General features: G+C 65.9%; 52 protein-coding genes, 1 tRNA gene and 1 other RNA gene (2 of these 54 running past the window's edge). 3 read left to right on the top strand and 51 right to left on the bottom strand.

The genetic code is table 11. The annotated features are described in order from the left end of the window. The 11 genes from VIN30_RS09430 to arcA all read right to left on the bottom strand — a co-directional run. Positions 1-810, bottom strand: partial view of an AfsR/SARP family transcriptional regulator gene (locus tag VIN30_RS09430; RefSeq protein WP_326424137.1) — the 5' end (the start) only. It extends 1803 nt beyond the left edge of the window; only the first 810 of its 2613 coding nucleotides appear in the window; the start codon lies at positions 808-810; its stop codon lies beyond the left edge, outside the window. Positions 811-1185: 375 nt separating this feature from the next. After that, positions 1186-1623 (bottom strand): ribosome silencing factor, encoded by a 438-nt coding sequence (gene rsfS, locus VIN30_RS09425; RefSeq protein ID WP_338211103.1) that lies wholly within the window; start codon positions 1621-1623, stop codon positions 1186-1188. Positions 1624-1763: 140 nt separating this feature from the next. Beyond that, the gene (yqeK, locus tag VIN30_RS09420; RefSeq protein ID WP_338211101.1) at positions 1764-2405 is read right to left on the bottom strand and encodes a bis(5'-nucleosyl)-tetraphosphatase (symmetrical) YqeK; all 642 of its coding nucleotides are present in this window, start codon (positions 2403-2405) and stop codon (positions 1764-1766) included. After that, positions 2383-3057: a nicotinate-nucleotide adenylyltransferase gene (nadD, locus tag VIN30_RS09415; protein ID WP_338211099.1), complete on the bottom strand. Its 675-nt coding sequence runs from the start codon at positions 3055-3057 to the stop codon at positions 2383-2385. Before nadD ends, yqeK begins: the two co-directional genes overlap by 23 nt. A 5-nt stretch (positions 3058-3062) precedes the next feature. Continuing rightward, complete coding sequence (locus tag VIN30_RS09410; protein ID WP_338211097.1) at positions 3063-4364, bottom strand: glutamate-5-semialdehyde dehydrogenase; 1302 nt, start codon at positions 4362-4364, stop codon at positions 3063-3065. A 273-nt stretch (positions 4365-4637) separates the two neighbouring features. Further along, positions 4638-5777 carry a glutamate 5-kinase gene (gene proB / locus VIN30_RS09405; RefSeq protein WP_338211095.1) on the bottom strand — a complete coding sequence of 380 codons (1140 nt, stop codon included), beginning with the start codon at positions 5775-5777 and terminating at the stop codon, positions 4638-4640. Further along, positions 5777-7174: a GTPase ObgE gene (obgE, locus tag VIN30_RS09400; RefSeq protein ID WP_326424131.1), complete on the bottom strand. Its 1398-nt coding sequence runs from the start codon at positions 7172-7174 to the stop codon at positions 5777-5779. Before obgE ends, proB begins: the two co-directional genes overlap by 1 nt. Positions 7175-7519: 345 nt before the next feature. Beyond that, positions 7520-7780 (bottom strand): 50S ribosomal protein L27, encoded by a 261-nt coding sequence (rpmA, locus tag VIN30_RS09395; protein ID WP_028027279.1) that lies wholly within the window; start codon positions 7778-7780, stop codon positions 7520-7522. A 21-nt stretch (positions 7781-7801) separates the two neighbouring features. Next, a complete protein-coding gene (gene rplU / locus VIN30_RS09390; protein WP_016309052.1) occupies positions 7802-8122 on the bottom strand; it encodes a 50S ribosomal protein L21 in 321 nt (106 codons plus the stop codon). 245 nt (positions 8123-8367) lie between these two features. Continuing rightward, positions 8368-9972 (bottom strand): YfcC family protein, encoded by a 1605-nt coding sequence (locus VIN30_RS09385; protein WP_338211090.1) that lies wholly within the window; start codon positions 9970-9972, stop codon positions 8368-8370. A 93-nt stretch (positions 9973-10065) separates the two neighbouring features. After that, positions 10066-11289 (bottom strand): arginine deiminase, encoded by a 1224-nt coding sequence (arcA, locus tag VIN30_RS09380; RefSeq protein WP_338211088.1) that lies wholly within the window; start codon positions 11287-11289, stop codon positions 10066-10068. Positions 11290-11681: 392 nt separating this feature from the next. On the opposite strand from arcA, the gene VIN30_RS09375 reads away from it, so the two are divergent. Both VIN30_RS09375 and polA read left to right on the top strand, forming a co-directional pair. After that, entirely contained in the window at positions 11682-12644 is a 963-nt protein-coding gene (locus VIN30_RS09375) for a helix-turn-helix transcriptional regulator (protein WP_338211086.1), read from the top strand. Between the two features lie 348 nt (positions 12645-12992). Next, on the top strand, positions 12993-15620 hold the full coding sequence (gene polA, locus VIN30_RS09370) for a DNA polymerase I (RefSeq protein ID WP_338211084.1): 2628 nt from the start codon (positions 12993-12995) through the stop codon (positions 15618-15620). Between the two features lie 173 nt (positions 15621-15793). Here the strand turns inward: polA and VIN30_RS09365 are convergent, their stop codons facing one another. From VIN30_RS09365 to VIN30_RS09340, 6 genes are all read right to left on the bottom strand, one after another. Then, complete coding sequence (locus VIN30_RS09365; protein WP_326426820.1) at positions 15794-16468, bottom strand: winged helix-turn-helix transcriptional regulator; 675 nt, start codon at positions 16466-16468, stop codon at positions 15794-15796. Next, positions 16469-17812, bottom strand: a complete 1344-nt coding sequence (locus VIN30_RS09360) for a glutamine synthetase family protein (protein WP_326426818.1) — start codon at positions 17810-17812, stop codon at positions 16469-16471. It abuts the gene before it with no gap. Positions 17813-18217: 405 nt separating this feature from the next. Continuing rightward, the gene (gene rpmE, locus VIN30_RS09355; RefSeq protein WP_338211081.1) at positions 18218-18688 is read right to left on the bottom strand and encodes a 50S ribosomal protein L31; all 471 of its coding nucleotides are present in this window, start codon (positions 18686-18688) and stop codon (positions 18218-18220) included. A gap of 291 nt (positions 18689-18979) precedes the next feature. After that, on the bottom strand, positions 18980-19360 hold the full coding sequence (locus tag VIN30_RS09350; RefSeq protein WP_338211080.1) for a desulfoferrodoxin family protein: 381 nt from the start codon (positions 19358-19360) through the stop codon (positions 18980-18982). A gap of 209 nt (positions 19361-19569) precedes the next feature. Then, on the bottom strand, positions 19570-20175 hold the full coding sequence (locus VIN30_RS09345) for a 4Fe-4S dicluster domain-containing protein (RefSeq protein ID WP_338211079.1): 606 nt from the start codon (positions 20173-20175) through the stop codon (positions 19570-19572). Positions 20176-20186: 11 nt separating this feature from the next. Beyond that, the gene (locus VIN30_RS09340) at positions 20187-22916 is read right to left on the bottom strand and encodes a molybdopterin-containing oxidoreductase family protein (protein WP_326425781.1); all 2730 of its coding nucleotides are present in this window, start codon (positions 22914-22916) and stop codon (positions 20187-20189) included. 284 nt (positions 22917-23200) lie between these two features. On the opposite strand from VIN30_RS09340, the gene VIN30_RS09335 reads away from it, so the two are divergent. Beyond that, positions 23201-24682 carry a LuxR family transcriptional regulator gene (locus tag VIN30_RS09335; RefSeq protein ID WP_326425783.1) on the top strand — a complete coding sequence of 494 codons (1482 nt, stop codon included), beginning with the start codon at positions 23201-23203 and terminating at the stop codon, positions 24680-24682. Here the strand turns inward: VIN30_RS09335 and lgt are convergent. The 34 genes from lgt to pyrE form a co-directional block, all read right to left on the bottom strand. After that, a complete protein-coding gene (gene lgt / locus VIN30_RS09330; protein WP_326425937.1) occupies positions 24679-25524 on the bottom strand; it encodes a prolipoprotein diacylglyceryl transferase in 846 nt (281 codons plus the stop codon). The two genes, VIN30_RS09335 and lgt, sit on opposite strands and share 4 nt — an antisense overlap. Then, complete coding sequence (locus tag VIN30_RS09325; protein WP_338211076.1) at positions 25524-25754, bottom strand: UDP-N-acetylmuramoylalanyl-D-glutamate--2,6-diaminopimelate ligase; 231 nt, start codon at positions 25752-25754, stop codon at positions 25524-25526. The genes lgt and VIN30_RS09325 overlap by 1 nt, the downstream gene beginning before the upstream one ends. A 7-nt stretch (positions 25755-25761) precedes the next feature. Then, complete coding sequence (locus VIN30_RS09320; RefSeq protein WP_326425788.1) at positions 25762-26055, bottom strand: hypothetical protein; 294 nt, start codon at positions 26053-26055, stop codon at positions 25762-25764. A gap of 66 nt (positions 26056-26121) precedes the next feature. After that, positions 26122-26352, bottom strand: a complete 231-nt coding sequence (locus VIN30_RS09315; protein WP_296012344.1) for a NifU family protein — start codon at positions 26350-26352, stop codon at positions 26122-26124. Between the two features lie 49 nt (positions 26353-26401). Next, complete coding sequence (locus VIN30_RS09310) at positions 26402-27913, bottom strand: LCP family protein (RefSeq protein WP_326425792.1); 1512 nt, start codon at positions 27911-27913, stop codon at positions 26402-26404. Between the two features lie 8 nt (positions 27914-27921). After that, entirely contained in the window at positions 27922-29205 is a 1284-nt protein-coding gene (gene murA, locus VIN30_RS09305; protein ID WP_338211071.1) for a UDP-N-acetylglucosamine 1-carboxyvinyltransferase, read from the bottom strand. Positions 29206-29335: 130 nt separating this feature from the next. Beyond that, positions 29336-30196: a translation elongation factor Ts gene (gene tsf, locus VIN30_RS09300; protein WP_338211069.1), complete on the bottom strand. Its 861-nt coding sequence runs from the start codon at positions 30194-30196 to the stop codon at positions 29336-29338. 175 nt (positions 30197-30371) lie between these two features. Continuing rightward, positions 30372-31181, bottom strand: a complete 810-nt coding sequence (gene rpsB / locus VIN30_RS09295; RefSeq protein WP_338211067.1) for a 30S ribosomal protein S2 — start codon at positions 31179-31181, stop codon at positions 30372-30374. 280 nt (positions 31182-31461) lie between these two features. Continuing rightward, entirely contained in the window at positions 31462-33492 is a 2031-nt protein-coding gene (locus VIN30_RS09290) for a class I tRNA ligase family protein (RefSeq protein ID WP_420915326.1), read from the bottom strand. Further along, on the bottom strand, positions 33473-34579 hold the full coding sequence (sppA, locus tag VIN30_RS09285) for a signal peptide peptidase SppA (RefSeq protein WP_338211065.1): 1107 nt from the start codon (positions 34577-34579) through the stop codon (positions 33473-33475). Before sppA ends, VIN30_RS09290 begins: the two co-directional genes overlap by 20 nt. 18 nt (positions 34580-34597) lie before the next feature. Further along, positions 34598-36484, bottom strand: coding sequence for a transcription termination factor Rho (gene rho / locus VIN30_RS09280; protein WP_338211064.1), 1887 nt, complete (start codon positions 36482-36484; stop codon positions 34598-34600). 20 nt (positions 36485-36504) lie between these two features. After that, positions 36505-37191: a transaldolase family protein gene (locus VIN30_RS09275; protein WP_338211063.1), complete on the bottom strand. Its 687-nt coding sequence runs from the start codon at positions 37189-37191 to the stop codon at positions 36505-36507. A 404-nt stretch (positions 37192-37595) separates the two neighbouring features. Next, positions 37596-37919, bottom strand: coding sequence for a phosphoribosyl-AMP cyclohydrolase (hisI, locus tag VIN30_RS09270; protein WP_326425805.1), 324 nt, complete (start codon positions 37917-37919; stop codon positions 37596-37598). A 797-nt stretch (positions 37920-38716) separates the two neighbouring features. Beyond that, positions 38717-39481, bottom strand: a complete 765-nt coding sequence (gene hisF / locus VIN30_RS09265) for an imidazole glycerol phosphate synthase subunit HisF (protein WP_326425807.1) — start codon at positions 39479-39481, stop codon at positions 38717-38719. A 310-nt stretch (positions 39482-39791) separates the two neighbouring features. Continuing rightward, positions 39792-40583, bottom strand: a complete 792-nt coding sequence (gene hisA / locus VIN30_RS09260) for a 1-(5-phosphoribosyl)-5-[(5-phosphoribosylamino)methylideneamino]imidazole-4-carboxamide isomerase (protein WP_338211062.1) — start codon at positions 40581-40583, stop codon at positions 39792-39794. Between the two features lie 79 nt (positions 40584-40662). Further along, on the bottom strand, positions 40663-41328 hold the full coding sequence (hisH, locus tag VIN30_RS09255; protein ID WP_338211061.1) for an imidazole glycerol phosphate synthase subunit HisH: 666 nt from the start codon (positions 41326-41328) through the stop codon (positions 40663-40665). An 81-nt stretch (positions 41329-41409) separates the two neighbouring features. After that, on the bottom strand, positions 41410-42000 hold the full coding sequence (hisB, locus tag VIN30_RS09250) for an imidazoleglycerol-phosphate dehydratase HisB (protein ID WP_338211059.1): 591 nt from the start codon (positions 41998-42000) through the stop codon (positions 41410-41412). Positions 42001-42014: 14 nt separating this feature from the next. Beyond that, positions 42015-43112 carry a histidinol-phosphate transaminase gene (gene hisC / locus VIN30_RS09245; RefSeq protein ID WP_338211058.1) on the bottom strand — a complete coding sequence of 366 codons (1098 nt, stop codon included), beginning with the start codon at positions 43110-43112 and terminating at the stop codon, positions 42015-42017. Continuing rightward, positions 43105-44475 (bottom strand): histidinol dehydrogenase, encoded by a 1371-nt coding sequence (gene hisD / locus VIN30_RS09240; protein WP_338211056.1) that lies wholly within the window; start codon positions 44473-44475, stop codon positions 43105-43107. Before hisD ends, hisC begins: the two co-directional genes overlap by 8 nt. Positions 44476-44493: 18 nt before the next feature. Then, entirely contained in the window at positions 44494-46203 is a 1710-nt protein-coding gene (gene hisG, locus VIN30_RS09235) for an ATP phosphoribosyltransferase (RefSeq protein WP_338211054.1), read from the bottom strand. Between the two features lie 153 nt (positions 46204-46356). Then, positions 46357-47229, bottom strand: coding sequence for a nickel pincer cofactor biosynthesis protein LarC (larC, locus tag VIN30_RS09230; RefSeq protein ID WP_338211052.1), 873 nt, complete (start codon positions 47227-47229; stop codon positions 46357-46359). A 19-nt stretch (positions 47230-47248) separates the two neighbouring features. Next, positions 47249-48013: a nickel pincer cofactor biosynthesis protein LarB gene (gene larB / locus VIN30_RS09225; protein ID WP_338211050.1), complete on the bottom strand. Its 765-nt coding sequence runs from the start codon at positions 48011-48013 to the stop codon at positions 47249-47251. A 156-nt stretch (positions 48014-48169) separates the two neighbouring features. Next, on the bottom strand, positions 48170-48553 hold the full coding sequence (locus VIN30_RS09220; protein WP_326425825.1) for a MerR family transcriptional regulator: 384 nt from the start codon (positions 48551-48553) through the stop codon (positions 48170-48172). A 128-nt stretch (positions 48554-48681) separates the two neighbouring features. Then, complete coding sequence (rdgB, locus tag VIN30_RS09215; protein ID WP_338211047.1) at positions 48682-49302, bottom strand: RdgB/HAM1 family non-canonical purine NTP pyrophosphatase; 621 nt, start codon at positions 49300-49302, stop codon at positions 48682-48684. Positions 49303-49377: 75 nt separating this feature from the next. Then, on the bottom strand, positions 49378-50292 hold the full coding sequence (murI, locus tag VIN30_RS09210; RefSeq protein WP_338211045.1) for a glutamate racemase: 915 nt from the start codon (positions 50290-50292) through the stop codon (positions 49378-49380). A gap of 10 nt (positions 50293-50302) precedes the next feature. Next, a complete protein-coding gene (locus tag VIN30_RS09205) occupies positions 50303-52024 on the bottom strand; it encodes a L,D-transpeptidase family protein (RefSeq protein ID WP_338211043.1) in 1722 nt (573 codons plus the stop codon). Positions 52025-52385: 361 nt separating this feature from the next. Further along, positions 52386-52765: a transfer-messenger RNA gene (gene ssrA / locus VIN30_RS09200) on the bottom strand. 64 nt (positions 52766-52829) lie between these two features. Then, positions 52830-53783, bottom strand: coding sequence for a choloylglycine hydrolase (gene bsh, locus VIN30_RS09195; RefSeq protein ID WP_338211042.1), 954 nt, complete (start codon positions 53781-53783; stop codon positions 52830-52832). A 132-nt stretch (positions 53784-53915) separates the two neighbouring features. Further along, positions 53916-54539: a hypothetical protein gene (locus VIN30_RS09190; protein ID WP_338211040.1), complete on the bottom strand. Its 624-nt coding sequence runs from the start codon at positions 54537-54539 to the stop codon at positions 53916-53918. Between the two features lie 111 nt (positions 54540-54650). Beyond that, positions 54651-55118, bottom strand: coding sequence for an SsrA-binding protein SmpB (gene smpB / locus VIN30_RS09185; protein WP_326425838.1), 468 nt, complete (start codon positions 55116-55118; stop codon positions 54651-54653). A 5-nt stretch (positions 55119-55123) separates the two neighbouring features. Further along, complete coding sequence (locus VIN30_RS09180; protein WP_338211037.1) at positions 55124-56230, bottom strand: M42 family metallopeptidase; 1107 nt, start codon at positions 56228-56230, stop codon at positions 55124-55126. 1 nt (position 56231) lies between these two features. Next, positions 56232-56528 (bottom strand): hypothetical protein, encoded by a 297-nt coding sequence (locus VIN30_RS09175; RefSeq protein ID WP_326425841.1) that lies wholly within the window; start codon positions 56526-56528, stop codon positions 56232-56234. A 126-nt stretch (positions 56529-56654) separates the two neighbouring features. Continuing rightward, a tRNA-Thr gene (locus tag VIN30_RS09170) sits at positions 56655-56729 on the bottom strand. Between the two features lie 333 nt (positions 56730-57062). Further along, positions 57063-57671 carry the 3' portion of an orotate phosphoribosyltransferase gene (pyrE, locus tag VIN30_RS09165; RefSeq protein WP_338211035.1) on the bottom strand. The gene runs 75 nt beyond the window's last position, so only the last 609 of its 684 coding nucleotides appear in the window; its start codon lies beyond the right edge, outside the window; it ends in the stop codon at positions 57063-57065.

Below are 57671 nucleotides of genomic sequence, written 5' to 3'. Positions count from 1 at the left end.
GCCCAGCCCCTCGCGCAAAACCGCCGGGGCCACCGGCACGGCCTCGAAGGCGCCATCGTCCCCGTCGATCACCGCAAAGGGATAGCGCGGCGCCAGGTAATCCCAGGCCTCGCGGGCACGGGCCTGGCCCAAGAACAGCGCGGCGTCCTCCCGATCGCCACGGCCCAGGGCCAGCATCACCCACAAGGCCAGGCGAAAGTCGGCGGGCAACGGCTCGCGGGCGATGCCCGCCACCAGGCACGCCTCGCCTCTTTCCGACCAGTGCAGACAGGGAATGCGATCGCCCGGGGAGCAGACCGCACCGAGGGCTCCGCCCTCGTTCTCGTCATCGGCTACCAAAAGATCGCGCCCCGCAATCCGCAGGCAGGACACCTCCAGCCCGTCCAGACAGTCGCAGCCGGGGGTAGCCGTGACCAGCACCTCCACCCCGGCATCCAGCAGCTCCTGCGCCAAAAGGCCGAAGCTCTGGGCGCGCGTCTCGTCCATCCAGGGCATATCGTCGATCACGACCAGCGCGCAGGCCCCGGCCTCCTGCAGCAAGCTGGCGACGATAACGCCGGCGTCCAAGTCGCGCAGAAAGCACGGAGACTGCCCGTTGACCCAGAACACCCGCTGAAAGCCGAACACCACTTCGGCATACTCGCAGGCCAGCGCCGTCTTGCCGAAACCGTCGGGCGCCGACAGCACCCGCAGGGCCCGGCGGTCGGACAGCAGGCGCGAGATAAGATGGGGGCGGCTCACATGACGTCGGGGTGCCGCACCGGCAGGGCAGCGCCCCCGGCAGGCCGATTGAAGGATGAAGCGGGACATGGTTTCCGGCTCCTTTCGCCGTTGGTCGTTTGCAACGGCGGCCATCCTAGGCGCTCGGACGACAGGATGCAAGCGGTCACGGAACATCGTCGCGCTTCGCCGCTCCCGCTCGTTGGAAACAGCCTTCCATCAGGCAATCTACAGGTATGGCAACAGGAAGGTCGGCAGCCGGCATCAGGCGGCGCGCAACCCGCGAAACCGAAAGCGCCCCCGCATCGACAGCGGGGGCGCGGCTCTTGCGCAGGCGCGTGGGCAGCCATCGTCAGGCTGCATCTGGCAACCGCCGCGGCAGCCGCCGCGAAAACGACGGCGCGGCGCGGCGGCATTCCCACGACTTCTTCACGACTGGCGGCCGCGAAGCCGCCCACAGACGGTCTAGCGGCCCTGGGACAGCAGCTTGGCGATGCGGTCGGAGTACTGCAAGTCGGTAAGACCCGCCTCGACAGCGAGGTCGATGGTGGGCGCGTCGTTCCACAGCGCCTCCAGGCGGTAGTACTCGCGCGTCTCGGGCATGAACACGTGCACCACGATATTGCCGTAATCGAGCAGCGACCAGCTGCCGTCCGGCGACACCTCGCGATGACTCGGCTTGATGCCCGCATCCTCGCGCAGCTTGTCCTCGATCTCGTCGATGATGGCGTCCACCTGGCGCGAGTTCGCGGCCGTGACGATGACGAAGTAGTCGGTCACGCCGATCAACTCGCGCACCTGTTGCACCATGATGTCGGTGGCCTTCTTCTCATCGGCGGCCTGGGCGGCGATAATGGCGCACTTCCGGGAGAAGGCGGCCTGCTCGGCAACGGCGTCGGTCATGATTATCCTCACTTTCGGGAAAGTCTGTTTTGCTTGCATACCTTAGCACAAATCCCTCTGGGAGACGGCTCGGGAGAGGGCGCGCGGAGACCTGCGAGCGTCCTCGCTCCGAGAACCTTCGGACCGCCCCCGCTCGATTGCTAAGGGCGACCGTAGGGAATGGGATCGGGATTTGCCTCGGCGTGGTAGACCTCCTGCTCGGGCATATAGGAGTTCCAGATTTCCGTAGTCCGGGAATAAACGGGGTGGCGGCGCTCCATGATGAGCTGCACCCAATAGGCGTACACCTCCAGGAACAGCTCGCGCAGCTCAAGCTCGTCCACCCGGGCGCGCAGCTTCTCCACCTTCTTGCCCTTGCGCCCCGGCTCCAGGGCATCGGCGATATACAGGATCATGTCCAGATCCCCCATGTCCACCTCGCCCAGGGTGTGGCGCTCCACTGCCGTCAGAACCTCAGGCGGCAGCTCCGGGAACTGCCGTCCCAGCGCCACGGCCGCCGTAAGGCCGTGCAGCACGCGCGGCATGGCGGCAAGCTCGTCGGTCAGCTCCATCCCCAGCTCGTCGGCCCGCGCCAAGATGCCCGGGTCGTCGTAGCCCTTGTCCCAATCGTGCAGCAGCCCCGCCACGCGGGCGGCCCGCTCGTCGGCCCCGTACCGACGCGCCAGCTTCGCCGCCGTCTCGGCCACGCCCAAACTGTGGGCAAAGCGCCGTGGTCCCACCCGGCTCGCCAGCTCCTCGCGGCGCTGCCCGTAGAACTCGTCACTGCGCCAATCGGCCACCATCGGCCTCCTTTCGATACAACTGATGCTCCTCGATGATCGCCCGCACGGCCTCGGGCACCAGATAGCGCACGGTGCGCCCCGCGGCAATGCGGCGTCGAATATCCGAGGACGAGACATCGATGCCCGTCACGGCGAAGGGCCTCACATCGAAGCCGCACCGCCGTAAATTCTCCACCGCCTCTGCCCCCAGGGCGAAACCCGGGCGCGTGGCCGCGCCGAAGGCGGCCAAGCGGGACAGGTCGTCGCTGCGGCGCCAACGCGGCAGACTGAGGGCCGCATCGGCCCCGGTGATGAAGACGATCTCCACCGTCGCCGGCAACGCCTCCCGCAGCTCCTCCAGCGTGTCTGCCGCATAGGTGATGCCAGCGCGTTCCACCTCCAGCGCGCTGGTACAGAAGGCATCGTTGCCGGCCACGGCCGCTCGCACCATGGCAAGGCGCACCGCGCCGTCGGTCACCGAGCGGTCCTGCTTGAAGGCCGGCCGGCCCGTCGGAACGAACACCACCGCATCCAGCCCCAAAGCCTCCCGCGCCTGCTCGGCGCATACAAGATGCCCCAGATGCACCGGATCGAAGGTGCCCCCCATCACGCCCAGGCGCGTCAGGCCGCCCGCGGCCGCCCGCGCAGCCAACGCCTCGACAGCAGTATCCACAGCGCCTAGGCCCTTACCTGGCCCGCACCGCGCAGCACGTACTTGTAGGACGTAAGCGCGTCGGCGGCGAAGGGGCCGCGGGCGTGGATCTTCTGGGTGGAGATGCCGATCTCGGCACCCAGACCGAACTGGCCGCCGTCGGTGAAGGCCGTGGAGGCGTTGGCGTACACGGCCGCCGCATCCACCTGGGCCAGGAAGTCGTCGATGACCGCCTCGTCGGTGGCCACGATGGACTCGGAATGCTTCGTGCCATAGCGGTTCACGTGGTCGATGGCCTCCTGGGCGCCGCCCACCACGTGCACGGCCAGATGCGGCCCCAAATACTCGGTGGCCCAGTCCTCCTCGGTGGCGGGCACCACCGAAGGCACGGCCTCGTCGGCCAGCGCGGCCACGGGCAGCCCGACCTGGCGCGCCACGGCGAGCACGGCAGCATCGCCGTGCACCGTGATGCCCGTATCCAGCAGATCGCGCAGGATGGGCGGCAGCACCGTCGGCGCGATGTCCTCGTCCACGAGCAGGGTCTCGGCGGCGTTGCACACGCCCAGGCGGCGGCACTTCGCGTTCATGATGATGTCATGGGCCCACGCCGGGTCGGCCGAGGCATGCACATACACATGGCAGTTGCCCGTGCCCGTCTCGATGACCGGCACCTTCGCGTGCTCCACGCAATGCCGGATAAGACCCGCGCCCCCGCGGGGAATGAGCACGTCCACCAACCCGTGCAGCTCCATGAGCACGTCGGTGGCGGCGCGGTCGGTGGTGGTGATGGCGCAGATGGAGCCCTCGGGCAGTCCCGCCTCAACGGCGGCGGCCGCCAGAATATCGGCGATGGCCTCGTTCGATCGGGCCGCCAGGCTGCCGCCGCGCAGCACGCAGGCGTTGCCCGATTTCACGCACACCCCGGCCGCGTCGGCCGTCACGTTCGGGCGCGCCTCGTACACCATGGCCACCACGCCCAAGGGCACGCTCACGCGCCGCAGCTGTATGCCGTTGTAAAGCTCCGACTCCAGCGACACCACGCCGAGCGGATCGGGCAGCGCGCGCAGGTCGTCCAGCGCGTCGGCCATGGCGCTCACCCGGTCCTCGTCCAGCATGAGCCGGTCGAGCAGCGCCTCGGACGTGCCGGCCGCGCGGGCCGCCTCCATATCGCCCTCGTTGGCCTCCACAATATCGGCCGCATGGGCGCGCAAGGCGCCCGCCATAGCCGCCAGCGCCCCATTGCGCTCCTCGGCCGTCGTCACCGCCAGCTTCGCACTGGCCGCCTTCGCGCTCTTCGCGAGAAGAACAACATCCTCTGTTATACCCATAATGACCCTTTCTCTGCTTCCTGCATCTTCTCGCAGGACCAGTCTATGTCAGCGAGGCTTCGACAGGTGCCTGCAATTGCCCCGCCTTTGGGCCAAGTTGCCTTCGCGCAACGCCGTGCCCAAAACAAGGGGCAAGGGCAGGTGCCTGTCGGAGCCGCAGCGTCGACAGGGCCGTTCGTCCCGTAGGGCGAACGGAACCAGCATTTGCGAGACTGCGGAATCTGCGCGCGAGGGGCCTCCGGCGGGGCGCCTCGCGCGGTCAACGTCACAGCACTACTCAAACAACACCAGGTCGTCGCGGTGGATAACCGATTTGTCCGCCAAAACCGACAGAATGGCGTTGGCCGCCAGCTCCTCGCGGCTCTTCCCCGCCGCAAGCGCCAGAAGGTCGCTGCCGGCGGTCACGCGGCCACGGGCGAACACATGGCCCGAGCCGTCGGCCACATCCACGATATCGTCGTAATCAAAGTGGCCCTCCACGGCGCGGATGCCCACGGGCAGAAGCGACTTGCCGCGCTCCACGAGCGCCGCGTGGGCCCCCTCGTCGACCACCAGCGTACCGTGCACGGCGTCTCCCAGGGCAATCCACAGCTTCTTCGGCGTAATCTCGTGGGGGCGCTCCGGCGCAGTGAACAACGTGCCCACCGAGGCGCCCCGGGCGGCGTCCACGATGCAGTCGCGTCGCCGCCCCTGGCAGATGACCAGGGGAATACCGGCGGCCATCAGCACCCGGGCGGCCTTGATCTTGGTGATCATGCCGCCGCTGCCCACGCCCGACACGGCACCGCCGGCCGCCGCCAGAATATCGCGGTCCACGCGGTCCACGCGCTCGATCAGCTGAGCCGTCGGATCCACCTGGGGGTTGGCGGTGTACAGCCCGTCGATATCCGACAGGATGACCATCAGATCGGCATCGATGAGGCAGGCCACCAGCGCTGCCAGGGTATCGTTGTCGCCGAAGCGAATCTGCTCCACGCTCACCGTGTCATTCTCGTTCACAATGGGCACCACCGACAGCTCCAGCAGCCGGTTCAGCGTATCGCGGGCATGCAGGTAGGCCGTGCGATCGGCCGTGTCGCGCCGCGTGAGCAGCACCACGCTCGTCAGCATCTCCTTTGCGCCGAAGGCCTCGGCGTAGGCCGTGGAAAGCGCGCTCTGACCCACCGACGCCGCCGCCTGCAGGCTGGGCATGTCCGTGGGGCGCTTCGCGATGCCCAAGGCCTCCAGGCCGCAGGCGATAGCGGCCGAAGTGACCACCACCACATCCCAACCCGCCTGGCGCACCGTCTCTATCTGGGCAGCCAGATCATCCAGAAACCCGTAATCGATGGAGCTCTCCGAGGTGGTCAGCGTGGCCGAACCGATCTTCACCACCAGCCGGCGGCGCCGGGCCGCCTCCTGCACCGCCGCCATTACAGATCCAATTCCGCGTAGATGTCGTCGGCGTGGGTCTTGGGCGACTCGAAGGCGAAGGAGAAGCCCAGGATGCGCACCTCGTCGCCGTCGCGGGCTCCGGCTTTCTCCAGGGCCGTATCCACGCCCAGGCGTTTGAAGCGGTGCTGGAAGAAGGCGATGGCCTCCTCGTTCTCCCAGTCGGTCTGCACCACCATGCGCTCAACCTGCACGCCCGACACGCGATAGGCGTTCTCGCCCTCGCAGGTGATGTCGAAGCGCTTCTCGCGGGCCTCACGGCGCAGCTCCCACACATGCTCGTACTGGATATCGGCCGCGGCCGCCGCACGAGCCGCCTCGCGCAGGTCGTGCACCTTGGTGGCAATGGCCGCCTTCAGGGAATCCACGCCGGCCCCCGTCAGCGCGCTGATGCGGTACAGCTTCGGGTCGATGGGGCTTTCCACAAACTCGTTGCCCCCGGCTGCCGCGATGGAATCCTCGCGCACCCGCTCGGCCAGCTTCTCGCAGACCTCCTCGGTGCCGGGCACGTCTATCTTGTTGGCCACCACGATTCGCGGGCGCGCTGCCAAGTCGCTCGCGTACTCGGCCAGCTCGTTCTTGATGATCTCGTAGTCCTCCAAAGGATCGCGACCCTCCCAGTCGCCCGTGAGGTCCACGATCTGCACGATCAGCGCCGTGCGCTCGATATGGCGCAGGAATTCATGTCCCAGGCCCTTGCCCTCATGGGCGCCCTCGATGAGCCCGGGAATGTCGGCCACCACGAAGGACAGATCGCCCGAGGTGGCCACGCCCAGATTCGGCACCAAGGTGGTAAACGGGTAATCGGCGATCTTCGGGCGCGCCGCGCTCATCTTCGCGATAAGCGAGCTCTTCCCCGCGCTCGGCATGCCCACGAGCGCCGCATCGGCCATGAGCTTCATCTCCAGCTCGATCCAGCGCTCCTCCGACGGCTCGCCCAGCTCGGCGAAAGCCGGGGCGCGCCGCGTGCTCGTGACGAAGTGAATGTTGCCGCGGCCGCCCATGCCGCCGCGTGCCACCACCACGCTCTCGCCGTCGTGGGTCAGATCGGCGATCATCTCGCCCACCTCGCGCTCGTCCTCGAAGTACTCGCGCACCACGGTGCCCACGGGCACCTTCAGCACCAAGTCCTCGCCGGTGGCACCGTGCATACGGCTGCCCTTGCCATGAGTACCGCGCTCGGCCTTGAAGTGGTGCTTGAAGCGGTACTCAATGAGCGAGGACACGCCGGCATCGGCCTGCACCACCACGTTGCCACCGTGGCCGCCGTCGCCGCCGTCAGGACCGCCCTTGGGCACATGGGCCTCGCGGCGAAACGACATGCAGCCAGCGCCGCCATTGCCGCCCTTCACATTGATACGAACCTTATCGATGAACATAGGAGCCTTCCTTATCGGTCAGTGTGCAGATTATCGCACACTATCGCAGAGAACCTGTCGAGGTGGCGCCGGGAGTGCGTGATCGACGACCTCTGATCACCCCCTGGAGAACGCGGCTGTTAAGGAACAGCTTCCACTTCAGCAGCAGATGTGTCGGGATAGTACCGACTAATGTGCGTCATCTTCGCTGTTTCTTTTGCCGCGTTCGGAAGGGGATAAAGCGATCAGCGGGCGCCGATCACGCACTCCCGGCGCCACAACTGCGGAGATACAACAATGCCCCCTGATATCTCAGAGGGCATTGCTTGAGCGCTTGATGTTACGCAGTCGTTGAAACTAAAGCGTTTAGGCGGTCTGCTCGGCCGGGATCACGTGGATCTTGCGCTTCTGGCCGCGCGTGAACTTCAGAGTGCCGTCGCACAGGGCGAACAGGGTGTCGTCCTTGCCGCGGCCCACGTTCTCACCGGGATGGAAGTGGGTGCCGCGCTGACGCACGATGATGTTGCCCGTCTTCACAACCTCGCCGGCGAACTTCTTCACGCCGAGTCGCTGTGCATGGGAGTCACGACCGTTACGGGTAGAGCCCAAGCCTTTCTTGTGTGCCATGAGATGTTCCTCCTAACCCGTTTACTCGGCCTTGGCCGTACCGACGGATTCGATCTTCACGCGGGTCAGGTTCTGACGATGACCGCGCAGCTTCTTGTAGTTCTTGCGCTTCTTGAACTTGAAGACCAACTGCTTGTCGCCCTTGAACTGCTCCAGCACGGTAGCCACGACCTTGGTCTTGGCGGCCTTGGCCGGGTCGGCCTCCACCTTGTCGCCGTCCACCACGCAGATGGCCTCGAGCTCCACCTTGTCGCCGGGCTCCACGTCGAGCTTCTCGATGTTGATCTTGTCTCCGGGGGCGACCTTGTACTGCTTGCCGCCCGTTTTCACGATTGCGTACATGTATGTATCTCCTTGAATGTGACTAAACGCAAGGCGATATCTTACCAGCGTGCCCAGCGTCCGTCAATGATTTTCTTCCCCATTTTCCCACCGTTCACCGACGCTCTACATATATATGATGCACCTCCCTCCTGCCAATCGCAAAGAGGCTCTGCCGCCCCCATAACAGGCGGGGCGCCCGACAATGCGGACGCCCCTCAGGAAGGATAACAGCCGGCAAGGCTGGTATCGGTTTGGTTGACAGCCTAGGCGGCGCCTCCCGGAAGGATGAGCATCGCCGCAGTCAGGATGACCATGCATACGACGCCCAAGACCACGAACAGCTTAGCGCCGAACTTCAGCCAGGTGGAGTACTCCACCTTGGCCAGGGCCAGACCGCCCATGATGGCGCCGGAGGTCGGGGTGAACAGGTTCACAAGACCGTTGCCGGCGGAGTAGATCATGACCATGGTCTCCACGGAGAAGTTCAGCTGGCTGGCCAGACCGCCCATGATGGGCATGGACACCGTGGCCATGCCGGACGAGGACGGGATGAGGAACGACAGCACCACGTACAGCAGGAACGACAGCGGTGCGAAGATAATGGCCGACATGCCCGCCAGCGCGGCGGCGGCGTTGTTCAGGATCCACATGTCCAAGCCGGTCTGCGCCATCAGCACGGTGATGGAGCGGGCCAGGGCGATGATCAGCACGACCGACATCATGTCGGCGGCGCCGTTGATGAAGGCCTTCACGAAGCGGCTCTCGGACACGCCGCCGATAAGACCGATGACCAGCGCCATCAGCAGGAACCAGGTGGATGCCTCGTCGAAGTACCACTGACCCAGCGGCACACCGGTCAAAAACGAGGACCAGGCCGGGGTGACCTCTTCCTCAGACACGGACGTCGCCTCGAAGGGAGCGGCAACCTCGGTGGTGGTGCCGTTGGCCTCGTCGTAGGCGGCGATGACCTCGTCGCCGGCCACAGTGGTGGTCACTTCCTCGTAGGACGAGCCGGCCACGAAGCCGTTGAAGCCCAGATCCTCCCACGGAATGAACGACACGATCATGATGACGAAGGTGAGGGCGAACACGATGAGGGACGCCTTCTGGCGGCCGGTCATCTTCGGGGTGGCCGCGGCCTGGCCGTCGGCAGCCTCCTCCTCGGACTCCTTCAGACCCCACTCGTCCATCATGGCCTGCTGCTCCTGCAGCGACAGGAAGGTGGAACCCTTGTCCTGCATAACCTTCTTGGCATAGCGCATCACGAAGATAATGGAGATGACCAGCGTCACCACCCACAGAATAAGGCCCAGCACGATGATGATGCCCTGGTTCACGGCGATACCCACGCCGGACAGCGCGTCAACGGCCACGCCCACGGCAAACGGGTTCACTGTGGAGCCCAGAACGCCGCAGCCGGCGCCCAGGAGGACGACCGCCGCGCCGGTCAGGCTGTCGAAGCCCGCGGCCACCATGGTGGCGGCAAGCAGCAGGTAGAACGGCACCGTCTCCTCGCACATGCCGTAGGTGGAGCCGCCGATGGAGAAGATCGCCATCAGGATGGGGATAAGCACCAGCTCGTTGCCCTTCAGCTTGTGCACGAGCGCAGCGATGCCGGCATCCAGCGCGCCGGTCTCGGTCACGATGCCGAGGAAACCGCCCAAGATCATAACGAACAGGCACACGCCGATGGCGTCCTGGAAACCGAACACCGGAGCGGTGAGCACCCCGGAAAGCGTAGCGCCCTCGACACCCTCCACGCCGCAAGCGGACATGATGACGGTAACGACGGCGAGCACCACGAGGATGATCAGCAAAATGGTAAACGAAGAAAGGCTCGCGCGCTTCTTCTTCTTTGTCTCTGCCATGAGAATCTCCTTATGGGAGTGGCGGCCGGGCCCCTCCCGACTCGGCCGCCAACGAACATGTTAATGAGGGAACCGCGTGCGGGCGGTATCTCCCTACAGGGCCTCGCGCCAGGCCGGCATGGACATGCAGCGCGGGCCGCCGCGGCCGCGGGAGAGCTCCGCCGACGGCATGACCAGGCAGTTGATGCCGTTCTTGTACAGCACGTCGTTGGTGACGTTGTTGCGCTGGTACACCACCACGGTGCCGGGGCGCACGCACAGGGTGTTAGAGCCGTCGTTCCACTGCTCGCGCTCGGCCGCGATGCGGTCGCCGCCGCCGCAGGGGATCAGCTGCACGGGCTGGCCGACGTAGTCGGTCAGGATGGACTCCAGGTCCTCGTCGCGCTCGCGGATCTTGGTGCCGCCGTTGCCGTCCGGGGTGATCTCGAACACCGTCAGCGGGCCCATGATGCCGGGGTGGATGGTGAACTTGTCGTAGTCGATCTGGGTGAACACCGTGTCCAGGTGCATGAACGCGCGGGACACCGGGATGTTGAAGGCCAGGATGGTGTCGATGGTGGACGTGGGGTCGCTGAACACGTTGTGGGCCAGCTGGTCGATGGCGTCGGGCTCGGTGCGCTGGGAGATGCCGATAGCCAGCACATGGTCGTTGATGTTCAGCACGTCGCCGCCCTCGATGTGGAAGGTGTTCTCGCGGCTGTAGTACTGCGGCACGTCCTTGAAGTCCGGATGGTAGTTGAAGATGTAGTCGCCGTAGATGGTCTCGCGATTACGCGTCTGGCTGTACATGCGGTTGATGCCCACACCGTTGCCGATCATGTTGAAGGGGTCGCGGGTGAAGTACAGGTTGGGCATGGGGGCGCACACCAGCTTCGTGCGGTCGGACACCATGTCCACCAGCAGGTTGGTGTGCTGCTGCGGCAGCTCCTGCAGGTTGATGCCGGCCATGGTCTTCATGACCATGTCCTTGGTGCCCGCGTACTCGGAGTTGATGTAGTCCTTGATGATGTCGGTATACAGGTCGGTGCGGATGCCGGCCTCGTAGATCCACTGGTTCAGGAACTTCTCGCGCAGGGCCGGATCGGTATCCAGGGCCTCGGCCATCAGATCCTCGAGGTAGACGACCTCCACACCCTCGTTGCGCAGGATGTCGGCGAAGGCGTCGTGCTCGGCCTGGGCCACCTCCAAGAACGGGATGTCGTCGAACAGCAGCTCCTCCAGGGTGTTCGGGGTGAGGTTCAAAAGCTCGTTCCCCGGGCGATGGAGGATGACCTTCTTGAGGTTCCCGATCTCGCTCTTGACGTTTACTCCTTGCATAAAGCTCTCCGATCTGGCGCCACCATGGCGCCCGTCGTGTGCCGGCTGCCGTGGTTTCCCTCCACGGCCCATCGCACGTCCATGCGATGCTTCCATGAGCCCAATGTGGAGCATGGGTGCGCGAGGCGATAGGTCTAAACTGGGTGTAGGAGGAGGTTTAAGTTGCGCCTACCGGAAAAAGGCGCCCTCTAAACTTGAGGTAAACACGAGATCAGATAGGATTTTTTCGCTAACATTTTATTGACTTATCGTCAAGAAAAATTATGCGAATCGGCATCGATAAACTGTCAAGCGCTCAAGAAGCCGCGAAATTTCGTTCCCAAATCGTTCCATTGGTCTATAATGGGCGGCGGCTGGTAGATTTTTTTACATGAGGCGGGAGAGATAAGTCCATGGGACTGACGCTGTTCTACGAAACCCTTCTGGTCATTCTCGTTTCCGTGCTTACCTCGGCCGTCTGCCTCTCGGCATTCCTCGTCTCGCGGCAGAAGATCATGTTCTACGCGTCCCTCGGCTTTCTGTTCTACTTCCTCGATGTGGCCTCCATCCTGCAGGATGACTTCGCGGCCCGCTCCTTCATCGATCTGGGCGCCGACTACTACTTCCTGCGCTCGTTTCTCACCATGGCCACCGGCACCGGTTTTCTGGGCGCCTTCTGGATGATGGTGTGCGAGTACATCGGCGAGCGCCGGCGCGCGATTCGAATCGCCCCTATCGCCGTCTTCGTGGCGGCGTCCTGCATCCTGCTGGCGGTGTCGGGCGACAGTCTGCTGCTGCGCTTCCTGTACTACAACTGCCGCGCCGCCTTCCTGGCGTGGATCCTCGTCTACGGGCTGGTGCACTACCTGCGCACCCAAGATTCGGTGGAGCGCCAGCGCCTGGGCCGCTACCGGATGCACTGCCTGGTCATCGGCGTGATGGGGCTGCTCATGATCCTGGAGGACGTGCTGTTCTTCCTGGTCTGGTCGGTGGACGCCATCCAGGTAGGGCCGTTCGTCCTGTCGGCCGAGCGCAACTACTGCGAGAACCTGCTCATGCTGGTGTGTGCGGCCATGATGGGGCATTTCGCACTGCGCCAGCTGTCCATCCACTCGCACACTGCGCCCGTCATGGACGACACGAGCCGCCATCGCCAGACCGCCGCCGACCTCATGGTGTACGCGAGCCGCCACCAGCTCACCCACCGCGAGCAGGAGGTGCTCGACTACATCCTGCGCGACAAGGACAACCAGAATATCGCCTCGTCCATGTCGCTGGCACCCTCCACCGTGAAGGTGCACGTGCACAACATTCTGCAGAAAACGGGTCACGCCAACCGCCAGGAACTCATCCAAGACTTCTGGAAAACGGTGTAGCCTCCGAGCACCCGCGGGGCATGGCGGGCGGCCTGAAGGCCGCCCCTACGGAGACGCGCCACCAATCCCGGCACCCCCCGCGTCGCCCCCCCCCGCGCTTTGCCCCCGCGTCGCCCCCGCGCTTTGCCCCCCCCGCGTCGCCCCCCCCCGCGCTTTGCCCCCGCGCTTTGCCCCCCGCGCTTTGCCCCCCGGCCTCGTAGGGGCGGGCTTTAGCCCGCCCGCCTCGCGTCGTCGCCGCAAGCCCTCCCTCCCCTACCCGCTCGATAACGGAAGATACGTGTGGGGAAAATGATACGGGGCGCCCTTGGGCTATACTGATCCCCACGAAAACCATCGAAGGGATCATCCATGTCGAAGAAGATCGCGGTAATTGACGGCAACTCGCTGATGCACCGAGCCTACCATGCGGTGCAAACACCCATGACCGCCCAGGACGGCACCCCCACCAACGCCGTGTTCGGCTTCCTGTCGATGTTCTGCAAGTTCATCGAGATCGCCGCCCCCGATGCGGTGGTGTGCGCCTTCGACGCCGGCAAGCCCGTGCACCGCATCGAGGCGCTGCAGCAGTACAAGGCCCAGCGCCCGCCCATGGACAACGAGCTGCGCGTGCAGTTCCCCGTCATCGAGGAGCTGCTTGCGGCCATGGCCGTGCCGGTGGTGAAGGTGCCGGGCTGGGAGGGCGACGACATTTTGGGCACCATCGCCGCCCGCGACGAGGCCCTGGGGTTCGAGACTCTGCTGGTCACCGGCGACAAGGACGCCTACCAGCTGGCGAGCGACCTCACGCGCATCGTGACCACCAAGAAGGGCATCACCGACATCACGGTGAACGGACCGGCCGAGGTGGTGGAGCGCTACGGCGTGACACCCGAGCAGTTCATCGACTTTTTGGGCCTGATGGGCGACTCCTCCGACAACATTCCCGGCGTGCCGGGCATCGGCCCCAAAACTGCCACGAAGCTGCTGCAAGCCTACGGCTCCATGGAGGGCATCTACGAGCATATCGACGAGCTGAAGGGCAAGCAGCGCGAGAATCTGGAGAACAACCGCGACATGGCCTTCCTCTCGCGCGAGATCGCCACCATCGTGCGCGACCTCGACTTCCCCGTCGACCTGGAAAGCGCCGCCTTCCCCGCCTTCGACGCCGCCGACGTGGAGGAGGCCTTCGGAAAGTACCAACTGGCAAGCCCGCTTGCCCGCGTGCTGTCCCTCATTAACGTGGAGCCCGCCTCCCGCGAGGTCGACCTGACGCTGGCCGACGAAGTGCGGGGCGACGCGGGAGCCGCCGAGGTGACCCGGGCCTGCGCCGCCGGCGAGACCATCGGCGTGGCCTTCGTCGATCCCGAGCAGGTGTCGCTGTTCAACGAGGGGGCCACCGCGGCCTTCGTCACCGACCAGGCCACCGTGATCGCCGAAGGCGACGAGGCCCTGGACCTGTTCGCCGCCATCGTGCGCGACGGCATCTTCTGCGCCCTGGACGTGAAGGCCGACCTGCACCGCGTGTACCCGGCCGACACCGCCGAGCCCGCGCGCTTAAGCGACGCCGAGGTGCTGGCCAGCCGCGGATTCGACCTGGGCGTGGCCGGCTACGTGCTGAACTCGTCCACCAGTTCCTACACCTACGACTCGCTGATGGAGACGATCGCCGGCGCCACCCTGCCGACCGCGGAAAGCGACGCCGAGCGAGCGGCCTTGCGCGCTACGGCGGCGCGACTGCTGAGGAGCCTGATGGAGGAGGCGCTGAGAAAGGACGGCACCTGGGATGCCTACGCCGACATCGACCTGCCGCTCGTGGGCGTGCTCGCCTGCATGGAGCGCGTGGGCGCGGCCATCGACGTGCCGCTGCTGGAGGAGCTGGGCGCCAAGGCCCAGGCCGAGGTAGACGAGCTGACAGCCCAGATTCACGAGCTGGCGGGCGAGCCCTTCAACCTGAGCAGCCCCAAGCAGCTGGCCCATATCCTGTTCGAGGTGCTGCAGCTGCCGGCCAAGAAGAAGAACCAGCGCGGCTATTCCACCGACGCAAAGGTGCTCACCGAGCTGTCGGCCATCCACCCGCTGCCGGCGCTCATCCTGCGCTACCGCGAGTTCTCGAAGATCAAGACCACCTACATCGACGCCCTGCCGCGCATGCGCGCCCTCGACGGCCGCGTGCACACCCAGTTCAACGAGACGGTGACCACCACCGGACGCCTGTCGTCGTCCGATCCGAACCTGCAGAACATTCCCGTGCGCACCGATTTCGGGCGCCAGATTCGCAGCTGCTTCGTTCCTTTGCGCGAGGGCGAGCTGTTCCTGTCGGCCGACTACTCGCAGATCGAGCTGCGCCTGCTGGCGCACCTCTCGGCCGACGAGCACTTGGTGGCCGCCTTCAATTCGGGCGCCGACCTGCACACCTCCACAGCTGCCCGCGTCTTCGGCGTAGCACCCGAGGAGGTGACGTCGCAACTGCGCAGTCGGGCCAAGGCGGTGAACTTCGGCATCGTGTACGGCCAGCAGGCCTACGGGCTGTCGCAGACGCTGGAAATTCCCATGGCGGAGGCCAAGGAGATGATCGACCGCTACTTTGAGGTGTACCCCGGCGTGCGCTCTTACCTGGACAACACCGTGGCCGAGGCCAAGGAACGCGGTTTCGCCACCACGATGTTCGGCCGCAAACGCCATATTCCCGAGCTGCGCAGCTCCAACGGCCAGCAGCGCGGCTTCGGCGAGCGCACCGCCATGAACCACCCCATGCAGGGCACGGCGGCCGACATCATCAAGATGGCCATGAACGAGGTACAACGCCGCCTGCTCGCCGAGGGCTTCCGCGCCCAGCTGATGATCCAGGTGCACGACGAACTGGACTTCTCGGTGCCCATCGACGAGGTGGAGCGCCTGTCGGCCATGGTGCGCGAGGTGATGGAGAACGTGGCGCAGCTGCGCGTGCCCCTGCTGGTAGATGTCAGCTGGGGTCCCACCTGGGCCGAAGCGCACTAGCCTCCCCGAACGCACCCGTAGGGGCGGGCTTCAGCCCGCCCGTCCCGACCCATTCGCAGGGGCGGGCTTCAGCCCCTCGCTCCGATCCATTCCGTAGGGGCGGGCTTCAGCCCGCCCGTTTCCCGCACCAAAAAGGGCGGCCTGAAGGCCGCCCCTACGAACAACGTGATGCCCTACATGTTCCACAAATAGCCGACACCGCGCACGGTTTCCAGACGCTGGGCCAACTCGGGGCCCAGCTTTGCGCGCACACGCCGCACGTGCACGTCCACCGTACGGCTGCCACCGTAGTAGTCGAAGCCCCATACCCGGCGCAGCAGCGCGTCGCGGGAATAGGTGCGCCCCGGATGCGTGACTAAAAACGACAGCAGCGCATATTCCAAATAGGTAAGATCCACCGGCTCGCCGCCCACCTTCACCTGGTAGGTGGCGAGGTTCACCGTCATGTTGTCCACCACAATGTAGTCGCCTGACGACCCCTCGTTTCCAGGCCACAGCAGCTGGCGGATGCGCTGGGCGCACTCGGCCGCCGAGGCGCCGTGCACCACGAAATCGGCCTTGCACGACACCGGCAGGCGGAACTCGGCCAGCTGATCGTCGTTCACAATGACCAGCATGGCGCCCGTGCCTTCCTCGGCCAACGCGGACTCCACGGCGGACAGCGGGGTGGCCGCCGCATCGCGGGCCTCGTAGATTACCAGGTCGTGGGTCGGATGCGCCGCGAGCAGCTTCTTGAACTGCGCCGACGAGCCGGCAGCCACATCCACATCAAGCTTTGAGAGCACCTGCTGGAACTTGTGGGCGTTATCCAAGCTGTCGGCAATGAAGATAACGGTCTTACGCTGCATCTACAACACCGCCAAATCGCGCTTCAGCTCCCAGGGCGTCACAATGCCCTGGTACGCGTCCCACTCCGCGCGCTTGGTGCGCACCAGGTAGTCGTGGATGTGCTCGCCCAGCGTCTCGCGCATCAGACGGCTCTCAGCGAACAGCTCCACCGCCTCCCCCAGCGTCGCGGGCAGCGGCAGCACGCCGCGGGCGCGATGCTCGTGGCGGCTGCAGCCCAGGGGGGCCCCGTCATCTACCGGGGGCATCAGCTCCAGCCCCTCCTCGATGCCCGCCAGGCCCGCGGCCAGCATCACCGCGAAGGCCAGATAGGGGTTCGCTGCCGGATCGGGGCTGCGCAGCTCCACCCGGCACGCCGACTCGCTGTGGGGGCGGTAGCCGGGAATGCGCACCAGCGTCGACCGGTTGCGAGCGCCCCAGCTCACGCACGTGGGCGCTTCCCCTCCCGGCTGCAGGCGCTTGTAGGAGTTCACGTACTGATTCGTCACCAAGGTGAACTCCGGGGCGTATTTCAGCAGCCCCGCGATGTAGCTCTTCGCCGTGGCCGACAGGTTGTAGCCCGACGGATCGTCCGCATCGAAGAACACGTTGTTGCCGTCCAGGTCGATGAGGCTCTGGTGCACATGCATGCCGCTGCCGGGCGCGTCAGCCATGGGCTTGGGCATGAACGAGGCGTATACCCCGTGCTTCATGGCTATTTCCTTCACCACCTGCTTGTAGGTCATCACCGCATCGGCCATAGACAGCGCATCGGCGTAGCGCAGGTCAATCTCGTGCTGGGAAGGGCCTTTCTCGTGGTGCGAGTACTCCACGGGAATGCCCATCTTCTCCAAGGTGAGCACCGTATCGCGCCGCAAGTCGGAGGCTGAATCCAGCGAGGTGAGGTCGAAGTAGCTGCCGTGGTCGAGCACGTCGGTGCCCTGGGCGTCCTTGAAGTAGAAGTACTCCAACTCGGGCCCCACGATAAAGGAGTAGCCGAGCTCCGACGCCTTGCGCACCATGCGCTCCAGCACGTGGCGCGGGTCGCCCTCGTAAGGATCGCCCTCGGGCGTGCGGATGGCGCAGATCATGCGAGCCACGGCATTCGATTGCGGGCGCCAGGGCAGCACCTGGAACGTTGAGGGATCGGGAAAGGCCAGCATATCCGACTCGCTGGCCGCCGCAAAGCCCTCGATGCAGCTGCCATCGAAGCCCATGCCGTCTTCGAAGGCCGCTTCCAGCTCGCCGGGAACCACGGCGAACGACTTCATATTCCCCAGCACATCGGTGAACCAGAAACGCACGAAGTGCACGTCGCGGCTCTCGATGGTCTTCAGTACGAAATCTTGCTCCGGGTTGTGTACCACGTCTGCTCCCTCGTCTCGTTCGCTTACCGCGCCCATTATAGTTCGCGCCATTCCCGACCCCGGGGAAATTTACGTTCCCGCAACGAAACCCCGCCCGTCGGCCCCGCAGGGGCGGGCCTTCAGCCCGCCCATCGCCGCCGGTCCCCCGCAGGGGCGGGCCTTCAGCCCGCCCATCGTCGCCGGTCCCCCGCAGGGGCGGGCTTCAGCCCGCCCGTTGCCGCCCACACCGTAGGGGCGGGCTTCAGCCCGCCCGTTACCATCAACGCCCGAGCGGGCGGCCTAAAGGCCGCCCCTACGGGATAACCCTCCTGCCGAGGGCGGCCTGAAGGCCGCCCCTACGAAGCTCGGAAACAAAAAAAGCCCGCTGCTCGAATGCAGCGGGCTTTCAGGTGCAGCGAAGCAAGGCTACTCGGCGGCCTCCACCTCGGCCTCGGTCAGCTCCACGCCGGGAGCCTCCTCAGCAGTGGCCTCGGCAGCAGCGTCGTCGGCGGCCTGAACCTCGGCCACGGCCTCGGCGCGGACGGCCTCCTCGGCGGCCTTGGCGGCGTAGGCGGCAGCACGCTCGGCCTTAGCAGCGGCCTTGGCCTCGCGCTCGGCCTTCTTGGCGGCCTCGCGCTCGGCGATCTGAGCGGCACGCTCGGCCTTGCGAGCGGCCTCGCGCTCGGCAACGACGTCCTTGGCGGCGCCGAAGCGGTCGGCAAAGCGCTGCACGCGTCCGCCGGTGTCGATCAGCTTCTGGGTGCCGGTGTAGAAGGGATGGCACGCATTGCAGATGTCGATCTTCAGCTCGGGCTTGGTGGAGCGGGTGGTGAAGGTGTTGCCGCAGCTGCACTTCACAACGCAGTCCACGTACTCCGGATGAATTCCTTGCTTCATGGGTTCTCCTATCTTCCCTTGGTTTCCGACCAAGGATTCCGAATGTGGCTTGGTTTCCGACCAAGCCAGAGACAAGCTTGTTTATATTAGCACCAATTCCCCATAATGCAATAAGAAAGACCCGCAATACACGGGTCTTTCAAGAACAGGCACGGTAGGCCGCGGATAGGGGGTGAGGGTCCGCGCGGAGTTCCACAGCGACTGGAAATGCCCAGTGGGCATTTCCGCCAAGCGAGGACTGTCCGAGCACGGCGCCCTTACCTCCTAGCCGCGGCCGGACAAGCAGAGCTCTTACAGCTCGGTCACCCACAGGCCGTGGAGGTTGCAGTGCTCGTACACGCGCACCGGCGTCTCACCCTCGGGCACCAGGAACTCGGCGTGGGGCGCCTCGCCCGGGTTCAGCGGCTTGATCTGGTAGCCCTTATCGGTCACCAGGCAAATGAACTGGATCCAGTGCTCCTCCATCATGGGATGGTCCACCGAGCCCACATTCACGATCACCTTGTTGCCCTCAACCTCAACGGCGGGCACGTGCTTCTCCAGCGCGGCATCCTGGGAATCGGCCACCAGTTCCACCATCGGCTCGCCGCAGCACACCAGCGGCACGCCGGCGTCGTATACCTTCACGGCAATGTTGCCGCAGTGCATGCACTTGTAGAAACGAACGTCCATGACTCACCTCGCATCTCTTCGAACTCATTAATCTCGGCCGGCACGCAGGGCGCTATTCACCGACCGTCAACCATTGTAGGGGAAATGCCCCGCACCGCCGAGGCGCACGCACAATCGACAACACCCCGTTATATAGGCCGCTGCGAAAAGCCGGCGCCCCGCGGGAGGGTGCGGGGCGCCGTTGTCGAAGGAAGGCTGGACAGGTCTGGTTACTTCGCGTCCACCACCGGCAGGTAGAACACGCGCGGGTTCGTGCCCTCTTCGGGCAGGTAGGCCCCGCCGCCGCGTTCCTCGGCCATCTTCTTCATGTCCTCCAAGGGGCCGAAGAAGCGTGCCTCGGCCATGCAGGCGCGCACGCACACGGGGTCGGGCTCGCCGGTGCCCGCGTGTCCGATGCAGAAGTCGCACTTGTCCATGGTCATCTTCTTGGCCGTGGCGTAGGCCACTTCCTCGTACTCGTTGGGGCCGTCCTCGAAGTAGCCCTCGCCGCTTTCCCACAAATAGCGCGCCCCGTAGGGGCAGACGGTCTGACAGCTGCCGCAACCGATGCACTCGTCCTTGTCGATGGTCACGATGCCGTCCTCGCGCAGGGTGCTGGCGCCCGTGGGACAGATTTCAGCGCAGGGCGCCGTCTCGCACATCATGCACAGCATGGGGCGGATGGTGCGGCGCGCGTTGGGATAGGTGCCCTCGGTGCCGCGCACCACGTTCGAACGCAGCACGCCCGGAGGCGTTCCGTTCGCCTGCTTGCAGGCCACCGAGCAACCGTGGCAGCCCACGCACTTCTCCAGGTCGATCACAAATCCGTATTCCATCATCAGCCCCCTTACGCGATCTTCTCAAGCTTGCAGCGCACGCACTGGTCCACGCCCGAGCACAGATGGTCCATGCGCGCCGGGTCGCCAGCAGGCACCAGATGGTTCACCGCCGTGCCCTTGGTGCGGCCCACCGGCTGGAACGCCGACTGGGCCCCCAAATGACCGCCCACGCTGGCCACGCACTCGGGATGCACGAACTCGGTCACCACGGCCACGCCTTCCACGATGTCGCCCTCGCGGTTCGACAGGCGCACCTTATCGCCCGAGGCGATGCCCTTGGCGGCGGCCGTCTGGGCGTTCACCTCCAGGAAATAGGTGCAGTCGTCCAGTTCGTTGATCTCGTTGATCCAGGCGTTCTGCACCTGCCAGGTGTCGGTGTTGATGGCATTGGTCCAGTACACCGGGAACAGATCGAAATCGGGATCCTCCACCTCGTGGTCCACGCAGGGCTTCCACTCGGGCAGCGGCATGTAGTCGTCGGTCTCCCAGGGAATGCCCAGGCGCGCCACCTCGGCCTCCACCTTCTCCTTGGCCTCGAGCATGAAGTCAAAGTACAGCGGAATGCGCCCGGGCTGCCCGGCGGCGAACACGTACACCTCGTCGGCCTTGCGGTCGCGGGTCAGCACGCCGTTCTCGCGGAACCATTCCACGCCGCGGCCCTCGCCTGCCAGCGACTTCAGCGCCGCATCGCACACGCGCTCGGCGGTGATCTGCTCAGTGCCGTCCAGCTTGTACTCGTCGGCCAGACGGTAGTAGTCGTTCAGCGCGCCCGAGTACTCGGCGGTCTTGCCGGCCTTGGCGGCCAGGGCCCCGAAGGTGTCCAGCGCCGAGGGGCAGTCGTCCTTCGCCGGCACGATGGGCATGCGACCGGCCACGATGTAGGGCACCTCGGGACAGCCCGGCACGCGATGGTTGTTGAAGGACAGCGGCAGCGGATCGAAGCGCTCCAGATAGCACGGCTCGGGAATGATCAGGTCGTAGTAGTACGACGAGTCGTTCAGATAGATGTCCATGCCGAAGATCCAGTCGAAAGACTCCAGCACCTTGGCCTGGTAATCATGGTTGCACCAGTTCTTCAACGGGTTCGAGGCCACGCAGAAGGCCACTTCCGACGGCTTGGTCTTGTACACGTCGGGCTGCACCTGGGCGATGTAGCCGAAATGCTGGTCCATAGTCAGCGGCTGCAGTTCCTCCAGGGCCTCGGTGGTGGGCGTGTAGCTCATCTCGCGCACCTTCTGGTAGTGCGACTGGTTCGCCGGGTATCCGTGGGCCATGGCCAGATCGTTGATGAGGCCGTCCTCCTCCCACACGTCGAATTCCCAGGTGTGGTCGGTGTCGCCCTCGTAGAAGCCGTAGGCGTTCTTGGTGTAGTAGCCCAAATATCCGCCGCGGGCGAAGGTGTTGCCGATGAGCGTGTTCAGCTGCAGCAGCGCCCACTGGGACACGAAGCCGTGCTTGTGGCGGGCGATGCCGCTGAAGATGTCCACCGCGGCCGGGCGGTAGGGCACCGTGAGCCCGTCCACCTCCACCGTCTGCCCGATGCAGGCGGCCTCGCCGAACTCGCGGGCCAGGCGGCGAATGGTGTCGGCCGGCACCGTGGAAATCTGCTCGGCGTACTCGGGCGTGTAGGTGGCCACGTGCTCCTTGAAAATGCTGAAGGCCGTCTTGCAGGGGCGCCCGTCAACCTCGAAGGAGCCTTCCAGAGCCGGCTTCTGGGCAACGTCGTAGGCAGCCGGGGCGCCGGTGGCCTCGTCCCAGTACAGCGCCTTGTTGCCGCTGTCGGCCGCACGCACCACGCGGCGCGTCTCCACATCCACCAGCGACGGGCCGTTCGTGCGGTTGGTCAGGAACTCCTCGTCGTAGATGCCGTACTCGTTCACCAGCAGGTTCGCCATGGCCAGGGCCACGGCCGCATCGGTGCCGGGGCGAATGGGAATCCACTCGTCGGCCTTCTCGGCGGCCCCGGACATGTGCGGGTCGAAGTTCACCAACTTGCAGCCGTTCTTGCGGCTCTCGGCGAAGATCTTGGCGGTGATGCCCATGCCGTGGCGCGTGGCCACACCGGCCTGGGTGCCGAACTGCATCAGGTACTTGCAGTTGCCGTAGTCGGGCGTAGCGTTGCCACTGCCGGTGAGCAGCCCCGTGATGGTGTGGGTGGGCGCGCCGCAGATGTCGGCCTTGAAGGGCACGGGAATGTTGCCGTTGCTGCCCAGCCAGTTCATGGCGTCAATCCAAGAGATAAGGCTGGTGATAAGGGCGAACACGATAATGGGATTGCCCTTCTCCTTCTGCTCCTCCAGCTTCTCCAGAATAAGGTCGTAGGCCTCGTCCCACGAGATTTCCTCCCAACCCGGATCGATGCCGACGCCCTTCTCGGGATTGGTGCGGCGCAAGGGCTTGGTGATGCGGCTCTCGTCGTACAGCTGCATAATGCCGGCCGTGCCCTTACCGCACAGATGGCCCCATCCGGCGGGGCTGCGGTCGTCGCCCTTGATCTCCACCAGCTTGCCGTCCACCACATGCCCCAGGATGCTGCACGCGTTGAAGCACATGTTGCACTGCGAGGGCAGCCACTCCCCCGCATCGGGCGCGATGCCCGCGCCGGTGGCGGCCAGATCGTCTTCGGTCGCGGGCGCGGCCGCGCAGCCTGCCAGGCCGGCCGTCACCGCAGCGGCGGCGGTGGCGCCCCCGGCCACGAAGGCGCGGCGGCTCAGCGTGGACTTGCTCTGTTCGGTCATAGTCTCCTCCTCTTAGCTCGTCTCATCGCCCGCGTCCTCGCGCGGGCCGACGCCGGTCGCCCCGGGCGTCCGGCCGTGCCGCGGGCCTGTGGCTCCTTCCCCTCGCGGCTTTCCGCGGCCCTGGGAGCACCATAGCGCGAGCAAGCGGAAAACGGCCAGGTCGGAGGGGGTGGTATCCGAAAATACCCCTCTCAGGGGGATACCTCGGAGGTGCCGGAGGGCCGCTCCTTCGGGCGCGTTCGCGCCAAACCCGATACAATAGAGGGCGGCAAGGGGGAAACATCATGGCAAAACTGAGCATGGGATATCTGCGCAAGCGCGTCCAGCTGGCCGCGTTCAACTTCGACGTGCGCCCGGGCATTGTCGCCGGCTTCGCATTGCATTGGACCTGGGTGTGGGTGACGTTCTGGAGCCAGAAGTTCTACCAGGCCTCCCCCGCTCCGGCCGGCACGCCGCTGCTGTCGCTGGAGCCGCTGTGGCTTTTGTCCATCGCTTCGAACGTGCTGTGCTACGGTGCGCTGTTCGTCTGGTACCTGCGCGGGGAATGCATCCGGCGCCCCGCTGCGGCCGCCTGGGCCGCCGCAGCCGTCACCTCCGTCGGCACGGCGCTCATCGGACTGCCCGCCGAGGCGCTCGCGGGCGGCAGCGCGGGCTTTGTGGCCGGCGCGCTGCTCACCGGCGTGGGCAGCGCCGTGGAGGTCGTGCTGTGGGCCAGTCTCATCGCCGGACGCGGAGCGCGGCAGGTGGTGGTGTACAGTGTGCTGGCCACCCTTGCAGGCAGCGGCTTTTTCTTCGTCCTCACCCTGCTGCCCGCCGCAGCGGCCCGCTGGATCACCGTTCTTATCCCCGTGGCGGAGATGTGGCTGCTCACGCACCAGCAGGCAGCGGAGGCCGCGTCGCCGGCATGCGACGCCGACTGGGAGGTGCCCGCGCTTCGGCCCATCGTGGAAATCGGCGCCATCTCTTTGTTCTTCGGCTTTTCCTACGGCATGATGAAGGGGTTCTTCGCAGGGGCAACCGACGACCTCATCGCCATTCGCGACATCCTCAACGTGAGCGCACTCATCTTAGGCGCCGTGGCCATCCTGCTCACCATGAGCGTGCTGCGCATGGACTTCCGCCATATGACCTACCAGGTGGCGCTGCCGCTCATGGCGGCGGGGTTCGTGCTGTACTCCCTGGGCTACCCCTGCGACCTCATCGGATTCGCCGCCCACCAGATGGGCTACCAGTACTTCTATATCATCATCTGGGCCCTGTGGGCCGTGCTGGCCTACGACCGCCGAAGCCCCGTGGCGCTGTTTGCCAGCGTTTCCATGATGGCCATCATGATCGGGCAGCTGACAGGATCGGTGCTGGGCGCCCAGCTGATGGCCCTGGCCCACGACCGCTACACCGTGGCCGTCATCGCCGCCTGCTCGGTGTTCGTCATCCTGCTCGTGGCGCTGTTCGCCTTCGAGAGCCCCTTCCCCGGATCGGACCGCAACCTGTTCAGCGCCCCGGGTAGCCGGGAGGCGGCGGCACCCCGCTTCAAGCTATCGGTGCAGCAGCTGGCGCAGAGCCGCGGCCTGTCGCCCCGGGAAACCGAGGTGTTCTCCTATCTGGCCCGCGGGCGCAACTGCAGCTTCATCAGCGCCCAGCTGGTCATCTCGGAGGAAACGGCCAAGACCCACATCAAGCGCATCTACCGCAAGTTCGGCGTGCACTCCCAACAGGCCCTGCTCGACCTCATCGAGCTGGACGGGCACCGCCCGAGCGAGCCCTAGCGCGGCCGGGAAGCGCCCTTCGGCTCCTTCCGCGGACCTTCCTGGGGCAGTTTTGCGCGCACCGACCACAGCAGCACGGCAATGCCCGCGATAATCAGCGGCGCCGACAGCACCTGGCCCATGGTCAGCCAGCCGCCCCACAGGTAGCCCAGCTGCACATCAGGCTCGCGCACGAACTCGATGAGGAAGCGGAACACGCCGTACAGCACTAGAAACGTGCCGACGAACGTGCCGCGCGGACGCGGCGGCATACGGCGCGACAGGGCGAACAGCACCAGGAAGATGACGAGCCCCTCCAGCACTGCCTCGTACAGCTGGCTGGGATGGCGCGGCATCATGCCGGCAGCACCACCGAACACCACGCCGATGGGCCAGTCGGTGGGCGCGCCCCACAGCTCGCCGTTCACGAAGTTGGCGCAGCGACCGAAGAACAGCCCCACGGGCGCGGCGATGGCACCCAGATCGGCCAGGGTGAGGAAGGGGATGCGCGTGAGCCGCGCGGCCACCGCACCGCCCAAAAGCAGCCCCGCCAAGCCTCCGTGGAAGCTCATGCCCCCCTGGTTGAAGGCCAGTATCTCCAGCGGGTGGGCGAGGTAGTAGCCGTCGCCGTAGAACAGCACGTAGCCCAGCCGCGCCCCCACCACCACGCCGATGATGGCGCACACCATCAGCGTCAGCAGATCGTCCTCGGTCAGGCCCAGCTTCCAGCGGCGCGCCACCCGGTAGATGATGAAGGCGGCCAGGGCGAAGCCGAGCACGTAGGCAAGCCCGTACCAGCGCACGGTCAAAGGCCCGATGGCCAGCGCAACGGGATCCAGGTTCTGGTAGATGTCGTTCAGCATCATGACGTTCCCTCATGGGCGCCCATACCGGCACCCAGCTCGATGGCGGCAAATACGACTTCCTCCCGCAGGGAGGGTGGAATGGCCCCCAGCGACGACAGCTTCGCCGCGCAATGGGGGCAGGTCAGCGCATACAGGGCCATATCGGCGCGCAGCACCATCATGGAGTCGAACGTGCGCACGTCGATGTCGTCGGCCCCGCAACGAGGGCATTTCACCGTGGATCTCATCGGCACCTCAGAGAATGAACCGGTTGCGCCCGCTGAACTTCTCGCGGGCATTGGGCGCATTCGGGTCGATATCGGGCCCGTGCACCAGGAAGTGCTCGCAGAAGCGGCACACCTGCTTGATGGCGGCCTCGTAGTCGCGCTGAGGGTTCAGCAGCACGTCGAAGTCCTCGCAGACCACATGGGTGGGACGATGGCAGGCCGCATAATGGCAGTCGGCCGGGCACGGCTCGCCGGGCACGTTGTGGGGACAGCGCCCCTGCATCTCCTCATCGCATCCGCGACGGCTCCAACACCCTTCCATAGCCAGCCTTCCTCGCAAAAAGCGGGCCCCGCAGAGCCCGCTCGTCTTCCAAATCTCGCGCCTCGCCTACTGAGCCGGCACCACGCTCGTCACGCCGGGCACGCGCTCCTTCAGGATGCGCTCCACGCCGTTGGCCAGCGTCATCTGCGACATGGGGCAGCCCTTGCAGGCACCCTGCAGCTCCACGGTAACCACGCCGTCCTCGGACACGTCCACCAGCTGCACATCGCCACCATCGGCCTGCAGGCTCGGGCGGATCAGCTCCAGCACGGCGGCGACATCGGACTTCTCAACCATAATGGCACTCCTTTGCAAAAGGTCTTATATCGAGGGAATCATAACACAGCTACGAGCCGGCAGGTATCCAGTCCTTGCCGATAATCACCAACACGTCAGTATCGAAGGTGTAGAAGTCGCCCCCGTTCACCACGCGGCCCGCGGCCAAATCGCTCACAATGGCCTTGGCGGCCACCTCGTAGGCGGCGTCCTTGTAGATGACGAGCGTTTCGGGATAGGTGGTGTTGTCGTCGGTGTTTCCCACGTACTTCACTTGGTAGCCCGCCGATTCCAGCAGCTCGCCCATGCGCTTGGCGGCACCGGTCACCTGGGCTCCGTTGCGCACGTCCACGGTGATGAGCGCGCGGTTCACATTCGCGATGGAGCCTTCGGCGTTCTGAGGGGCGTTACCCGCCCGCACGGCATCCATCATGGAAGCCAGCTCGTCGTCATCCACCCGGTATACCGAGCCGTTCTCGTCCTCCGTCAAATGCCCCGGCACCACCCCGGCGTACACCACCGCATCCGACAGGGGGCGCAGGGCATCACCCAGGGCGATAATCTGCCCGCTCGTCCAGTCGGTGCTCACGCTCGGCGCCGCGTCGGACACCACCGAGGGGAAGCTCAGGCCCTCGCCCGAAGTAGCGCGTCCGGCCAGGTTCACGGTGAACATGGCGCGATTGGTGGCCTGGGTGGTCAAGCCGTCGGTGAAATTCGTGGCGCGCAGCAGCGTGAGGGCCTGGGAGCCGTCCAGGGTCTGCTCGCCGGCAGCCAGCACATTCGTGCCCGCCCGCGGGTCGTCCACTTCCACGGCCAGGTTCACCGGCACGCCGCCCACCAGATCCACCAGGCGCCGAATGCCCGCGGCATCGGTGCTGGCGAAGTGGGCGATATCAACTCCCAGCAGCTGGGACACCTGGCGAATAAGCTCGGCATCGCCACCGACGGAGGCGGCCTCGGCCAGCGTATGGCGCTCGCCGTCGGACATCTCCACGGAAATCTGAGACGGCACCGTGACGAAGGTGAGGGTGCGCGCAGCCTCGTCGATGCGCACCGCCATATAAGCCTCATCCTGTTCGCCGCTGGAACCCAGCTGAGCCGTGCACAGGGCAAAGTAGGCCTCCCCCTCCGCCGGAGCTACCAAGGCCTCCCGTGCATTGGAGTCGCCCAGCGACAAACGGGCATCCGAGAAGGCGAAGAACGCCCCGATACCGGCTGCGACGGCGATGGCGGCCACGACGATGGCCACCATCGCCCCCGTGGCCACGCGCTTCTTGCGCGCCGTGGACTGAATCTGCTCGGCGTAGCCGCGCCGGCTGGAGCGCCGGGCGAAATCGGCGTCGCTCTCGCCGCTCGTGGCCCCCGGATCAATCTGATCCACATAGCCGCGCGTGGCGCGCCGCGAGCGATGGCTGTCGGAAAAATCGACGCGATTCGTGCCCGCGTCCCCCCGCTCCGCGCTGTGGCGCCCCCGTTTCACGCTCGGGCGCTCCACGTGGGAGCCGATCATGGAGCCGTTCATGCGACGCGAGGTGCGCTTGGTCTGCGAGGCGGAGAAGCCCTTCTTCCCGTGCAATGCCATGAACGCCCCTAGCCTGCCACGCTGTCGGCGGAAACGCGGCGGATGTCAGCGCCCAGCGACGCCAGCTTGCCCACGTAGTCCTCGTAGCCGCGGTCGATGTGCTCCAGGTGGTGCACGCTCGTCTCGCCGTCGGCCACGATGCCCGCCAGCACCAGCGCCGCCCCGGCGCGCAGATCGGTGGACGACACCGGCGCGCCTTCCAACTCCGCGACGCCGCGCACGATGGCGTGGTGATCGTCCAGCGTCACATCGGCGCCCATGCGCATCAGCTCGGCGGCGAACATGAAGCGGTTCTCGAACACGTTCTCGGTGATCACCGACACATCGTCGGCCAGAGCCGCCAGCAGCATGAACTGGGCCTGCAGGTCGGTGGGGAAGCCGGGGTGCGGCAGCGTCTGAATGTCCACCGAAGCCAAGGGCTCGGTGCGGCTCACGCGCACCCAATCGTCGCCCGTCTCGACATCGCAGCCCATGGCCCGCAGCTTCATAATGGCCATGCGCAGGAAGGCCGGATCAATGCCGTGCACCGTCACGGGGCCGCCGGTCAGCGCGCCGCCCACCAGGAAGGTGCCCGCTTCGATGCGGTCGCCCACCGTCGTGTGCTCGCAGGGGTGCATGGCGGAAAGCGGCACGCCCTCGATCTCGATCAGCGAGCTACCGGCACCCGACACCTTCGCGCCCATGGCGTTCAGCATGTTCGCCAAATCCTCGATCTCGGGCTCGCAGGCCGCGTTCTCGATAGCCGTGTGCCCCTCGGCGGTCACGGCGGCCATCAGCATGTTCTCGGTGGCACCCACCGAGGGGAACTCCAGGTACACATGGGTACCCTTCATACCGTGGGGCGTGGTGGCCTCAAGCACGCCGTGGTCCACGTCGAAGTGCACGCCCAGAGCCTCCAGGCCCACCAGGTGCATGTCGATCTTGCGGGCGCCGATCTGGCAGCCGCCGGGCATGGCCACGCGAGCCTCGCCGAAACGCCCGATCAGCGGCCCCAGCACCGAGATGGAGGCGCGCATCTTCGACACCAGCTCGTAAGGGGTCTCGCAGCAGTCCACCGATGCGGTATCGATGGTGAGCGTGTGCCCGTCGCGCACGACGGTGGCGCCCAGGCGCTCCAGCACCTCGCTCATGATCTCGATATCGGAAATGAGGGGCACGTTGTGCAGAACGGTGACGCCCTGCCCCAGAAGCGAGGCGGCCATCAGCTTCAGCGCCGAGTTCTTGGCACCGGCCACGCTGACATCGCCGGCAAGGGCGCGGTTGCCCCGAACGATGATGACTTCCTGGTTCATTTCTAGTCCTTTGTGCGGGCGCGCGGCGCCCAGTAGTCCATCATACGGTCTATAAGTTTCACCATTATAGAAAAAAGGCCGCGTTTACACGCGGCCTTTCCCTCATCGGAACAAAAAATCCAGCGGTAGATTACTCGCCCAGGGCGAAGCGCACGAAGCCGGTGATGGCGATGGTGCCGCCCAGCTCCTTGGCACACTCGTCGGCATACTGGGACACCGTCTGGTCGGGGTTCTTCACGAAGTCCTGCTCGGCGAGGCAGTTCTCCTTGTAGAACTTGTCCATGCGGCCCTCGGCGATCTTCTCCTGGATGGCCTCCGGCTTGCCGGACTCGGCGGCCTGGGCCTTGTAGATCTCCATCTCGTGGGCGGCCACGTCGGCGGGCACGTCCTCGCGGGTGGCGGACACGGGATTCAGGGCGGCCACCTGCATGGCGATGTCGCGACCGCACTTCTGGAAGCCCTCGGAAGCCGGGTCGATGCCCTCGACGGCGAACGTCACCAGCACGCCGATCTTGCCGCCGCCGTGGATGTAGGCGGCCACCGCCGGAGCCTCCACCACGGCCACGCGAGCCAGCTGGGAGTTCTCGCCCATCACGTGGATGCAGTCGGTCACGATCTCCTCGACGGTCTCGCCGTCGATGGAAGCGGCCTTCAGAGCGTCCACGTCGGCAGCCTTGGAAGCCAGGGCGGCGCGGGCGATCTTCTCGGCGTAGGCCTTGAACTTCTCGTTCATGCCCACGAAGTCGGTCTCGCAGTTCAGCTCGACCACGGCGCCGGTGGTGCAGGCGTCGTCCACGATGGCCATGACGGTGCCCTCGTTGGTGGCGCGCCCGGCCTTCTTGGCCACGGCGGCCAGACCGCGGGTGCGCAGCACGTCGACGGCTTTCTCCATGTCGCCCTCGGCCTCGGCCAGGGCCTTCTTGCACTCCATCATGCCCGCGCCGGTCATCTCGCGGAGCTCCTTCACCATGGAAGCGGTGATGTCAGCCATGAATCCTCCTTTGGGGTTTCGCGGGGTCGGGTTTCAGCCCGTCCCGTACTGTTTCGTAGGGGCCGGGCCTCACCCCGTCCCCGCACCGTTTCGTAGGGGCGGGCTTCAGCCCGCCCGCAGCATCCCGATCGAGGGAGGGCTGAAGCCCTCCCCTACAATGCGCTTTGCGGCCGGACTATTCGGCCAGGTCGGCGGCAACCTCGGCGGCAGCGCCCTCGGCCACGTCGGCGGCGGCCTCCACGGCCACCTCGGCCACGGCGTCGGCAGCAGCGGCCTCGCCGGCCATCTCGGCGGCGGTCACATCGGCACCGGTGCCGGCGATAACGGCGTCGGCCATGAAGTCGGCCAGCAGGCGCACCGAGCGAATGGCGTCGTCGTTGGCCGGGATGCCGTAATCCACGTCATCCGGATCGCAGTTGGTGTCCAGCGTGCCCACGACGGGGATGTTCAGGCGGTGGGCCTCATGCAGGGCGATGCCCTCGCGGTTGGTGTCGATCACGAAGATGGCGTCGGGCACCTTCTTCATGTTGCGGATGCCGTTCAGGTTGGTCTGCAGCTTCGCCAGCTCCTTGTGCAGCAGGATCTGCTCCTTCTTCGGCAGCAGCGCCATGCGGCCGTCGGCGTCCATGGCCTCCAGCTCCTCCATGCGCTTCACGCGGGTGCGAATGGTGGCGAAGTTGGTGAGCATACCGCCGAGCCAGCGGGCGTTCACGTAGGGCATGCCGCAGCGGTTGGCGGCCTCGGACACGGCCTCCTGGGCCTGCTTCTTGGTGCCCACGAACAGCACGGTGCCGCCCTTGCGGGTAAGGTTGCTCACGAAGGTGTAGGCGGCGTCCAGACCGTACAGGGTCTGCTTCAGGTCGATGATATAGATGTCACCGCGGCTGCCGAAGATGTACGGCTTCATCTTGGGGTTCCAGCGGCGGGTCTGATGCCCGAAGTGCGCGCCGGCGTCGAGCAGCGTGGTAATGCTGACTTTCGTCATGATCACTCCATTCGTTAGTCCTCTGCCCGAGGTCTTCCCGACATACCGCAGCCTTTTTCCGGTGGCCACTCGCGGTGTCGGTCGCCCGAGCATGTGTGATAGTTGCCGCTGCACCCGCACGCCTGCGAGAGCAGCCTGTCTAAAATAGCACAATCCCCCGCTAATGCAAGGGATTCTGGACATTTATTCTTTTAATAACCCGCAGGTTCGCCCAAGGAAGCCAGCGAGGTTCCAACAGGTGCCTGTCGGAACCTCAGCATCGGCTGGTCCGCCCGTTCCGTCAGGACGGGCGGAACTGAGACTCGTGTTTGCGGAAGAAGTCGAAACGCGGGGGCAGCTCGTGCACGCGGTGCGCGCCGGCGTCGATCTCGATGGCCGGGCAGAGCTCCTCGTTGGAGTCGAAGTCGTAGTTCCAGCTGAAGAACTCGTCGAAGTCGAAGCTCAGGTAGTCGCAGATCTTCTCGCAGCCCACCGGCACGATGGGGTGCATCAACAGCGTAGCCATGCGCAGCAGGTAGAACGAGTCCACAAGCACCTGGCGACGCGCTGCAGCGTCATCGGCCTCCTCGGCGGCCTTGATACCGTCGGCCCACCACTTGTTCGACCAGCGGATGAACTCGTCGCACACCGACATCACGCGGTGCAGCTCCACCTTGTGCATGCGCTCCTCGTAGTCGAGCAGCGCCTGGAAGGCACGGCGGCGCACCTCGGGCGTCACCGCGCCTAAGGGCATGCAGCCGTCGAAGTTCTTCTGGGCCTCGTAGAAGCAGCTGCGGGCCAGGCGATTGAACACGTTGGTCAGCAGCGCCCCCTCCTTCAGAGCCGGATCGGCCACGCGCGGGTCGTCGCGCTTGGCCGGGTCGGGGTCGAAGGGCTTCGGCGAGAAGCCGACCGACTTCTGGTCGAGCCCCAGGGCCAGAAAGTGCGCGCGCAGCTGCTCGGGAGTGTAATGCTCCAGCAGCTCCTCGCCCGTGGGCGGCTTCACCGAGCCCGACGAGGAGGCCTTCTTCTTCCCGAACAGCATGTGGTGGTTCGCCACGAGCGTGGTCTGGCGCATCTGGGAGTCGGGGCCCTCGGCGAACAGGCCGCCCGGGCGCAGCGCCTCCCACAGCGCCGGCTGGGCCACGCCGTAGAAGTACAGGTTGTCCTGGCCGATGAACTGGTACACCCGCGCGTCGTCGGAGCACCAGAAGTCGCGCCAGCTCGTGCGCGGCAGCCCGCGCTCGTCGTTGATGGTGATGGTGAACGAAATGGGCGCCCACAGCGATTCGGGCCAGCACCACACGGTGAGCCCCTCCACGTCATCGATGACCGGCGCGCGCACACCCCACTCGATGTTGCCCGTGATGCGGAAGGGCACGAGGGTCTTCGAGGTGCGGAAGCGCAGGCCGGCGGCGGCCAGCGCGTCGCGGGCCGCGTCGCGCTCGCCGATGGAGGCGAACTGGATCTCGAAGGACTGCTTGTTGCCCTCGGCGGGACGGAACTCATGGGGCGGCAGGCTCGGGGCCATGGCCTCGTACTCTTCCAAATGCTCGTTCTTCACGAAGATCACCGGCGGCGCCAGAAACTCGGCGATGGCCTTCGTGACCACGGGACGCACCTCATCGTCGGCCTCCAGGGCGCGCACGTGCTCCTTCAGGAAGTCCTCGAAGGCGGGCAGGTCGAAGTACCAGTTCTCCACCGGGCGCATTTCGGGCGTGGCGCCCGTGAGGGTGGACACCGGCGCGATGAGGTCCACCGGCGCGTACTGGTGACCCAGGTCGCATTCGTCGGCATAGGCGTGTTCCGACTTGCACCCCTGCACCGGGCAGCGCCCCTGCACCTGGCGGCCGTTCAGGAACGTGCCGGCCTCGGCATCATAGAACTGCAGGGTGGAATCCAACTTCAAATGTCCGCTCTCGTGCAGCCGCTCGATGAACTGGTCGGAGATCATCTGGTGCACATCGCCGGCATGCCCGATACCGCTGCCCTCGTAGATGTCCAAGCTCACCTGGAAGGCCTCGAGCGTTGCCTTCTGGCGCTCGTGGTTCGCCAGCACGTAGTCGGCGATGGTGCCCGTAAACTCGCCGGCCTCCACCAGCTTGCGGTAGCCCTCGTTGATGGGGCTGCCGAAGCAGTCGGTGCCCGACACGAAGCGCACGTTCTCGGCGCCGATGCGGTCGCGCAAAAAGCGGGCGAAGGCATCGGCGGGCACGAACACGCCGCCGATATGACCGAAGTGCAAGGGCTTGTTGCCGTAGGGCATGCCCGCCGTCACCACGGCGCGGGCAGGCCATTCCACACGAGGTCTGCTATTCAAGTCCGACACGATCCTCCAACTCCTTCAACGCGCGGGTCGTCTCATCGTCGTTCTGCTCGCCCATGATATCCAGCAGGCGCGACAAGTCGCTCGAGGACGACTGCAAGTACACGGTATCCGCATGGGACACGCCCGCCAGCTCGCAGGCCTTGTCCACGGCCATCTCCAAGGTGCCTATCTCGTCGACCAAGCCGTTCTCCACCCCATCGATGCCAGTGAAGGTAAGCCCCGTGGCCAGGGCGCGCACCTCGTCTTCGCTCATGCCGCGCCCCTCGGCCACCGTCTCAATGAACACGGTATTGATCTGGTCGACCTGGGCCTGGTAGTAGGCGCGCTCCTCCTCGGTGAGGGGGCGGTTGCCGTAGCTGGAGTCCTTGGAATCGGCCGAGGTGATGTTGTCCACCGAGATGCCCAGCTTCTCGTAGAGCCCCGATAAGTCGGTCACCTGCATGATCACGCCGATGGAGCCCACCGCCGAGGTCTCGGCGGCGAAGATGTAGTCGGCCCGGGACGAGATCATGTAGGCGGCGCTCGCGTCCATGGAGGCGCACGAGACCACCACCGGCTTGCTGAAATCGCTCACGTAGCGGGACATCTCCTCGCCAGCCGTGGCCACGCCGCCGCCGGAATTGACGCGCAGCACCACCGCCTTGATATGCGGGTTCGCCTCGGCGGCGTCCAGCTGGGCCTTCAGGCCCTCGGGACTTGAGGTGGTGCCGTCGTACTGAATGGTGCCATCGATGTTGATGATGCCCACCGTGTCGCCCGTCACCGTTTCGGTCCACGAAGGGGTCTCATAGGAGAAGGCGCCCATGGAGCTGGACATCACCGCGGTGCACGAGCCGATGGAGACCAGCCCCAGCACGAAGAAGGCGATGACGGCCACCAAAGCCACGATCCAGCCGCGACGCTTCGCCGGCGGGGCGGCAACGGGAGCCGCATAGGCCGGCTGGGGCTGGGGGGCAGCATAGCCGTAGGGACTGGCCGCGGGCTGGGGTTGGGGCTGGGGCTGAGCGCCCCCGGGGAGCGGCCCCGCTTGGGGCGTCGGTGCCTGGCCGGTGCCCCAAGCAGTGCTCTGCCACTGATTCTGATCAGTCATAATGCTCGCATTCCGCCTTTACAGCTCGACGTTCTCGTCCGCGCGACCCTGCTGGGTCTGCATCTTCTTCGCCATGCGCAGCAAGAACTCCTGATTGGAATTGGTCTGCTTCAGCGACTTGATGAGCATGTCCATGGCCCGCTCGGTGGAGTTCGTGTTCGCCAGAATGCGACGCACACCCCAGATAAGCGGGGCCTCCTGGGGATCCATCAGCAGCTCTTCCTTGCGGGTGCCCGAGGAGATGGGATCGATGGCCGGGAAGATGCGGCGGTCGGCCAGATAGCGGTCCAGCTTCAGCTCCATATTGCCCGTGCCCTTGAACTCCTCGAAGATCACCTCGTCCATCTTCGATCCGGTGTCGATGAGGGCCGATGCCAGAATGGTCAGGCTGCCGCCGTTCTCGATGTTGCGGGCCGCGCCCAAGAACCGCTTGGGCGGGTACAGCGCCGTGGAATCCACGCCGCCGGAAAGAATGCGCCCGCTCGCCGGCTGCGCCAGGTTGTAGGCGCGGGCCAGGCGTGTGATGGAGTCCAGCAGGATGACCACGTCGCGGCCCTGCTCCACCAGACGCTTCGCGCGCTCGATCACCAGCTCAGCCACCTGGATGTGGTTCTCGGAGGGCATGTCGAAGGTGGACGACACCACTTCCCCGCGGATGGAGCGCTCCATGTCGGTGGCCTCCTCGGGGCGCTCGTCGATGCCCAAGTACATCAAGTGCACGTCGGGGTTGTTGGCCGTGATGGCCGCGGCGATGTCCTTCAGCACCGTGGTCTTGCCGGCCTTCGGCGGCGATACGATCAGACCGCGCTGGCCCTTGCCGATAGGCGCCGTCAGGTCGATGACGCGGGCCGTGGTGGTGTTCTTCCCATGCTCCATCAGCAGGCGCTCGTCGGGAAACACCGGAGTCAGATCGGCGAACTTGGGGCGCAGGGCCATTACCTCGGGGGCCATACCGTTCACCGTGCCCACGCGCTGCAAAGCGGCGAACTTGTCGTTCGGGCGGGCCGGGCGCGTGGTGCCTGTCACCATATCGCCCTTGCGCAGACCGTTCTTGCGGATAGTGGCCAGACCCACGTAGATATCGTTCTCGCCGGGCAGGTAACCCGACGTGCGCAGGAAGCCGTAGCCGTCGGGCATGATGTCCAGCACGCCGGAGACCTCCGTGAAGCCCTCGGCCTTGCACACGGCCTCGTACACGGCATCCACCAGCTCGGCCTTCTTCAGACCGGCGGCATCCAACCCCACCTCGGCAGCCTTGGCGCGCAGATCGGCCACCTTCAACTCGGCCAACTCCTCCTTGGTCACGGAAGGCTGTGGCTCACGAGAACGGTTCTCGTGGCGCTGACGGCGGTTGTTGCGATCGTGGTTGTTCTGGTTGTTCTTCTTGCCGTTGTTCTGGCCGCCCTTGCCCTGGCTGCCGCCGTTCTGGCTGTTTTGGCCGTTCTGGCGGCGCTGCTCGGCGCGGGAATCGCCCTCGCCGCGGGTGTGCTTGCGCACGACGGCGGCCTTGCGCTCGCCGCCCTTCTTCGCAGCGCCCTCCCCGGTCTCGTCGGCCTTGGGGGCGTCAGCGCTTTTCGCGTCGTCGACCTTGGGAGCCTCATCGCCTTGCGACGCCTCTGCAGCCTCGGCGGGAGCCTCGGCCTTCTTGCGGGTGCGCCGCGCCTTGGGCTTTTCGTCAGCCGCGGGCGCGGCCTCGGCGGCCGCCTCCTCAGGCACCTCGGCCTCGGCCTTGCGCGCACGGGTGCGGCGGGGCTTCGGGGCCTCGGCAGCGTCGGCATCTCCCTCGACGGCCTTGGAGCTGCGGCGCGTCGTCTTCTTCGCCGGCGCCTCAGCGGCCGCGGGCTCGGCCGCAGCCTTCTTGCGCGTGCGACGCGGCTTCGGAGCCTCCTCGTCGCCTGCGGTCATTTGCTTCTCCTCGGCCTCACTCATGCGTTCTGAACCTTCTCCCAGTCCTTAAGGAACGACTCCAGGCCGCGGTCGGTCAGCGGGTGCTGCACGCACTTCTTCAGGATGCCGAAGGGCACGGTGGCGATGTCGGCTCCCATGAGGGCCGCCTGGGTCACATGGTTGGCGCTGCGGATAGACGCGGCGATGATCTCGATCTTTTCCCCGTTCACCGTGTCGGCGGTGAAGTCGTAGTTGCCGATGGCGGTCACCACGTCATCCAGCTGGGCCAGACCGTCCTCGGAGATGTCGTCGAAGCGGCCCACGAACGGCGAGATGTAGCGCGCGCCGGCGCGGGCGGCCAGAATAGCCTGGGGCACGGTGAAGCAGAGCGTCATGTTCACGGGAATGCCCGCATCGGCCAGCTCGCGCGTGGCGGCCAGGCCCTCCACCATGGTGGGGATCTTCACCACGACGTTGGGGGCGATGGCGGCCAGCTCGCGGCCGTCGCGGACGATCTCGTCGCGGGTCATGGCCACCGACTCGGCGGACACCGGGCAATCGGGACCGACGATGTCGCAGATGCGCTTGATGTGGGCGTGGAAGTCGTCGAGCTTCCCGCCGATGCGCGAGTACAGGGTGGGGTTGGTGGTCACGCCGGCCAGGGCGCCCCAGCTGGCGGCCTCCTCGATCTCGGCGAGGTCGGCGGTGTCCAGAAAGAACTTCACGTTCATCCTCCTTCATTGAGGTTTTCGGGAACTAAAGGGATTGGCCTCCAAATCGAGAGCGGTGCGCACCGAAAAGCCCCTACCGCGAGAACGTTGAGAGATTGATATACGGAACATTGGGAAGGAAGTCATGCGCTCGTGCGCGCTTGAGATTTAGAGCTGGAATCATAGTAGCGCAAGAGCCCTGCGCGCACAAGAACATACCACAACCCGCCCCACGGCCCCGCAGGTTAGGGAAGGCGGAACCCGAGAGTCCTCCGTAGGGGCGGCCTTCAGACCGCACGCTGCAAATGGACGATCGGGTTGCGTGCGGGCTAAAGCCCGCCCCTACGAGGCCGCGATGCCCCTGGGACGCATCTGTAGGGGCGGCCTTCAGGCCGCCCACTGCCGCCGAAACGCGTTCCCTACCCTTTCACCAGCGATCGGTAGAAGCAGGTACGCTCGCCGGTGTGACACGCGGGACCGGCAGGATGCACGAGGGCGAGCAGAGTGTCGGCATCGCAGTCGTAGCGCAGATCCACCAGCTTCTGGGTGTTGCCGCTCGTAGCGCCCTTGTGCCACAGCTCCTGACGGCTGCGGCTCCAGAACACCGTCTCGCCCCGCTCCAGCGTGAGCCCGATCGACTCGGCGCTCATCCACGCCATCATCAGCACCTCGCCCGTATTCGCATCCTGCACAATACAGGGAATAAGGCCGGCGTCGTTGTACTTCAACTCGGAAAAGTTCACGGATGCTCCTTCGGACGTTTTTCTCGGCATTATCCCACCGCGCGTCGCCAGATTGCGGAGGGATCGAGTCAGGTAGCGGAGACTGGCCATAAATCAAAGGTTTTATATGCAAGAGTCACCTCAAGCCCTCGGCTCTGGCCAAAAACCTCACGATTTCTAAGGCATTCGAGCTCCCGTCACCCTTTTTCTCATAGAAATCCGTTCATTTGCGACCACGATCAATCGGATTCTCTCCTCCAGCGCTGCAAAAGACATATACATCCTGCTACTTTTGGCCAAAAGCCACCCAGTAGGGTGCAAAGCCTTATAAATCTTCCAATTTCAGGCCCAAACCCTCGATGTACCCCAAAATGTCCCACGGGGCCAGACGCCACTCGGACCGAGCGCCGACCTAGGTCAGACACCGCTCGGCCCGGCCATCGCCCAAGGCAACGTTCGAGCACAAGCCAGTCCGCGGCAGCGAGAGGCTCGTCGTATCAGCCAATGCCGCGCCCGACGATATGGAGAAGATGGGCGCCGCCCACGCGGCCAAGCTGCTCGGCGTCAGCCGCAGCCACGTGACGGCCATGCTGCATTCAGGGCTTCTTGGAGGGTCGGAAGGAAGACCGTAACACCTGGGTGACCAAGGACAGCATCGACACCCACCTCGCCTCCCCGCCCCCCGCCAGCCGCTTGAAGGCCATGGGGCAAACGGTTGCCTCACCCCCAAAACTAGCAGTACGGCGAGGGGCACAGAAGTACTCAGCCCTCGCCATGGTCAGGGGCGACGCATCCTGGACGCGCCTTTGTGCCAACCGCTACAGCCGTACGGGGATGCCAGCGGCGCGCATGGATTCCTTCACCTGGCGCACGGTGAGCTCGCCGAAGTGGAAGACGCTGGCGGCTAGCACCGCGTCGGCCTCGCCCTCGATGATGCCCTCGGCGAAGTGCTCCAGCTTGCCCACCCCTCCGCTGGCGATGACGGGGATGTCCACGGCGCGGGCCACGCTGCGCGTGAGGTGGCAGTCGAAACCATCGCGGCTACCGTCGCGGTCCATGCTGGTGAGCAGGATCTCCCCCGCACCGCGCCGGGCCGCCTCGCGCGCCCACTCCACGGCGTCGATGCCCGTGTTCTTGCGACCGCCGGCCACGTAGACCTCCCACTTGTTGGGATTGCCCGGCACCGCCTTCGCGTCGATGGCCACGAGGATGGCCTGGGTGCCGAAAGCCCGCGCGGCTTGGGTGATGAGCTCGGGGTTGGCCACGGCCGCCGAGTTCACCGACACCTTGTCGGCTCCCGCGGCGATCATCTTCCGGATATCAGCCACGCTGCGGAAGCCCCCGCCCACACAGTAGGGCAAATGCAGCTCGGCGGCGGCATGGCTCGCGAGCTCCACCGTGGTGGCGCGATCGTCGCTCGTTGCCGTGATATCGAGGAAGATGACCTCGTCGGCCTTCTGCTCGTCGTAAGCGCGGGCCAACTCGATAGGGTCGCCCGCATCCCGCAGGCCGACGAAGTTCACGCCCTTCACCACGCGCCCGTCCTTCACGTCCAGGCAGGGGATTACTCGTTTTGTCAGCATATCTTCTTCAACCTGTCCGCCCGTGCGATGCCGGGCACCTTGATTCGCTCAGACAGTCCTCGCTTTGTGGAAATGCCCACTGGGCATTTCCAGTCGCTGCGGAACTCGCTCGGTCAAGGCGCCCGCCATCGCACGGGCTGCTCTTCCTTTGCCGTATCGCGTTTGCCAGTCGCACTGCGGAACTCGCTCGGTCACAACACCGTCCGTCTCGCCGACTGCTCTTCCTTGCTTGCCTTCCTGCTGCTTGCTCATCTGCAAAACTCACTCGGTCAAGGCACCCGCCATCGTGCGGGCTGCTCTTCCTTACTTGCTACCGCTCCAAGTCCTCGATGGTCAGGGGACGCGACTCCTCTTCCAGCTGGTCGCTCAGCTGATAGGTGCCCTCGCAGGCGGCCACGCCGTCGGCGACGCTCAAGGTGCCCTCGTAGATGGCGCGGCCGGCGATAACGCCCTCCACCGCGTCGGCGATGGGAGCCAGAGCCAGGATGTCAGCTGCCGACGAGATGCCACCCGACACGATGACGGGGTTGCCGAAGGCAGCGGCCATCTTCGCGTAGGCACCGTTCTCCACGCCGGTCTGCATGCCGTCGCGGGCGATATCGGTGTACACAATATGCTCGTAGCCGAGGCGCGCCATGCGCTGTGCCAGGTCGGCGGCAGGTACGCCCGAGCCCTCGGTCCAGCCGGCCACGGCCGCCTCCCAGCCCTTGGCATCGATGCCGGCCACAAGCGCGTCCGGGCCGAACTTCTCGATGGCCGCTTGGGCGAAATCGGGATCGCGCACAAGCGCGGTGCCCAGAATGACGCGGTTCGCGCCGGCGTCCAGCAAGCGGTCGGCCACCTCTAGGCTGCGCACGCCGCCGCCCACCTCCACCTTCAGCTTGGTGCGCGCCAGAATGCGGCGGACGACCTCGATGTTGTCGGGGTTGCCCGACTTCGCGCCGTCCAGGTCCACCACGTGAATCCACGCGGCGCCGTCCTCCTCGAACAGCTGCGCCTGGCACGCCGGGTCGTCGTTATACACGGTAACGGCATCGTAGTCGCCCCGGGCCAGGCGCACGGCGCGCCCGTCTAAGATGTCGATGGCGGGCAAGAGGTACATGGCTACTCCTTTGGTCGGTGGTCGCGAGATCCTTCGGCTCGCTCCGCTCGCTCAGGATGACGCGAGGGAGACGTCGCATTCAGCATGACACGGAAAGACCGCGCCCGGTCGCAACGGTTACGAAGTTGGCGAGCATGCGCGCGCCGGCATCCGAGCTCTTCTCGGGATGGAACTGCACGCCCCACACGGGAAGTCCCGGCACCTGCACGGCGCAGGGGAATTCCACCGAGTGCACGGTCTCGGCAATAGTGGCCTCACTCGGAGGCGCAATGAAGCTGTGAGTGAAGTAGAAGAACTCGCCGGGGGCGATGCCCTCGAACAACGGGTTCAGCTCCGCGAACTCCACCGAGTTCCACCCCACATGGGGCACCTTGTAGACGCGCCCGGCCGCATCAATGCGCGGCATAGCCCCCACAATGCCGGGGACGAGCCCAAGTCCCGCAGGCAGCGAGCCATCCTCGGGCGCATGCTCTACGCCATGCTCGAACATAAGGTGCATCCCCAGGCAAATGCCGAGGAAGGGCGCGCCTGCTGCAACCGCGTCGCGCACGGCATCGGCCAGACCCAGCTCGTCCATGGCAGCAGCCGCATCGGCGAAGGCACCCACACCCGGCAGCACCACGGCATCGGCCGCGCGCACCACCTCGGGTGCATCGCTCACGACCACCTCGGCCCCAGCCGCGGCAAGCCCCCGTTCCACCGAAAGCAGATTTCCCTTGTGATAATCGATAACTACTATGCTCATATACTCTCTACTTTTATCTCACCGGTCAGTCTATGTCAGCGAGGCTTCGACAGGTCCGTTCGTCCCGCAGGGCGAACGGAACTACAGGCAGCCTTTAGTGGACGGAACCTCGCCGGCCAGGGCCGCATCCACCGCCACCGCCTCGCGCAGGGCGCGACCGCAAGCCTTGAAGGCGGCCTCGAAGATGTGGTGCACGTTGTCGCCGGCCAGCTGGCGCACGTGCAGCGTGATGCCGGCGTTCGTTGCCAGCGCGATGAAGAACTCCCGCGCGAGCTGGGTGTCGAGGCCGCCCACCATCCCGAAGGGCACCTCCACCGCCCAGTGCAGCTGCCCTCGGCCCGAAATGTCCAGAGCCGCCAGCACCAGCGCCTCGTCCATGGGCACAAACGAGCTGCCAAAACGGGTGATACCCGCCTTGTCGCCGAGCGCCCGCGCGATAGCCTGACCGATCACGATGCCCGTGTCCTCCACCGTATGGTGGCCGTCCACCTCCACATCGCCCTTCACGCGCACATCCATATCGATGCGCCCGTGGCGCGCCATCGCGGTGAGCATATGATCGAAAAACCCGATTCCCGTGTCCACGTGGGCGCGGCCGCAGCCGTCCAAGTTCACCGTCACCGCGATGTCGGTCTCCGCCGTCGTGCGGCAGATGGTCGCTTCCCTTGCCACAAGCCTCTCCCTTCCTATGCGCGCGCCGCCTGGGCGCGCTTCTGCCCGCGCTCGGCCACGAAGGCCCGCAGCAAGCGAATGAACTCGTCGTTCTGCTCCGGCGTGCCGATGGTCACGCGCAGGCAGCCCTCCAGAAGCGGCGTGGCCGAGAAATCGCGCACCAGCACGCCGTTCTCGTACAGAGAGGCCCAAGCCGCGCCCGCATCCTCCATGTTGAACAGAATCCAGTTGGAATCGGACGGATAAGGCCGCACGCCCACCGTAGTGCGCAGGGCCTCCATGACGCGCCCGCGTTCCTCGATGATCTCGCGAATGCCCGGCTCGAAGCGCGCCCGATGCTCGTACACCACCTCGCCCACGGCCTGGGACACCGCGTCCACCGAATAGGGCTGCCGTACCTTCAAAAACTCGTTGATGACGCCGGGGTTCGCCAGAATGTAGCCGAGGCGCACGCCCGCCAGCGAGAACGCCTTCGAGAACGTGCGCAAAATGACCAGGTTCTCGTGGGTCGCCAGAAGCGGCCGCACCGTGGAGCGCGAGAACTCGAAGTAGGCCTCGTCCACCATGACAAGCGCGTCGGTGGCATCAAGCAGCCGCTCCAGGAAGTCCTGGGGGGCGCGCAGGCCCGTGGGATTGTTCGGGCTCGCCACCACCACGTAGTCGATATCGCCCACGGCCAAGCGCTCGAAGGTCGCCTCCTCGTCGATGGAGAAATCCTCGCGCCGTGCGATGTCGACCACCGCGGTGTTCGTGAGCCGCGCGTTGGCCGCGTACACCGAGAACGTGGGCGGAAAGTTCAGGCAGGTGCGCCCGGGACCGCCCCAGGCCAGCGCCAAATCGAACAGCAGCTCATCGCCGCCGTTGCCCAGAAGCACGCAGGAGCGGTCGAGCCCGTTGGCCTCGGCGATCATATCGCGCAGACCGTTCGCGAGCGGGTCGGGATAGCGGTTGAGGGGCACGCTCGCGATGCGCCGCGAAATCAGCTCGCGCACCTCGGCGTCCACGTCGCGCGGGTTCTCGTTGGCCGATAAAAACGCCCGGGCCGGCAGGTACTTCGGGTCATAGGGAACAAGGCCCGCCAGCTGCGGAGCCGATGCACGTACCCTATTCATCGCCCGCGCCTTCCGCAGTACCCGCGTCCACCTTGGCGGCCGAGGCGCCGGCCACGCTCGCCTGCTCGGCATCCAGCAGCGCGCGCAGGCGCAGGGCCACCGACTGGGCGTGGGCCCACAGCCCCTCATGGGTGGCAATCTGCACCACGGCCCTGGCGTCGTTCTTCAAGGCCGCCGGCGTGTACTGGATAATAGAGGACTTCTTCACGTAATCGTCCACGGAAAGCGGCGACGAGTAGCGGGCCGTGCCGCCGGTGGGCAGCGTGTGGTTGGGCCCGGCCACATAATCGCCCACGGCCTCGGGCGTCCACGCGCCCAGGAAGATGGCGCCGGCGTTACGGATGGAGCCCAGGTACTCCATGGCATGGGCCACGTGCATCTCCAGGTGCTCCGGCGCGATAACGTTCACCGCCTCCAGGGCCTGCTCCATGGAGGTGCACACCACGATGAGGCCGTGGTCGTCCAGGGAGGCGCGAGTGATGTCGGCGCGGGTGGTGCGGCTCATATGGTCGGCGATGGCCGCCTCCACCTCGTCGGCGTAGGCATCCGAGAAGGTGACCAGATAGCAGGCGGCCAAAGGATCGTGCTCGGCCTGGGCCATCAGATCGATGGCCACCATGGCGGGATCGGCGGTCTCGTCGGCCACCACGCACACCTCGGAGGGGCCGGCGATCATGTCGATGCCCACATCGCCCGATACGAGCTTCTTCGCCGCGGCCACAAAGGCGTTGCCCGGCCCGGTGATCTTCGCCACGGAGCGGATGGTCTCGGTGCCGTAGGCCAGCGCCGCCACGGCCTGGGCACCGCCGACGGTGTAGATCTCGGTCACGCCGGCCACCTTGCAGGCCGCGAGCACCGTGGCATCCAGCGTGCCGTCCTTGGTGGGCGGCGTCACGCACACGATGCGCTCCACGCCGGCCACCTGGGCGGGCAGGGCGTTCATGAGCACCGTGGAGGGATACAGGGCGCGCCCGCCCGGCACGTAGATGCCCACCGACTCCAAGGGCGTCACCTTCGACCCCACGATGGCCCCGTCCTCGCGGGCGAAAAACCAGCTCTGCTGCTTCTGGCGCTCGTGGAAGTCGCGAATTTGGGCCGCGGCGTGGTTGAGCGCGTCGATGGTATCGGGGTCCACCTCGGCAAGCGCCGCCTCGATGGCGCTCTCGGGCACGCGGAAGTTCTCGATGGCCACGCCGTCGAACTTCTCGGTGAGCGCGCGCAGGGCCGCGTCTCCCCCCTCGCGCACCTCCTCGATGATGGCGGTGGCGGCCGTAAGCGCACCGGGGTTGAAGGCGCCGGTGCGGTCGATGAAGTCGGCGGTAAAGGGCTCCAGGGGCTGAAGATCGATGCGTCGCATGGTCATGGGTATCTCCTTCGGAACTTATCGGACGGGGTTCGTGGCGCCGGGAATGGGCGCGTAGTCGTGCTGCAAAGCGGCATCGGCCAGCTTGCGGGCCAAGTCCACGATGCGGTCGTCGGTGCGCAGGGCGCAGCCGTTGGCGAAGAAGCGCGCCGTGGAGGCCAGCACCTCTTCCACAATATCGAGATTGTTCTCGGCCAGCGTGGTGCCCGTGGCCGTGATGTCCACGATACGCTCGGCCAGGCCCACCATGGGCGCCAGCTCCACGTTGCCGTGCAGGTACACGATCTCCACCTGGGTGCCCGTCTTGGCGAAGTGCGCGCGGGTGATGGAGGGGTACTTCGTGGCGATGCGCATGCTGCCGAGCTTGCGGTAGCGCTCCTCGATGGCATCGGTGGTGCCGGCCGATTCGGCCACCACGAAGCGGCAGCCGCCAAAACGCAGATCCGCCAATTCCACCACGTCGGCCCCCACTTCCAGAAGCGAGTCCTTGCCGCAGATGCCGCAGTCGGCCGCGCCCAGGGCCACGAACACGGGTGCATCGGAGGGGCGCACGATAATGTAGTCGACCCCCGGGTTGGATATGACGAGCGAACGACCCGGACTGGACAGGCCCGTCACATCCAGGCCGGCCTCCTCCAAACACGCAATGGCCTCAGCGGCAAGCGAGCCCTTCGGCACGGCGATGCGCAGGGGGCGCTCGCCGCGCGCGGGACCGGTCGCCTCGGCCGCCGCCGCGCTCGCCACCTGTTCCAAGCCGAAAGCGAAGCCGGCGGCGGGGCGGTCGGCCCCGTAGGTGCCGATCATGCGGTCGTAGCGGCCGCCCGAACCCAGCGGCGCGCCCAGATAGGGCGACACCGCCTCGAACACGATGCCCGTGTAATAGTTGAACGAGCTGATGACCGAGAAATCCACCAGCAGGCGATCTCCCAGCCCCGCTTCCACCAAACGATCGTAGGTGCCTTGGAAAGCGTCCAGGTCGGCAGTGCACCCCAGGGGCGCCACGAGGGCGCGCACGGCGTCGATGGCGTCGCGACCGCCCCGGATGCGCGCCAGGTTCCGCACCGCTTCCACGTAGGCGGGAGCGGCGCATTCGGCATCGGGCAGCTCGCCGGCCGCCGGCCGGCCGGCGGCGGCGTCGCACAGGCGGTCGAGGGCCACGAAGTCGGAGTCGTGGTAGGCCTCCAGCACCGCCTCGCGCCAGGGACCGGCCGCCCCCGAGCGCTCCAGCAGCGCCCGCAGCACGCCCACCGTGGCCAGGCTCAGCACGAAGCTGCCCACCCCCGCCAGACTCAGCGCCTCGGCGAACAGCTTCACGATCTCGGCATCCACATCGGCCCCGGCCACGCCGATGCATTCCACGCCGCACTGGGTCAGCTCGCGGGCCTGCACCTGATTGTCGGCCTCAGTCTCGCGAAACACGCGCTGGGTGTAGCGGAAGCGGAAGGGGCCTTCCTCGGCCGCCAGGCGCGTGGCGCACATGCGGGCGATCTGCAGGGTGACATCGGGCCTCATGGCCAGCAGGTCGTCATGGGAGTCGAAGAACTTGAAGGGCGATGCCGGCATGCGGCCGCCGGCCCGCATGACGTCCATCACCTCCAGGGTGGGCGTCTCGATGGGCACATAGCCATGGGCGGCGAACAGGTCCTGCACCGCGCGCACCACCGTCTCGCGGGCCAGGGCCTCCTCGGCGAGCACATCGCGAAAGCCCGAGGGGGTAACTGCGTTCAAAGCGAATCCTCACTTGCCTTAAGGTTACTGAACTTGTCATGGTACTCGCCTTCCCTCCGCTCGGCGCCCCGAGACAGCAAACGGCGAATTATCGACAGAGTTCACCTGTCGATTCCAATACTTTATCACAGTAGAGTACTAAAGCAACAGTTTTTACGTGAGCGGTTCGATGATCATGGCACGCAGGATACCCGGCGTATCATAGGCGCGCTTGCCGGCACCCATGCCCACTGCTCGGATGGCGAAACGCTCGGGCAGCACGTCGCCGGTGCGCAGGGCCGCAGCCACCGCCGCGCCCGTGGGGGTCACCAGCTCCCCTTCCACATCCACCGGCGTTAAAGGCAGACCGGCCGCCTCGGCAATGAAGGCCGTGGCAGGCGCCGGCACGGGAATAACGCCGTGCTGGCAGCGCACGGTGCCGCGCCCGCAGGGCAGATCGGTCACCACCGCGCCGTCGCAGGCCAGGTCGTCGGCGGCCACGGCAATGGCCACGATGTCGGCGATGGAGTCCACCGCCCCCACCTCGTGGAAGTGCACTTCGCCCACCGGCACCCCGTGGACCCGCGCCTCGGCGGCGGCCACGTAGCCGAACACCGCATGCGCGATGGCCTTGGCGCCCTCGGTCATGGCCGCCCCGTCGATGAGCGCCGCGATCTCGCGCGGCCCCCGATGATGGTGCTCGCCGTGGGAATGGCCGTGGCCATGGGAGCGCCCCGCGTCGCCATCGTGCCCGTGGCCGTGCGCATGCCCATGGTCGAGCATGTGCGCATGCCCGTGATCGTGTCCGTGCAGATAGGCCATATCGTGGTCGTGGTTCTCGTGGGCCGCGTCCAGCACCACGTTGAAGTCGCACACGTCCAGGCCCGACTTCCTCACCCGCGTTATCTCCACGGAAAAGCCCCCCACATCCAGGCTGTCCAAGGCGCGGCGCACCGCCTCCTCGCTCGCGCCCAAATCCAGCAGGGCCGCCGCGGCCATGTCACCGCTGATGCCCGAGGTGCATTCCAAATACAGAAGCTTCGTCATATTCGCGCCTTTCGCGTCCTTAAGCCCGGCGGGAGTTCAAATGGTTGATGGCGCTCGCCTGGAAGGCCGCGCCGAAGCCGTTGTCGATGTTCACCACCGACACCCCGCTCGCGCACGAGTTCAGCATGGCCAGCAGGGCGGTAACGCCCCCGAAGGAAGCGCCGTAGCCCACCGAGGTGGGCACCGCGATAACCGGGCACGAAACCAAGCCGCCCACCACGCTGGCAAGGGCCCCCTCCATACCGGCCACGGCCACCACCACGCGGGCGCGGGCCAGCTCGTCGGCGCAGTCGAGCAGGCGGTGGATGCCCGCCACCCCCACATCGTAGCGGCGTACCACCTCGTTGCCCAGAAACTCCGCGGTCAGCGCCGCCTCCTCGGCCACGGGCAGGTCGCTCGTGCCAGCAGCCACCACGGCCACCGTCCCGTCGCCGTCGGGCACGGGCATCTCGCCGAACACCAGCAGCCGCGCCGTCTCGTGAAATGCCAGCGGCACCGCGCGCGCCCGCACCGCGGCGGCCAGCGACGTGCCGGCACCCGATGCATCCCGACGCTCGCGCTGCGCCTCCGCCCACCGCGCGCGCACGGCAGCGGCCTTTTCCGCGTCCACCCGCGTGGCCAGCACCCGGGGCTGGCCGCCCTCGATGAGCGCCGCGGCAATGCCGGCGATCTGCTCGGCCGTCTTGCCCTCGCCGTAAATCACCTCGCCCGCGCCCTGGCGCGCCGCCCGATCGAAATCGGGGCGCGCGTAGCCCAACGCGGAATCGTTGTCAGCAGCCTTCACAGGATGCGCCTTTCTCGCCAGCATGAACAAGCCGACCGGGAAGGTCGGCTCTCCGTTGCGTATCATGATAAAGGTTGGAGTTGACTCCATGTCCAGAGAACGGACGACGACCACGGAAGTTCCGCGGCGCGTTGGCGCAAGCGGCGCGGGCGGGTGTTACTCCCCCGGACGCAGTGCCCGCTCGCTGTCGGCCATGACGTCGTCGTAGTGGTCGATTTTATACTGCAGACGCTCCAAAGCGCGCTCCAAGTCGGCGATGCGCGCGCGAATAGCCTCGCCCTGCCGGCTCAGCAGCTCCTTGCGCGCCGCCCGCGTGCCGTCGCCCTGGTCGATGAGCTCCATGTACTCGACCAGCGACTCGATGGACATGCCGGCATCGCGCATGCACTTCACGAATTCCACGGCATTGCAGCTGGCCTCGTCGTAATCGCGAATGCCGCTCTTGTTGCGGGGCACATGGCGCAACAGGCCCACCCGCTCGTAATAACGCAGCGTATCAGTGGAAACACCGTAGCGTTTGCTGACTTCCGCAATCTTCATCCAGTCCCCTTCGACCCTCTTGCAGCCGTTTTGCCACTCGCACCGACTGCCTGTCAATTAGACCACATGGAGTAGGCTATAAGTCAAGGGTAGGGCCGCTGTTTCTCGGAAAAGGGGCGGCGGAATCCTTAGGCCGCCGCGGTCTTCGCCAGCACGTCGCGCAGCTGCCGCAGGGCGTTCCCGCGGTGCGAGATGAGGTTCTTCTCGGCCTGGGACACCTCGGCCAGGGAACGAGATCCCTCGTAGGCGTCGGGCATGAACAGCGGATCGTAGCCGAAGCCCCCGTCGCCCCGCAGCTCGTGGCCGACGGCCCCCTCGATAGTGCCCCGGGCCACCGTCTCGACGCCGTCCTCGTCGATGAACACGAGGGTGCACACGAAGCGCGCCGTCCGCTGCCCGTCGGGCACGGCGGCCAACTCGGCCAGCAGCTTCGCGTTGTTGGCGGCATCATCGCCGTCGGCGCCGGCATAGCGCGACGAGTACACGCCGGGCGCACCGTCCAGGGCATCCACCGCCAAGCCGGAATCATCGGCCAGCACCGCTGCCTCCAGGCCGGCCGCACGGGCGGCCTCGCGAGCGGCCATAGCCTTGATGCGCGCATTCCCCTCGAAGCTGTCAGCGTCCTCGACAGGGTCGGAGGCCAACCCGGCCTCGGCCAAGGTCTTGAACTCCCAACCCTCGAAATCGAGGGCCGAGCGAATCTCGGACACCTTATGGGCGTTGTTCGTGGCGATGACGACCGTCTTCATGGCAATCCTCTCGTAACGGGTCGGGCGCGTTGCGCTCCCGAGTATACCCCACCGGCCGCCGTGGCGAAGACGCGACTAGGAAACGATCAGGTCGGGCAGGTCCACATGCTCCACCACGTCCATGGGGCGCGCCAGCACCCGGCCTCCGAAGCGGCGGAACTCGTCGGTATCGGCCGCCGTGGTGAAAAACGAGTACACGGGCGCGTGGCCCGGCTGGGCGAAGCTACGGCGACGCCGCAGAATGTGATCCACGTCGCGGGCCGTTTCCTCCGCCGAGGACACCAGCGTCACCGCGCGGCCCACCACACCGCCGATCAGCGCCTTCAGCAGCGGGTAATGGGTGCAGCCCAGCACCAGCGTGTCTATCTCGCAGCGGCGCAGAGGCTCCAGGTATTCCCGGGCGATGTCCTCGAACTCGGGGCGGATGTACACCTTCGTCGCCTCCGACATGTAGTCCTCGATGGGGCCGTCGGCCAGCTTCAGGCCCATCTCGGCGATTTCCACGAAACGCGGCGTGGCGGTGGAGAACACGGTAATGCCCGCATCGATATGGCGGATGGCGTCGGAATAGGCGTTCGACTCCACGGTGCCCTTAGTGGCTATCACCCCCACGCGCCTGTTCATCGTGGTATGGGCCGCCGCCCGGGCACCAGGTTCCACCACGCCCACCACGGGCACGTCGAAGGCCCGCTGGGCGTGGGCGAGACCGGCGGCCGTGGCCGTGTTGCAGGCGATGACGATCATCTTCACATCGCGGCCCAGAAGCCAGGTGCAGATCTGCTGCACGAAGCGGTCCACCTCGGCCTGATCGCGCGGGCCGTAGGGGCAGCGTGCCGAATCGCCGAAATACACCAGGCTCTCCTCGGGCAGGCGCTTCTGCAGCTCGCGGGCCACGGTCAGGCCGCCGTAACCCGAATCGAACACGCCGATGGGCCGGTTGTCGAAGGCGACGCCGCCATCGGCGCTGCCGGCGCTGTCGTCCCAAGCCATGACGTTCCCCCTAGTCGTGCACGACGACGGCGTCGCCCACCTTGATGACATCATGCAGTTCCTTGGCCTTCGCGGGCGGCAGGTTGATGCAGCCGTGGCTGCCGTGCTCCACGTACCAGTCGCCCCCGAAAGTAGGCTGCCACTTGGCATCGTGGAAGCCCACGGAATTGCCCTTGAAGGGCATCCAGTAGTCCACCGGCGTCTCGTAGTCGGGCGTGCCGTCGGGCTTGTAGCCGCGCAGCGTGGAGGCGCCGTCGTTGGTCTTCAGATAATAGGTGCCCCGCGGCGTGTCGCGCCCGTCGGAGGGGCGACCGCTCACGATATCGCTCTCCCAGATGATGCTGCCGTCGTCGCCGTAGAGGCGCGCGTGCTGCTCGGTCAGGTCCACGTCCACGTAGCGCGCGCCGAAATCGCGGCCGTTCTCGTCGGGCAGCTGACCGGCCGACCACTTCATCACGATGTCCACTGCGCCGCCGTTGCCGTTGGTCAGCGCCTCGCGCACGGCATCGGCCGTTGCCTGGCTGTTGGTAATCCAGCCATAGTCGCCGCCCTGCACCGTAACCACCTTGCCGTCGGGGCGCGTATAGGTGCGCGTGGCCCCCACGGTGTCCAGGGCGTTCACGCTATCCTTCACCCAAGCCACCAAGGGCTCCGCATCGAAGCTGACGGCCAGGTCCTCCCCGATGGCGATATGGCTCGCCAAGGCGTCCTCGTCGATGGCGAGGGCCTGGGAACCGGCCATCATCAGCTGCACCGTGCGCTTCACGTAGCTGTTGGCCGCATCGCGCGCCTCGGCCAGCGACGGATCGTCCTGGGTCACCGTGGGCTGGGCCAGCACCGCCTCCGACAAGGTCACCTTGGGCGCGAAGTTCACCGTGCCCGCCGTCACTTCCTTCAGCACCTCGTCGGCCAGAAGCGTGTCGCCGGCCACCTCGGGAACCACCACGTATTCCTTGGCCTCGCTGTCGTAGGCCACCGTGGCGTTCTTGGGAGCCTGCCCCTTGGCGTTCACTTCCTCGACGGCCGCCTGGATGGCGTCGGCCAGCTTGGTGTCCTCGAAGGTGGACACCAAGTCCTCGGTATCGTCATGGCTTTGGAACACCTCGTAGGGCCACGCCCACGGGTTCATCTGCGCCAGCAGGTTGTCGGCGATGGACTGGCTGTCCAGAGACATGCCCATCTCGGCGGCGCTCAGGGTAAGGTTCAGCCCCTGCCCCTCCACCTTGAAGGTGTAGTCGTCCAGCACCTCGGTCAGCATCTGGTGTACCTCTTCGGGGGTCTTTCCCGAAATGTCCATATCGATGATGGAGGTGTGCGGAAAGAACCGCCCCATGAAGATGACGACGCCCGCCAGGTAGATCAGGGCCGCAGCACCCACGATGGCGCCGACGACGATGCCGAAGATCTTCAGCCCCCGATGGCGTTTCTCCTCGGGGGGAATGGGGGTCATCTGGTACGAGGGCACATAGCCCGCACCGCCGGCGGCCCTCACCGGCGCCGCTGCGGCCGCCCGAGGCGCGCCGCCCACGACAGGCATCGCACCCGTGGTGCGAGGGGCGCCCCCTACCGGCGGCATCGAACCCGTCGCTCGGGGCGCACCGCCCACGGGCGGCATGGCCCCCGTGGTACGCGGCGCCCGGCCCGAACCCTGGCCCCGCGCCGCACCCGAGGGAGCCCCGCCCGAGGGGGCCGCAGGCTTCTTGCTGTGTTTTCCCTGACCGTTCTGTGCCATGTCGTACTCTCGAAGATATGCTCAACGGAGGCCGCGCCCCCGTGCCGTTTCAGTCCGTCCGACGATTATACGACACCGCGCCGCTTCCGCCACGGACATTCAATGGTTAATGGGGCTACTTTCACACAGAAGCGCACGCCCTGGCAACGACCGCGCGCATTCACCACGAGCCATCCACGAAACTTACGTCAAATGACAGAGTTTTACCAGAATATGACCGTTTTCCTTAAGATTTGGGCGCAGTATTCCCCAAAGCCCCGATCCCTCCGCCGACACCCGCGCTTTCGCCCGCCGCAATCCCCCCCCGGCAAGCAAAAGGCCCCCGCGCCGGCAGGTCGGCGGCGCGGGGGCCCGAACGTTTTGGTGGAGGCGCGGAGAATCGAACTCCGGTCCATACTAAATCGTCCACGAGGCTCTACAAGCTTAGTTGGCGATCGGGGTTCGGAGCGGATCGGTTCGCCAACCAACGTGGCCGCTCCTAGTCGGTTCAATCTTTCCCGCAGCCATACCGGCTACGTGCCGCGGGGCATTCCCCTTAAGTTGACGCCTTGCCCGGTTCGGGGAAACACCGGGTTCGGCGATCACCAGAACTGCTGTTAGGCAGCCATGGCGGCCGGCATGTAGTAGCCGGTCTTAGAAGTGTTTTTGCCAATTAACTTGACGTTACCCCTGTTTAACGTGGCGAGGAGACCACGACCTGCTCCTCGTTTCGGACTTACCATGTCGAAACCAGTCGCCCCCTTAAGGGTTCGTCCATTGTAGCGGCCGCACCGCGCCTGTCAAGGGACGACCGCCCAAGCTGGCCCTACTGGGGAATAACCGTCAGCTCGCTGGCACCCAGATCGTAGTCGTCCAAACACGCGCTGTGGCGCGCGGGCTCGTCGTAGGTGCACCAGTAGTAGGTGCGCGTGGCGGCCGAGTAGCAGTCGCTGAACATGGTGTACTCGTAGCGGCCGTCGGCCATCTTGCCGCCGCCCTTGCACATCGAGCAGCCCTCCAAGGTGCGGAACAGACGCGTCACGTTCGCGGCCTCGCCCTCCTCGGCAGGGTAGTTGGCGTTCAGGTAGGCGGCGCGCACGAAGCGGCTGGCCGGGTCGTAGCCGCCCGGGAAACCCGCCATGCCGGCGCCGGTGCCGAAGGCCTTCAGCGTGTCGCGGGTCCAGGTCACGGGCTCGGGATGCTCGTTGCTCACGTGCATGTAGTTACGCACGTTCTCGGCATGCCACGGGAAAGGCGGCTGGTTGGTCAGCACGTCCAGGCCGTCGTCGTACACGTGCATGCCGTCGGCCTGGCACTCCACGACGATGGACTCCTTGGCGTCGCCGATGATCCAGTGCAGCTGGGCCACGGCGTAGCCGTCGCTGGGCGCCTTGGCCACCAGCGTCACGTTCTTCAGCGCCTCGCGCACCTGGGCGACGGTCTCGAACTGCGAGGCCACCCACATCGGAAACTCGTAGACGGCCACGTTCACCGCGCCGTCGGCCGGACCCTCGGCGAAAGAGGCATAGCCCGGGAAGTTCAGGCCCGCCACCGCCAGCCCCACCTCGTTGCCGCAGTCGTAATAGCAGGGAGCGCCGTTCACCACGATGGCCGTGCCGATGCAGGCGTGCTTCGGCTCGATGGTGCCGAGGAAAGGCGACGGAATACGCGCCCCGCGCGGCATGACGACGACCTTCTCGCCGTAGGACTCGCACCAATCGAGGTTGCGGCCCAGGTACATATTGCCCTTGGCATCTGAGAAGCGGACTCCTGTGCACATATTCAGCTCCTAAGTCTCGGAAACGAAAACGGGAGCGATCAACCCGATCGCTCCCGTCCATGGTAGTCTCGCACCGTTGCCCGCGCGCTCGCACGCGTCCTTGGTTGCCGATTTGACAGCGACGCGTCGCCGTTACTTTTTCTTCTTCAGGAAGCTGAGGGAATCGGCGATCTCGTCGAAGGTGCCCTTCAGCTCCGAGGCCACGGCCATACCGTCCTTGTAGATGGCGTTCACGTCCTTGGTGGCCGCCGCCACACCCTCGCGGCTGATGCCCAAGTCGAACTCGTCGCCGTCGGAGGTGCGCTCCACGCGCACGCCGTCGTTGTCGTTGTCCTCGTCGACGTAGTAGTACTCCACCTCGTTGCCGTCCTCGTCCAGAAGCACGAAGCCGATCTCGTTGTCGAACTCGTCCACGATGACGGCATGCACGTCGCCGTCCTCGATCTCCATCTCGATGATCTCGCTCTCCTCCTCGGGCTCATCCTCGATGTGATAGCCCTCGGAATGCAGGATGTCGGCCTCCTCGTCGGCCTCCACGGCCTCTTCCACCTCTTCGGCGTCCCAGCCGTCGTAATCGGTCTCGCCCTCGGTCATGAAGCTGTCGTAGGCGTGCTCCACGTCGCTTTCCGCGGCATCCTCGCCGAAGATCTCGTCCTCGTCGCCCTCGACGTCCTCAAGCTCGGTTTCCTGGTCGGTCCACTCGGCATCGGTCTCGCCGAGATCTTCCATGCTCTCAAGTTCTTCGTCCAGACCCATGGTGGCGCTCCTTTTGTCGTGTCCGTCCTTCAGCGAGCCGCCAGGCGCCCGCTGCCGTTTCATGATGCCACCCATCGGCGTTCGCGGCGGCGGGGCGGCGCTTTCGTTTCCCTAACGTGAACGCTCTTTCATGGCGCGGTCGATCTCGCGTTTCGCATCCCGCTCCTTCATGGAGGCGCGCTTGTCGTAGAGCTTCTTGCCGCGGGCCAGCGCCAGTTCCACTTTCACGCGGCCGTCGGTGTTGAAGTACATCTTCAGCGGGACGATGGCAAGCCCCTTCTCGGCTACCTTCGCGTCCAGATAGCGAATCTGCTTCTTGTGCAGCAGCAGCCGCCGCTTGCGATCGGGGTCGGGGTTGAAGATGCTGCCGTTGGAATACGGCGGAATGTGCACGTTGTTCAGCCACACCTGGCCATCGCGGATAAGCGCAAAGCAGTCGGTGAGCTGGCAGTTGTTCTCACGCAGCGAGCGCACCTCAGTGCCCGTCAGCTCGATGCCCGCCTCGTAGGTTTCCAGAATCTCGTAGTCGTGAAAGGCCCGGCGATTCTTCGCGATGGGCTTCTCGTCGCGCTTGGGCACGTCTCCTACGCCTCCTCAACCGGCACGCCGGCCGCCCGATCGCCCAGGCCGGGCACGAAGCTCACGTCGGGGGTAAGGTCGCGGGCAAAGCGCACGATGAGGCGCACGGTGGCCTGCAGGTCGGCCAGGCACACCACCTCGGTGGGCGTGTGCATATAGCGCAGCGGCACCGAGACGAGTCCCGTGGGAATGCCGTCACGAGCCACCTGAATGGCGCGGGCGTCGGTACCAGTCACGGAAGGCTCGGCTTCCAGCTGGTACGGAATGCCCTCGGCCTCGGCCGCCGCCACCAAACGCTCGAACACGATGGGGTTGATATTCGGGCCGCGGGCGATGACCGGGCCCGCTCCGCAGACGATCTTGCCGTACTTGGTCTTATCGATGCCCGGGTAGTCGGTGGCGTGAGTCACGTCGAAGGCCAGGGCCACGTCCGGGTTCACGGCATGGGCGGAGGTCTGCGCGCCGCGGGTGCCGATCTCCTCCTGGGTGGTGGCCACCGCGATGAAGTCGCCCGGAGCGCCGCCCACCTGGGCCAGCTCCTCCATCACGCGGCAGGCGATCCACACGCCGCACTTATCGTCGAAGCACTTCGATACGGCCATGCCGTCGCCGAAGCGCTCGAAACCCACACCGAAGGTGATGGGATCGCCCACCTGCACAAGCTTTTTCACGCGCTTGGGCTTCATGCCCAGATCGATCACCAGACCCGAAAGCGGCGTGACGCTCTTGCGCTCGTCGGGTTCGATGAGGTGAATGGGCTTGCGGCCCACCACGCCGCGCAGCACGCCCGAGGCCGTGTGCACGTCCACGCGCATGCCGGGCAGAATGGCCGCATCCACGCCACCGAGAGAGGCTACCGACAGGAAGCCTTCGTCGGAAATGTAAGTAACCATGAGGCCGATCTCATCCATATGGGCCGCCAGCATGAGCGAGGGGGCGCCCTCGTCGGCGCCGGCCAGCACCGCGCGCACCGATCCCATGGTGTCGGTGGCAATCTCGTCGGCCACATCGGCCAGACGATCGCGCACGAGCGCGGCTGCCGGCTCCTCGAATCCGGTGGGCGAGGGCGTCTCCAGCAGTTGCTTCAGAAACTTCACATGCTTCTTCTTCATATCACCAGTATCCTTTCGAATGCTTCCGCTTGCGCTCGGGCTTGGGCGGACGGAAATCGAGCGCCAGCTGGCCGTCGGTGATCTTCTCCTGCTTGTCGGCAGGGCCGGCGCCCTTGCGCTCCACCTTCTCAATGGTCCACGACACCGCGCCCGCGCCGAACAGCTCCAGCATGCGCAAACGCGCATCGTGGGCATTGGCCTTCGTGCCGGCCCGCGCGTCACTCTCGAACTCGAACAGTCCCCGCTCGCGGTCGTAGGACCCCTTCGGCGACTGGTAGTGGGCGATGTAGGTTGCCATGGGTACTCGAAATCCTTCCCTTCATAGTTCGCCAGCCATTCTAGCACGACCGCCGCAAGCGTCTTCTGCGTATTCGCCCCAACAACGAGAAAGCGGACCGGGACGTTCCCGATCCGCTTGCATTCGTGGAGCCGGCGACAGGAATCGAACCCGCAACCCACTGATTACAAATCAGTTGCTCTACCGTTGAGCCACGCCGGCAATGATCAGTTATTCTACACGTTCCCCTGCCCGAAAACGGGACAAATGAAAACAAAAGGCGAATAACCCCAAAGACCCCGCAGAGGCGCCTCCCGGAATCTGTAGGAGCGGCCCCCGCGCGCCTGCAGCGCCCACAACTCCCACAGCTCTCGTAGGGGCGGGCTTCAGCCCGCCCTTCTCGCACACGGCTGCCGGCCAGCGGAAGGGCTAAAGCCCTCCCCTACGAAGCTGCCTCCGCTGAAGCCCTCCCCTACGAAGCTGCCTCCGCTGAGGCCCTCCCCTACGAAGCCGCCTCCGCCGAAGCGCTCCCCCTACGGGATCGCCCCACAGCGGCTACTCCTTAGCGCCCCACTGCTCGTAGTAGGCGTCGATGGCCGCCGCGATGTCGTCGTCGATGACCACGCGCCCGGCTACCTCATGGTTGTGCAGGCACTCCTTCACCTCGGCCATGGACACGATGGAGGCCACCGGGAAACCGTACTTCGCCTGAATCTCCTTCTGGGCCGTGGTGACGCCGCCCTTTCCCACCTCCATGCGATTCAAAGACACGATGAGCCCGCGCACGTCCACATCGGCCGCCGTCTTCAGGATAGGGTAGGTCTCGTCGATGGATTTGCCCGAGGTGGTCACGTCCTCCACCATGATGACCTTGTCGCCATCGTGCAGCTCGGCACCCAGCAGGTTGCCCGCGTCGGCGCCGTGGTCCTTCACTTCCTTGCGGTTGCAGCAGTACTTCACCTTTTTGCCATAGAGCTCCTCAAGCGCCATGGCCGTGACCACCGCCAGCGGGATGCCCTTGTAGGCCGGCCCGAACACCACGTCGAAATCGAGCCCGAAGTTGTCGTTGATGGCCTGGGCGTAGTACAGACCCAGCCGATGCAGCTGCTCGCCGGTCACGTACGCGCCCGCGTTCATGAAGAACGGCGATTTGCGCCCGCTCTT

The organism is Adlercreutzia wanghongyangiae (assembly GCF_035989245.1).
Classification (GTDB): Bacteria; Actinomycetota; Coriobacteriia; order Coriobacteriales; family Eggerthellaceae; genus Adlercreutzia; species Adlercreutzia wanghongyangiae.
This window is presented reverse-complemented; position numbering and strand designations above follow the sequence as displayed.

Excerpts from the sequence above, each read along its gene's own strand:
- rsfS (WP_338211103.1), bottom strand. The coding sequence starts at position 1,623 with ATGACCGACGCCGTTGCCGAGCAGGCCGCCTTCTCCCGGAAGTGCGCC.
- yqeK (WP_338211101.1), bottom strand. The coding sequence starts at position 2,405 with ATGGTGGCCGATTGGCGCAGTGACGAGTTCTACGGGCAGCGCCGCGAG.
- VIN30_RS09410 (WP_338211097.1), bottom strand. The coding sequence starts at position 4,364 with ATGGGTATAACAGAGGATGTTGTTCTTCTCGCGAAGAGCGCGAAGGCG.
- proB (WP_338211095.1), bottom strand. The coding sequence starts at position 5,777 with ATGGCGGCGGTGCAGGAGGCGGCCCGGCGCCGCCGGCTGGTGGTGAAG.
- obgE (WP_326424131.1), bottom strand. The coding sequence starts at position 7,174 with ATGTTCATCGATAAGGTTCGTATCAATGTGAAGGGCGGCAATGGCGGC.
- rpmA (WP_028027279.1), bottom strand. The coding sequence starts at position 7,780 with ATGGCACACAAGAAAGGCTTGGGCTCTACCCGTAACGGTCGTGACTCC.
- rplU (WP_016309052.1), bottom strand. The coding sequence starts at position 8,122 with ATGTACGCAATCGTGAAAACGGGCGGCAAGCAGTACAAGGTCGCCCCC.
- VIN30_RS09385 (WP_338211090.1), bottom strand. The coding sequence starts at position 9,972 with ATGGCAGAGACAAAGAAGAAGAAGCGCGCGAGCCTTTCTTCGTTTACC.
- arcA (WP_338211088.1), bottom strand. The coding sequence starts at position 11,289 with ATGCAAGGAGTAAACGTCAAGAGCGAGATCGGGAACCTCAAGAAGGTC.
- VIN30_RS09375 (WP_338211086.1), top strand. The coding sequence starts at position 11,682 with ATGGGACTGACGCTGTTCTACGAAACCCTTCTGGTCATTCTCGTTTCC.
- polA (WP_338211084.1), top strand. The coding sequence starts at position 12,993 with ATGTCGAAGAAGATCGCGGTAATTGACGGCAACTCGCTGATGCACCGA.
- VIN30_RS09365 (WP_326426820.1), bottom strand. The coding sequence starts at position 16,468 with ATGCAGCGTAAGACCGTTATCTTCATTGCCGACAGCTTGGATAACGCC.
- rpmE (WP_338211081.1), bottom strand. The coding sequence starts at position 18,688 with ATGAAGCAAGGAATTCATCCGGAGTACGTGGACTGCGTTGTGAAGTGC.
- VIN30_RS09350 (WP_338211080.1), bottom strand. The coding sequence starts at position 19,360 with ATGGACGTTCGTTTCTACAAGTGCATGCACTGCGGCAACATTGCCGTG.
- VIN30_RS09345 (WP_338211079.1), bottom strand. The coding sequence starts at position 20,175 with ATGGAATACGGATTTGTGATCGACCTGGAGAAGTGCGTGGGCTGCCAC.
- VIN30_RS09340 (WP_326425781.1), bottom strand. The coding sequence starts at position 22,916 with ATGACCGAACAGAGCAAGTCCACGCTGAGCCGCCGCGCCTTCGTGGCC.
- VIN30_RS09335 (WP_326425783.1), top strand. The coding sequence starts at position 23,201 with ATGGCAAAACTGAGCATGGGATATCTGCGCAAGCGCGTCCAGCTGGCC.
- lgt (WP_326425937.1), bottom strand. The coding sequence starts at position 25,524 with ATGCTGAACGACATCTACCAGAACCTGGATCCCGTTGCGCTGGCCATC.
- VIN30_RS09325 (WP_338211076.1), bottom strand. The coding sequence starts at position 25,754 with ATGAGATCCACGGTGAAATGCCCTCGTTGCGGGGCCGACGACATCGAC.
- VIN30_RS09320 (WP_326425788.1), bottom strand. The coding sequence starts at position 26,055 with ATGGAAGGGTGTTGGAGCCGTCGCGGATGCGATGAGGAGATGCAGGGG.
- VIN30_RS09315 (WP_296012344.1), bottom strand. The coding sequence starts at position 26,352 with ATGGTTGAGAAGTCCGATGTCGCCGCCGTGCTGGAGCTGATCCGCCCG.
- VIN30_RS09310 (WP_326425792.1), bottom strand. The coding sequence starts at position 27,913 with ATGGCATTGCACGGGAAGAAGGGCTTCTCCGCCTCGCAGACCAAGCGC.
- murA (WP_338211071.1), bottom strand. The coding sequence starts at position 29,205 with ATGAACCAGGAAGTCATCATCGTTCGGGGCAACCGCGCCCTTGCCGGC.
- tsf (WP_338211069.1), bottom strand. The coding sequence starts at position 30,196 with ATGGCTGACATCACCGCTTCCATGGTGAAGGAGCTCCGCGAGATGACC.
- rpsB (WP_338211067.1), bottom strand. The coding sequence starts at position 31,181 with ATGACGAAAGTCAGCATTACCACGCTGCTCGACGCCGGCGCGCACTTC.
- sppA (WP_338211065.1), bottom strand. The coding sequence starts at position 34,579 with ATGACTGATCAGAATCAGTGGCAGAGCACTGCTTGGGGCACCGGCCAG.
- rho (WP_338211064.1), bottom strand. The coding sequence starts at position 36,484 with ATGACCGCAGGCGACGAGGAGGCTCCGAAGCCGCGTCGCACGCGCAAG.
- hisF (WP_326425807.1), bottom strand. The coding sequence starts at position 39,481 with ATGCTGACAAAACGAGTAATCCCCTGCCTGGACGTGAAGGACGGGCGC.
- hisA (WP_338211062.1), bottom strand. The coding sequence starts at position 40,583 with ATGTACCTCTTGCCCGCCATCGACATCTTAGACGGGCGCGCCGTGCGC.
- hisH (WP_338211061.1), bottom strand. The coding sequence starts at position 41,328 with ATGAGCATAGTAGTTATCGATTATCACAAGGGAAATCTGCTTTCGGTG.
- hisC (WP_338211058.1), bottom strand. The coding sequence starts at position 43,112 with ATGAATAGGGTACGTGCATCGGCTCCGCAGCTGGCGGGCCTTGTTCCC.
- hisD (WP_338211056.1), bottom strand. The coding sequence starts at position 44,475 with ATGACCATGCGACGCATCGATCTTCAGCCCCTGGAGCCCTTTACCGCC.
- larC (WP_338211052.1), bottom strand. The coding sequence starts at position 47,229 with ATGACGAAGCTTCTGTATTTGGAATGCACCTCGGGCATCAGCGGTGAC.
- VIN30_RS09220 (WP_326425825.1), bottom strand. The coding sequence starts at position 48,553 with ATGAAGATTGCGGAAGTCAGCAAACGCTACGGTGTTTCCACTGATACG.
- rdgB (WP_338211047.1), bottom strand. The coding sequence starts at position 49,302 with ATGAAGACGGTCGTCATCGCCACGAACAACGCCCATAAGGTGTCCGAG.
- murI (WP_338211045.1), bottom strand. The coding sequence starts at position 50,292 with ATGGCTTGGGACGACAGCGCCGGCAGCGCCGATGGCGGCGTCGCCTTC.
- VIN30_RS09205 (WP_338211043.1), bottom strand. The coding sequence starts at position 52,024 with ATGGCACAGAACGGTCAGGGAAAACACAGCAAGAAGCCTGCGGCCCCC.
- bsh (WP_338211042.1), bottom strand. The coding sequence starts at position 53,783 with ATGTGCACAGGAGTCCGCTTCTCAGATGCCAAGGGCAATATGTACCTG.
- VIN30_RS09190 (WP_338211040.1), bottom strand. The coding sequence starts at position 54,539 with ATGGGTCTGGACGAAGAACTTGAGAGCATGGAAGATCTCGGCGAGACC.
- VIN30_RS09180 (WP_338211037.1), bottom strand. The coding sequence starts at position 56,230 with ATGAAGAAGAAGCATGTGAAGTTTCTGAAGCAACTGCTGGAGACGCCC.
- VIN30_RS09175 (WP_326425841.1), bottom strand. The coding sequence starts at position 56,528 with ATGGCAACCTACATCGCCCACTACCAGTCGCCGAAGGGGTCCTACGAC.